At 68.1% G+C, this 55,968-nt stretch carries 56 protein-coding genes and 1 pseudogene (2 of these 57 only partly in view); 32 read left to right on the top strand and 25 right to left on the bottom strand.

Annotated elements, in window-relative coordinates:
• The 7 genes from katB to aroE form a co-directional block, all read right to left on the bottom strand.
• On the bottom strand, positions 1-925 hold the 5' portion of the coding sequence (katB, locus tag RAB70_RS05110; protein ID WP_148827516.1) for a catalase KatB. The gene continues 599 nt to the left of window position 1, outside the view; only the first 925 of its 1,524 coding nucleotides appear in the window; it begins with the start codon at positions 923-925; its stop codon lies off the left edge, out of view.
• 305 nt (positions 926-1,230) lie between these two features.
• Positions 1,231-1,728 (bottom strand): hypothetical protein, encoded by a 498-nt coding sequence (locus RAB70_RS05105; RefSeq protein ID WP_225851502.1) that lies wholly within the window; start codon positions 1,726-1,728, stop codon positions 1,231-1,233.
• A 143-nt stretch (positions 1,729-1,871) separates the two neighbouring features.
• Positions 1,872-4,001: an ATP-dependent DNA helicase DinG gene (gene dinG, locus RAB70_RS05100; protein WP_148827517.1), complete on the bottom strand. Its 2,130-nt coding sequence runs from the start codon at positions 3,999-4,001 to the stop codon at positions 1,872-1,874.
• 67 nt (positions 4,002-4,068) lie between these two features.
• Positions 4,069-4,434: a hypothetical protein gene (locus tag RAB70_RS05095; RefSeq protein ID WP_148827518.1), complete on the bottom strand. Its 366-nt coding sequence runs from the start codon at positions 4,432-4,434 to the stop codon at positions 4,069-4,071.
• Positions 4,435-4,468: 34 nt separating this feature from the next.
• Positions 4,469-4,813: a hypothetical protein gene (locus tag RAB70_RS05090; RefSeq protein WP_225851503.1), complete on the bottom strand. Its 345-nt coding sequence runs from the start codon at positions 4,811-4,813 to the stop codon at positions 4,469-4,471.
• A 130-nt stretch (positions 4,814-4,943) separates the two neighbouring features.
• Positions 4,944-5,273, bottom strand: coding sequence for a hypothetical protein (locus RAB70_RS05085; protein WP_225851504.1), 330 nt, complete (start codon positions 5,271-5,273; stop codon positions 4,944-4,946).
• 52 nt (positions 5,274-5,325) lie between these two features.
• Positions 5,326-6,174, bottom strand: a complete 849-nt coding sequence (gene aroE / locus RAB70_RS05080; RefSeq protein WP_148827519.1) for a shikimate dehydrogenase — start codon at positions 6,172-6,174, stop codon at positions 5,326-5,328.
• Between the two features lie 52 nt (positions 6,175-6,226).
• On the opposite strand from aroE, the gene RAB70_RS05075 reads away from it, so the two are divergent.
• Positions 6,227-7,117 (top strand): PD40 domain-containing protein, encoded by an 891-nt coding sequence (locus RAB70_RS05075; protein ID WP_148827520.1) that lies wholly within the window; start codon positions 6,227-6,229, stop codon positions 7,115-7,117.
• A gap of 266 nt (positions 7,118-7,383) precedes the next feature.
• On the opposite strand, the gene RAB70_RS05070 is transcribed toward RAB70_RS05075, so the two are convergent.
• Entirely contained in the window at positions 7,384-9,891 is a 2,508-nt protein-coding gene (locus RAB70_RS05070; protein WP_148827521.1) for a sulfite reductase flavoprotein subunit alpha, read from the bottom strand.
• Positions 9,892-10,091: 200 nt separating this feature from the next.
• Here RAB70_RS05070 and RAB70_RS05065 point away from each other — a divergent pair, with 200 nt between their 5' ends.
• Entirely contained in the window at positions 10,092-10,847 is a 756-nt protein-coding gene (locus RAB70_RS05065; RefSeq protein ID WP_017909707.1) for a DNA/RNA non-specific endonuclease, read from the top strand.
• A gap of 116 nt (positions 10,848-10,963) precedes the next feature.
• Here RAB70_RS05065 and RAB70_RS05060 read toward each other — a convergent pair whose 3' ends face one another.
• A complete protein-coding gene (locus RAB70_RS05060) occupies positions 10,964-11,851 on the bottom strand; it encodes a LysR family transcriptional regulator (RefSeq protein WP_148827522.1) in 888 nt (295 codons plus the stop codon).
• Between the two features lie 91 nt (positions 11,852-11,942).
• Here RAB70_RS05060 and RAB70_RS05055 point away from each other — a divergent pair, with 91 nt between their 5' ends.
• Entirely contained in the window at positions 11,943-12,932 is a 990-nt protein-coding gene (locus tag RAB70_RS05055; protein WP_192578891.1) for an NAD-dependent epimerase/dehydratase family protein, read from the top strand.
• 273 nt (positions 12,933-13,205) lie between these two features.
• On the opposite strand, the gene hemB is transcribed toward RAB70_RS05055, so the two are convergent.
• The gene (gene hemB, locus RAB70_RS05050; RefSeq protein ID WP_148827523.1) at positions 13,206-14,198 is read right to left on the bottom strand and encodes a porphobilinogen synthase; all 993 of its coding nucleotides are present in this window, start codon (positions 14,196-14,198) and stop codon (positions 13,206-13,208) included.
• Positions 14,199-14,404: 206 nt separating this feature from the next.
• Entirely contained in the window at positions 14,405-14,653 is a 249-nt protein-coding gene (locus RAB70_RS05045) for a hypothetical protein (protein ID WP_010340624.1), read from the bottom strand.
• Positions 14,654-14,825: 172 nt separating this feature from the next.
• On the opposite strand from RAB70_RS05045, the gene RAB70_RS05040 reads away from it, so the two are divergent.
• Together RAB70_RS05040 and RAB70_RS05035 are read left to right on the top strand one after the other, a co-directional pair.
• The gene (locus tag RAB70_RS05040) at positions 14,826-15,275 is read left to right on the top strand and encodes a hypothetical protein (RefSeq protein ID WP_148827524.1); all 450 of its coding nucleotides are present in this window, start codon (positions 14,826-14,828) and stop codon (positions 15,273-15,275) included.
• Positions 15,276-15,502: 227 nt separating this feature from the next.
• Positions 15,503-15,868, top strand: coding sequence for a hypothetical protein (locus tag RAB70_RS05035; RefSeq protein ID WP_148827525.1), 366 nt, complete (start codon positions 15,503-15,505; stop codon positions 15,866-15,868).
• A 44-nt stretch (positions 15,869-15,912) separates the two neighbouring features.
• Here RAB70_RS05035 and RAB70_RS05030 read toward each other — a convergent pair whose 3' ends face one another.
• The 4 genes from RAB70_RS05030 to RAB70_RS05015 all read right to left on the bottom strand — a co-directional run bounded on the left by RAB70_RS05030 (position 15,913) and on the right by RAB70_RS05015 (position 21,596).
• Positions 15,913-17,718: a DUF885 domain-containing protein gene (locus RAB70_RS05030; protein WP_148827526.1), complete on the bottom strand. Its 1,806-nt coding sequence runs from the start codon at positions 17,716-17,718 to the stop codon at positions 15,913-15,915.
• A 249-nt stretch (positions 17,719-17,967) separates the two neighbouring features.
• The gene (locus RAB70_RS05025) at positions 17,968-18,552 is read right to left on the bottom strand and encodes a cytochrome c oxidase assembly factor Coa1 family protein (protein WP_148827527.1); all 585 of its coding nucleotides are present in this window, start codon (positions 18,550-18,552) and stop codon (positions 17,968-17,970) included.
• Between the two features lie 52 nt (positions 18,553-18,604).
• Positions 18,605-20,836, bottom strand: coding sequence for a S9 family peptidase (locus RAB70_RS05020; protein ID WP_148827528.1), 2,232 nt, complete (start codon positions 20,834-20,836; stop codon positions 18,605-18,607).
• A gap of 70 nt (positions 20,837-20,906) precedes the next feature.
• A complete protein-coding gene (locus RAB70_RS05015; RefSeq protein ID WP_148827529.1) occupies positions 20,907-21,596 on the bottom strand; it encodes a glutathione binding-like protein in 690 nt (229 codons plus the stop codon).
• A 113-nt stretch (positions 21,597-21,709) separates the two neighbouring features.
• Here RAB70_RS05015 and RAB70_RS05010 point away from each other — a divergent pair, with 113 nt between their 5' ends.
• Both RAB70_RS05010 and RAB70_RS05005 read left to right on the top strand, forming a co-directional pair.
• A complete protein-coding gene (locus RAB70_RS05010; protein WP_017908501.1) occupies positions 21,710-22,318 on the top strand; it encodes a TIGR00645 family protein in 609 nt (202 codons plus the stop codon).
• A gap of 171 nt (positions 22,319-22,489) precedes the next feature.
• The gene (locus RAB70_RS05005; RefSeq protein ID WP_148827530.1) at positions 22,490-23,500 is read left to right on the top strand and encodes an energy transducer TonB; all 1,011 of its coding nucleotides are present in this window, start codon (positions 22,490-22,492) and stop codon (positions 23,498-23,500) included.
• A gap of 96 nt (positions 23,501-23,596) precedes the next feature.
• Here RAB70_RS05005 and RAB70_RS05000 read toward each other — a convergent pair whose 3' ends face one another.
• From RAB70_RS05000 to RAB70_RS04970, 7 genes are all read right to left on the bottom strand, one after another.
• Positions 23,597-24,505 (bottom strand): CPBP family intramembrane glutamic endopeptidase, encoded by a 909-nt coding sequence (locus RAB70_RS05000; protein WP_148827531.1) that lies wholly within the window; start codon positions 24,503-24,505, stop codon positions 23,597-23,599.
• A 173-nt stretch (positions 24,506-24,678) separates the two neighbouring features.
• Positions 24,679-25,860, bottom strand: a complete 1,182-nt coding sequence (locus RAB70_RS04995; RefSeq protein WP_017908431.1) for an ABC transporter permease — start codon at positions 25,858-25,860, stop codon at positions 24,679-24,681.
• Positions 25,857-26,603 (bottom strand): ATP-binding cassette domain-containing protein, encoded by a 747-nt coding sequence (locus RAB70_RS04990; RefSeq protein WP_017908432.1) that lies wholly within the window; start codon positions 26,601-26,603, stop codon positions 25,857-25,859. Before RAB70_RS04990 ends, RAB70_RS04995 begins: the two co-directional genes overlap by 4 nt.
• Before the next feature lie 31 nt (positions 26,604-26,634).
• On the bottom strand, positions 26,635-28,149 hold the full coding sequence (locus tag RAB70_RS04985) for an alpha/beta hydrolase (protein ID WP_148827532.1): 1,515 nt from the start codon (positions 28,147-28,149) through the stop codon (positions 26,635-26,637).
• 90 nt (positions 28,150-28,239) lie between these two features.
• Positions 28,240-28,440: a helix-turn-helix transcriptional regulator gene (locus tag RAB70_RS04980; protein WP_010340539.1), complete on the bottom strand. Its 201-nt coding sequence runs from the start codon at positions 28,438-28,440 to the stop codon at positions 28,240-28,242.
• Positions 28,437-29,015, bottom strand: a complete 579-nt coding sequence (locus RAB70_RS04975; protein WP_026144274.1) for a hypothetical protein — start codon at positions 29,013-29,015, stop codon at positions 28,437-28,439. Before RAB70_RS04975 ends, RAB70_RS04980 begins: the two co-directional genes overlap by 4 nt.
• 331 nt (positions 29,016-29,346) lie before the next feature.
• The gene (locus RAB70_RS04970) at positions 29,347-30,057 is read right to left on the bottom strand and encodes an FAD-binding oxidoreductase (protein WP_230979377.1); all 711 of its coding nucleotides are present in this window, start codon (positions 30,055-30,057) and stop codon (positions 29,347-29,349) included.
• 137 nt (positions 30,058-30,194) lie between these two features.
• On the opposite strand from RAB70_RS04970, the gene RAB70_RS04965 reads away from it, so the two are divergent.
• The 21 genes and pseudogenes from RAB70_RS04965 to RAB70_RS04865 all read left to right on the top strand — a co-directional run bounded on the left by RAB70_RS04965 (position 30,195) and on the right by RAB70_RS04865 (position 48,465).
• Positions 30,195-31,193, top strand: a complete 999-nt coding sequence (locus RAB70_RS04965) for an ABC transporter ATP-binding protein (protein WP_148827534.1) — start codon at positions 30,195-30,197, stop codon at positions 31,191-31,193.
• A gap of 19 nt (positions 31,194-31,212) precedes the next feature.
• Positions 31,213-32,028, top strand: coding sequence for an ABC transporter permease (locus tag RAB70_RS04960; RefSeq protein WP_017907701.1), 816 nt, complete (start codon positions 31,213-31,215; stop codon positions 32,026-32,028).
• Positions 32,029-32,160: 132 nt separating this feature from the next.
• Entirely contained in the window at positions 32,161-32,496 is a 336-nt protein-coding gene (locus tag RAB70_RS04955) for a hypothetical protein (RefSeq protein ID WP_043094202.1), read from the top strand.
• 853 nt (positions 32,497-33,349) lie between these two features.
• The gene (locus tag RAB70_RS04950; protein ID WP_148830019.1) at positions 33,350-33,622 is read left to right on the top strand and encodes a pilus assembly protein; all 273 of its coding nucleotides are present in this window, start codon (positions 33,350-33,352) and stop codon (positions 33,620-33,622) included.
• A gap of 71 nt (positions 33,623-33,693) precedes the next feature.
• Positions 33,694-35,274 (top strand): pilus assembly protein TadG-related protein, encoded by a 1,581-nt coding sequence (locus tag RAB70_RS04945; RefSeq protein WP_225851729.1) that lies wholly within the window; start codon positions 33,694-33,696, stop codon positions 35,272-35,274.
• Between the two features lie 113 nt (positions 35,275-35,387).
• A complete protein-coding gene (locus tag RAB70_RS04940; protein ID WP_148830020.1) occupies positions 35,388-36,065 on the top strand; it encodes a hypothetical protein in 678 nt (225 codons plus the stop codon).
• 13 nt (positions 36,066-36,078) lie between these two features.
• Positions 36,079-36,900, top strand: coding sequence for a TadE/TadG family type IV pilus assembly protein (locus RAB70_RS04935; RefSeq protein ID WP_148830021.1), 822 nt, complete (start codon positions 36,079-36,081; stop codon positions 36,898-36,900).
• Positions 36,884-37,564 (top strand): hypothetical protein, encoded by a 681-nt coding sequence (locus RAB70_RS04930; RefSeq protein WP_225851730.1) that lies wholly within the window; start codon positions 36,884-36,886, stop codon positions 37,562-37,564. The genes RAB70_RS04935 and RAB70_RS04930 overlap by 17 nt, the downstream gene beginning before the upstream one ends.
• 11 nt (positions 37,565-37,575) lie before the next feature.
• Entirely contained in the window at positions 37,576-37,761 is a 186-nt protein-coding gene (locus tag RAB70_RS04925; RefSeq protein ID WP_148830022.1) for a hypothetical protein, read from the top strand.
• Positions 37,758-38,537, top strand: coding sequence for a Flp pilus assembly protein CpaB (gene cpaB, locus RAB70_RS04920; RefSeq protein WP_148830023.1), 780 nt, complete (start codon positions 37,758-37,760; stop codon positions 38,535-38,537). Before RAB70_RS04925 ends, cpaB begins: the two co-directional genes overlap by 4 nt.
• Positions 38,538-38,540: 3 nt before the next feature.
• Positions 38,541-39,862: pseudogene (locus RAB70_RS04915) on the top strand (type II and III secretion system protein family protein); the annotation flags it as partial.
• Between the two features lie 36 nt (positions 39,863-39,898).
• Positions 39,899-40,027, top strand: a complete 129-nt coding sequence (locus RAB70_RS04910; RefSeq protein ID WP_269139678.1) for a hypothetical protein — start codon at positions 39,899-39,901, stop codon at positions 40,025-40,027.
• Between the two features lie 25 nt (positions 40,028-40,052).
• A complete protein-coding gene (locus tag RAB70_RS04905) occupies positions 40,053-41,783 on the top strand; it encodes an ATPase, T2SS/T4P/T4SS family (RefSeq protein WP_148830024.1) in 1,731 nt (576 codons plus the stop codon).
• Positions 41,776-42,627 carry a type II secretion system F family protein gene (locus tag RAB70_RS04900; protein ID WP_148830025.1) on the top strand — a complete coding sequence of 284 codons (852 nt, stop codon included), beginning with the start codon at positions 41,776-41,778 and terminating at the stop codon, positions 42,625-42,627. Before RAB70_RS04905 ends, RAB70_RS04900 begins: the two co-directional genes overlap by 8 nt.
• Positions 42,624-43,514: a type II secretion system F family protein gene (locus RAB70_RS04895; RefSeq protein ID WP_148830026.1), complete on the top strand. Its 891-nt coding sequence runs from the start codon at positions 42,624-42,626 to the stop codon at positions 43,512-43,514. Before RAB70_RS04900 ends, RAB70_RS04895 begins: the two co-directional genes overlap by 4 nt.
• Before the next feature lie 29 nt (positions 43,515-43,543).
• The gene (locus tag RAB70_RS04890) at positions 43,544-43,906 is read left to right on the top strand and encodes a DUF192 domain-containing protein (RefSeq protein WP_225851731.1); all 363 of its coding nucleotides are present in this window, start codon (positions 43,544-43,546) and stop codon (positions 43,904-43,906) included.
• The gene (locus RAB70_RS04885; protein ID WP_148830028.1) at positions 43,903-44,583 is read left to right on the top strand and encodes a TadE/TadG family type IV pilus assembly protein; all 681 of its coding nucleotides are present in this window, start codon (positions 43,903-43,905) and stop codon (positions 44,581-44,583) included. The genes RAB70_RS04890 and RAB70_RS04885 overlap by 4 nt, the downstream gene beginning before the upstream one ends.
• Entirely contained in the window at positions 44,573-45,223 is a 651-nt protein-coding gene (locus RAB70_RS04880) for a hypothetical protein (RefSeq protein WP_225851732.1), read from the top strand. Before RAB70_RS04885 ends, RAB70_RS04880 begins: the two co-directional genes overlap by 11 nt.
• Before the next feature lie 522 nt (positions 45,224-45,745).
• Positions 45,746-46,666, top strand: a complete 921-nt coding sequence (locus tag RAB70_RS04875) for an OmpA family protein (RefSeq protein ID WP_225851733.1) — start codon at positions 45,746-45,748, stop codon at positions 46,664-46,666.
• A gap of 168 nt (positions 46,667-46,834) precedes the next feature.
• Positions 46,835-47,779, top strand: coding sequence for a 2-dehydropantoate 2-reductase (gene panE / locus RAB70_RS04870; protein ID WP_148830029.1), 945 nt, complete (start codon positions 46,835-46,837; stop codon positions 47,777-47,779).
• Between the two features lie 182 nt (positions 47,780-47,961).
• Positions 47,962-48,465 carry a hypothetical protein gene (locus tag RAB70_RS04865; protein ID WP_010340560.1) on the top strand — a complete coding sequence of 168 codons (504 nt, stop codon included), beginning with the start codon at positions 47,962-47,964 and terminating at the stop codon, positions 48,463-48,465.
• A gap of 330 nt (positions 48,466-48,795) precedes the next feature.
• On the opposite strand, the gene RAB70_RS04860 is transcribed toward RAB70_RS04865, so the two are convergent.
• A complete protein-coding gene (locus tag RAB70_RS04860; protein WP_148830030.1) occupies positions 48,796-49,593 on the bottom strand; it encodes a TatD family hydrolase in 798 nt (265 codons plus the stop codon).
• 97 nt (positions 49,594-49,690) lie between these two features.
• Here RAB70_RS04860 and hrpB point away from each other — a divergent pair, with 97 nt between their 5' ends.
• Both hrpB and RAB70_RS04850 read left to right on the top strand, forming a co-directional pair.
• A complete protein-coding gene (gene hrpB / locus RAB70_RS04855) occupies positions 49,691-52,321 on the top strand; it encodes an ATP-dependent helicase HrpB (protein ID WP_225851734.1) in 2,631 nt (876 codons plus the stop codon).
• 115 nt (positions 52,322-52,436) lie between these two features.
• Entirely contained in the window at positions 52,437-52,847 is a 411-nt protein-coding gene (locus RAB70_RS04850; protein WP_148830031.1) for a hypothetical protein, read from the top strand.
• 194 nt (positions 52,848-53,041) lie between these two features.
• On the opposite strand, the gene RAB70_RS04845 is transcribed toward RAB70_RS04850, so the two are convergent.
• Both RAB70_RS04845 and RAB70_RS04840 read right to left on the bottom strand, forming a co-directional pair.
• Positions 53,042-53,578, bottom strand: a complete 537-nt coding sequence (locus RAB70_RS04845; protein WP_148830032.1) for a pseudouridine synthase — start codon at positions 53,576-53,578, stop codon at positions 53,042-53,044.
• Between the two features lie 85 nt (positions 53,579-53,663).
• Complete coding sequence (locus RAB70_RS04840; protein WP_017911727.1) at positions 53,664-54,521, bottom strand: class I SAM-dependent methyltransferase; 858 nt, start codon at positions 54,519-54,521, stop codon at positions 53,664-53,666.
• A gap of 175 nt (positions 54,522-54,696) precedes the next feature.
• Here RAB70_RS04840 and RAB70_RS04835 point away from each other — a divergent pair, with 175 nt between their 5' ends.
• Positions 54,697-55,656: an aldo/keto reductase gene (locus RAB70_RS04835; RefSeq protein ID WP_148830033.1), complete on the top strand. Its 960-nt coding sequence runs from the start codon at positions 54,697-54,699 to the stop codon at positions 55,654-55,656.
• On the top strand, positions 55,653-55,968 hold the start of the coding sequence (locus RAB70_RS04830) for an NADP-dependent oxidoreductase (RefSeq protein WP_148830034.1). 722 nt of this gene lie beyond the right edge of the window; the window shows 316 of its 1,038 coding nt (coding positions 1-316); its start codon is at positions 55,653-55,655; the stop codon falls past the right edge of the window. The genes RAB70_RS04835 and RAB70_RS04830 overlap by 4 nt, the downstream gene beginning before the upstream one ends.

The following is a 55,968-nucleotide window of genomic DNA, read 5'->3' as shown; positions in this document are numbered from 1 at the left end:
TGCGCTCGGGCACGCCCGGCCAGATCTTGGTGGCATCCAGCGGATCGAAGTCGAACTTGGCCAGGTCCTCGGGCGCGAGCACCTGGATGTACAGGTCCCACTTCGGATAGTCGCCGCGCTTGATCGCGCCGACCAGGTCGTTGGTCAGGTGGCTGTAGTCCTTGCCCTGCACCGTCACCACCTGCTGCGGATCCAGGTTCTTGAGGCCCTGCAGGCTCTTCCAGTGGAACTTGACGTAGTGCACCTGGCCCTGCGCGTTGACCAGCTTGTAGGCATGCACGCCGTTGCCGTCCATGAAGCGGTAGCCGGCCGGCGTGCCTTCGTTGGAGTACAGCAGGGTCAGGGTGCGGGTCGCCTCGGGCACGTGCGAGAAGAAGTCGAAGCGGCGCGCATCGTCGTCGAGGTTGGTGCGCGGGTCCGGCTTGAACGCATGCACCATGTCCGGGAACTTGATCGCATCGCGGATGAAGAAGGTCGGGAAGTTGTTGCCCACCAGGTCCCAGTTGCCTTCGCTGGTGTAGAACTTGGTGGCGAAACCGTGCGGATCGCGCAGCGTCTCCGGCGAATGGTTGCCGTGCACCACCGAGGAGAAGCGCACGAACACCGGCGTGGTCGTGCCCGGCGCGAACACCTTGGCCTTACTCAAGTCGGAGATGTCGGCGGTGGCGGTGAACTCGCCATGCACGCCGGTGCCGCGCGCGTGCACCACGCGCTCGGGGATGCGCTCGCGGTCGAAGCGCTGCAGCTTCTGGATCAGTTGCACGTCCTGCAGCAACGTCGGGCCGTTGGGGCCGGCGGTCTGCGAGTTCTGGTTGTCGCCCACCGGCGCGCCATTGTCGCGGGTGAGCGTGGACTGCGCGGCGCTGGCCGACAGGATCAGGGAAGGCGACAACAGGACAAGCAACAACAGGGATCCAGGGCGCATGGCGTCGGCTCGTGTGAAGGGAGCTGCAGCATGGCGGGAGTGCGACGCGCAGAACATTCGTTCCTTGCAATCGGTGCCATCGACGCGGCCAATCGCGTCCGCGCACTGTGATCGCGACCATTGGTAGAGCGCGCAATCCGTTGCAGCGGCAGCGTCGTCGCTGCGTCACTCGACGACAATGCAGCCGCAGATCGACCGCAAAATGTAGACGCGCGCGCGTGCCAGCGGCAGCGGCGATGCCTGGCGATGCGGCCGCAAGCGCACCGCGGCGCGATGCACCGCGCGTATCGCCGCGATGGCGGACGCTAGCGCTTCGCGCTCAGCGCGCGGCTGCGGTCGGCGAACAGTGTCTGATCGGCGCGGCTGTAGGCCTCGCGCTGCACGGCCGCATCGATGCCGCGCTGGAAGTCGGAGCGGAACGCCGACTCGGTGATGCGCTGGGCTATCAGGAACACCGCGTGCGCCGTGTCGGCGCCGACCGCCTGCGCATCGGGAAAGCCCTGGCGCCGGATCAGATCGGTCAGGCGCTCCTGGCTTTCCTTCTGCGCCGTTCGCACCTCGCGCGCATACGCGCGCAACGAGACGGTATCGTGCTGCAGCCGCTGCGGCGAATAGTCGCGCTTGAGATCGGCGCGGGCCTGTGCGTCGTCGCTGATCAACTGCAGCAGTTGCGTGCGATAGGCCGGATTGGCCGGCGCTGCCGCTGCTGCGTCTTCTGTCGGTGCGCCCGTCGGCTGCGCCACGGCGATGCCGGTCAGCACGCACAACGCCGCTCCGAACGCCCACTGTCTGGCGATTCGCATCATGATTCCCCCTGTCGCCCGCGATACTAGACCAGCGCGCACGACCTGTCCGCGCCGCGGCGGCGACCGCACGCCGTTGCCCTCAGTGCGATGCCAGCTCGGCAAACGGCGTCACATCGACAACCCAACGGGCGTCACATCGGCTAGCCGATCACCCGCTTGAACGGCGGCAGCGCGTCGATGATGCGCTTGCCGTAGCGCTTGGTCAGTAGCCGCGAATCGAGAATGATCACGCGGCCGTGGTCGTCGGCGGTGCGGATCAGGCGGCCGGCGAACTGGGTCAGGGTGCGCAGCGCGTGCGGCACCGCGATCAGGTTGAAGGCGTTGAGGCCGCGGCTCTCGAACCATTCGCCAAGCGTGGCGGTCTGCGGATCGGTCGGCACCGCGAACGGCACCTGGGTGATGACCACGGTGGTGCAGGCCTCGCCCGGCAGGTCCAGGCCCTCGCCGAAGGAATTGAGGCCGAACAGCACCGAGCCTTCGCCGGCGCCGATGCGGCGCATGTGCTCGCCGATCATCTGCGACTTGGAACCGTCGCCCTGCACCAGCACGCGGTTGCGCTGCGCGAGCGGCAGCAGGTCGGCCACCTTGAGCATCTTCCAGCGCGAGGTGAACAGCACGATCGAGCCCTTGCCCCAGTCCAGTTCGCGCACCAGGTAGCGTGCCACTTCGCGCGGATGGCCCTCGCGGTCGTCCGGCGCCACCGGGAACGCCGGCACGATCAGCTCGGCCTGGTTGGGCAGATCGAACGGCGAGGACAGCGACACCATCTCCGCATGCGCGGGCAGGCCGTTGTCGATCGCCAGCGCCTGGAAGTCGCCGCCGCCGGTGAGCGTGGCCGAGGTCAGCACGGCCGCATCCACTTCGCTCCACAGCAGCGAGCGCAGCACCTGCGCGGCCGACACCGGCGAGCAATGGCAGATCAGATCGGCATCGCGCGAGGCGGTGATCCAGCGCGCCATCGGCGGCTGCCCGTCCTGGTCCTCGCGGCGCCAGCCCAGCCACAGCGCGTACTGCTGCTCGACCATCTCCAGGGCCATGCCCAGGTTGCGCTGCAGGCGTTCCTTGGCCGCGTCCTCCTGCTTGGACTTGGCCGCCATCTGGTGTGCGGCCTGCACCCAGTTCAGCAGCGCCCCGGTGTCCTGCGCCTGCGCATCGATCAGCGGCTTCCAGTCCTCGGGCAGGCGGCCGTTGGGCGCGCGCCACATCGGTTCGTCCTGGCCCGGCTCCGGCACCCACACCCGTTCGATCTCGGCGCGGAACGCCTTCAGGCCCTTGGCCACCTGCGCGGCCAGTTCGACCGCCTCGTTGGGCAACTGGTTGCCGATGCGGTCCTTGTCGGCGAGCCGGTAGGCGGCGCCGACCAGCGCCTGCAGGCGGCCGGTGCGCCGCGCCATCTCGTCCAGCGGCAGGTTCGCCGCGCCCTGGTCGATGGCGACGCCGGCGATGTGGTGGCCCTCGTCGAGCACCAGCAGCATGTCCGACGGCGGCGCGATCAGCGGCTGGCCGTTGTCGCTGTCGCCCAGCGACAGCGCCGACAGCAGCAAGGCGTGGTTGGTGACCACGATCTGCGCATCGCGCACCTCGCTGCGCGCCTTCAGCACCGGACACTGCACCGCGAACGAACAGCGGCGCCCGGCGCAGCCGGCCGCATTGGTAGTGATGCGCGCACGCAGCGACGGCGGCACCGGCTCCGGCGCGGCATCCAGGTCGCCGTTCCAGGTCCTGTCGGCGTAGGCCTTGGCCAACGCCCGCGCCTGCTCGGCCTCGGCCGGGCTCAACGGGCGGTCGTACAGCGGCGCCTCGTCCTCGAACATGCTGTCCTGCGCGGCCTCGCCATGCAGCTCGGCGACGTTGCGCGTGCACAGGTAGCGGGTGCGGCCCTTGGCCAGCGCCACCGTGGCCTCCAGCCCGGTGGCCTTGAGAAAGGCCGGGATATCGCGCTCGACCAGCTGCGACTGCAGCGCCACCGTGCCGGTGCTGATCACCAGCTTCTTCTTGCTGGCCAGGGCGATCGGCACGCCGGCGGTCAGATAGCCCAGGCTCTTGCCGACGCCGGTGGGCGCCTCGGCCACGCCGACGCCGCCGGAGGTGCCGAGCGCGCGCGAGACCACGCCGATCATCTGGCTCTGCGCGCGGCGCACGCGGAAGCCCGGCGTATTGGCCTGCAGCTTGGCGTAGGCATCGCGGATGGCCAGCTTGACCGGTTCGGTGAGCTGACGCGGGGACGGGCCGGACGCGGGCGGCGTCGACGGCGAAGCGGAATCGGTCATCCCGGCATTTTCTCACGTCCCGTCGCAGGGACTGAAACGCTGGAACTGAACGGTGCTGCGCGCCGCGTTATGGCGGCGGCGGCGCGGCCTTGCGCGGCAGCGCCAGCCACAGCGCGCGCAGCAGCAGGGACAGGCCAGCCACGTACAGCGCATCGTCCAGCAGATGCACCAGCGCATAGGCGTCCGGATGGGTGCCGCGGAACTGGGGCGTCATCAGTTCCACCCAGCCCAGCACCGCGTTCAACAGGCGCGGCAGGATCGCGCCCATCAGCAGCACCGTCAGCCCGAGCCGCGCCAGCGTGCGTGCGCGGCCCGGCGCCAGCCGCGGGAGCAGCAGCAACGCGATCAGCGGCAGCAACAGCCGCGCCAGCAGGCCGAGCCCGCCGGTCAGCACGCTCATGTCCAGCACCGGGTGCACGCTTATCGCCAACATCCTCGCCTCCCTGGACGACGCACGCCCTTGTTCTTCAGTTCGATGGCGCCCGCCGCGCCGGCAGGGCGAACCACAACGCCAGCACCAGCAACAGCGCGCTCACTGCCGTCAGCAGCGCGACGATCGCCTCCGACGTGACCATCCACAGGTTGGATTCGGTCGCGTTCGCCGCGCGCGACATCAGCCACGCCGGCAACAACGACATGCCCGTCGTCAGTACCACGACCAGCACCAGCACGCCCAACCCCCACAAGCCGAGGGTACGCGGCCGGCCAGGGCCGCGCGTGGCCAGCAACCCCAGCCCGACCGCAGACATCGCCAGGATCGGGAACTGGAACAGCGCGGTGAGCAAGAGATAGTTCACGGCGACAGAGTCCACGCAGGGTCTCCTCTTGATGGGCAGCGAACGGGGCGATCGGCGCCAACCAGGACCACGCCATAGGCGCGACCCGGGCGTCCCTGTGGTTCTCGCAGCACGATCTCCCTGGACGCGGGTCGCCGCGACGCCATCAGTGCGGGTTTGCGACGCGCGGCGGCATGGCGAAGCGCAACGCCAGCACCAGCAGCAGCATGCCCACCGCGAAGATCAAGGCGACCGCGCCGTTGACGATGCCCAACAAGCTCGAGATCGACGAGTAACTATGGCCTTGGGAAATCAACCACATCGGCACGAACCACAACGCCAGCCCCAGGCCCAGTGCCAGCAGCAGGATCGCCAGCCCGCAGATTCCCAAGGTGCGCGCACGGCCAGGACGGCGCGTGAACAGCAGCGCCAGTCCGACCACATAGACCAGCGCGAGCGGCAACTGCGTGAGCAGTCGCGTCAGCACCTGCAGCATCAATGATTCGTCCATGCGTTTATTCCCGGATAGAGGGTGGAGGCGAAGTGTTTCAGTCGGCGCTGACCAGCACGGCATCGCGCTCGCGCAGCGCGGCGTACACCGGGTCGGTGTCCGGGCGCACGCCGTGCCAGGCCTCGAAGCTCTCGGCGGCCTGTTCCACCAGCATGCCCAGGCCATCCACGGTGTCGCGGCAGTGCGCCGCGCGGGCCCAGGCCAGGAACGCGATCGCCACCTCGCCGTAGTTCAGGTCCACCGCCAGGGTCATGCTGTTGATCAGCGACAGCGGCAGGGTGAAGCTGGCGGCCGGGTCGCGGCCGATGGTGGTGGCATTGACGATCAGCTCGAAATCGCCCAACTCGCGCAGGTCCTCCCAGTAGCGCGAGATCGCGCGCGCCGGCTCGCCCAGCGCATCGACCAGCGCGTCGGCGCGTTCCGGCGCGCGGTTGACCACCACCAGTTGCTGTACGCCGGCCTCCAGCAGCGCCGGCGCCACGCCGCGCGCGGCGCCGCCGGCGCCCAGCAGCAGCGCACGGCGGCCGCGCAGGTCCAGGCCGTTGCGGCCGGTCAGGTCGCGCACCAGGCCGGCGCCGTCGGTGTTGTCGCCATGCCACTGGCCGTCGCGGAAGCTGAGGGTGTTGACCGCACCGGCCGACTGCGCGCGTGCGCTGTGCACCACGCTGTGGGCGAACGCGGCTTCCTTCAGCGGCAGGGTCACGTTGGCGCCGACACCGCCGGCGGCGGCGAAGGCGGCCAGCGCCGCGGCGAACCCGTCGGCCTGGACGTCGATCGCCTCGTACTGCAGGGCGATGCCGGTCTGCTTGGCGAAGGCGGCATGGATGTGCGGCGACAGCGAATGGGCGACGGGATGGCCGAACACGGCAAAACGGGAGTTGGGCATGGAGCGCTCGTTGGTTGTTTTAGACTGGCGGCGACATTCCATGGAATCCCTCATGCGGACCCCTGCCCTGCCGCTCGCGCTGGCCGCGAGTTTACTCTGCGCGCCGTGTGCGTTCGCGCTTTCCGAATTCGGCATCGAGGGCATGGGCGTGGTATCGACCGCCGCCGACGAGACCCGCGCCAGCGTCGCGCCCGACGGCCAGCGCATCGTCTGGGCCAGTCCCGACCGCGCCGGCGGGCCCGGCGGCGGCGACCTGTGGCAGGCCGTGCTGCGCGACGGCCGCTGGCGCGACCCGCAACCGCTGCCGGCGCCCGTGAACTCGCCGAGCCTGGACAGCGACCCGTTCTTCAGCGCCGATGGGCGCTGGCTGTACTTCGCCTCGGATCGCCCCGGCGGCCACGGCGGCACCGACCTGTACCGCGCGCCGGTGCTGGCCGACGGCGGCTATGGCGCGCCGCAGAACCTGGGCGCGGCAGTGAATTCGCCGGGCAACGAGCGTGCGCCGACCCTGTCGCTGGACGGCACGCGGCTGCTGTTCGCCAGCGACGGCCATGGCGGCGCCGGCGGCCTGGACCTGTTCGTGGCGCGCCAGGAGGGCCAGGCGTTCGCAGCACCGCAGGCGTTGGCCGGGGTCAACAGCGCCGACGACGAGACCGATGCGGCGTGGCTGGGCGACGGCCGTGCGCTGCTGTTCGCGCGTGCCCATGGCGGTACGAGCAGCCAGGTGCTGCTGGCGCAATGCGCCGGTGGCCGCTACGCGGATCCGCAGCCGCTGGCGCTGTCGTTCAACGGCAGCGACGGCCACACCGCCGGCGCCGTGCTGGATGCGTCCAAGCCCAGCGAACTGCTGCTGTCCGGCAGCGCCCGCGCGCCCAGGGCCGGCAAGCGCGACCTGTACCGGATCAAGGCACCGGCCGCCACCGGTAGCGGCGACTGCAGGTAAGCGGATTGCGCGGCGACGCGAGGCAGATGCCGGTCTGCTGCCGCGCCGACACACAACAAGCGGGACCAGAAGGCCGTTGTGGGAGGGACTTCAGTCCCGACGCATGGCACTCGGACGCATCGCCCGGTTGCTGCACGCGCGCATTCCGCTCGGATCAGTGGCTCGCTGAAATTGCTGCCACCGTCCTCTGCCCAGCATCATGATGCGCAGCGACGATCAGGGCTGGCACGCAAGAGCCTGGATCGCACTGCGATCGGCGCATCGCCTCAATACACATCGCGCCGATAGCGCCCATCCGCGCTGAGCGCATCCAGCGTGTCCTCGCCCAGGATCTCGCGCAACGCCGTATCCACGCCGCGCGCCATGCCCGCGAGGCTGCCGCAGACGTACACGGTAGCGCCACGCGCCACCCAGTCGCGGACCGCGTCGGCAGACTCGCGCAACCCGTCCTGCACGTAGCGTTTGTGCGCCTGGTCGCGCGAGAACAGCAGGTCCAGGCGCTGCAGATGGCCGGCGGCCTGCCACGCCTGCAGCTCGTCGCCGAACAGCGCATCGTGCGCGGCATTGCGTTCGCCGAACAACAGCCAGTGCCCCTGCACACCGGCCAGCGCGGCCTCGCGCAGCAGGCTGCGCAGGCCGGCGATACCGGTGCCGTTGCCGATCAGCAGCATGGGCGCATCGCCATGCCGGCGGAACCCGGGGTTGGCCCGCACCTGCGCGCGCAGCACCGCGCCCACCGGCGCATGCTGGCACAGCCAGCCGGCGCCCACGCCGGGGCGGCCGTCGTCGCGCAGGGTCAGGCGCACCACCAGTTGCAGCAGCCCGTCGGCCGGCACCGAAGCGATCGAGTATTCGCGCAGCGGCAGGGTCGGCAGCGCGTCCACCCAGGCCTGCAGGTCGTCGCCCGGCGCCGGCGGCGTCAGCGCGCGTGACGCCAGCGCCTGCCACAGCGGCTGCCGCAGGCCATCGGCCTGTACCGTCTGTTCCGCGTCCAGCGCCTGTGCGGCGAGCCAGGTGCGGATCGCGTCGGCCGCATGGCAGGGCTGCACTTCCAGGATGTCGCCGGCATGCCAGTGCGCCTGCGGCGGTGGCACGAGGTCGATACGCCACACCGGCGCGCCGGCGCTGCCGGGATTGAGCAGGACGCGACCGGCCAGGCCCCAGTCCAGCGGCTCCGGTGCCTGCAGCACCGGCGCCGACGCCGCCACGCCGGTGAGCGCGGACAGTTGCCATTGCCACTGCGCCAGTGCCTGCGGATCGGCGTTGTCCACTTCCAGTGGCGGGAACAGCGCCTGTGCGCCCTGCGCGTCCAGCCAGTGCTGCACCTCCCGCGAGAAGCCGCAGAACTGCGGGTACTGGCGATCGCCCAGGCCGAGCATGGCGTAGCGCAGCTCCGGCAGGGCCTGCGCCTGGCGCAGCACGCGGCGCACGAAGCCACGCGCCGCGTCCGGCGGTTCGCCGTCGCCGAAGGTGCTGACCACGAACAGCGCGCGCTGGCTGCCGCGCAGCTGGGCCAGGTCCAGCTGCGCCAGCGAACGCACCTCCACCGCCAGCCCGGCCGCCTGCAATTGCGCGGCGGTCTGCCAGGCCAGGCGCTCGGCCAGGCCGCTCTGGCTGGCGAAGCCCACCAGCCAGGCGCCGGCGGCATCGCCGACCAGCCCCGGCAGCGCGCGGCGCGCGGCGCGCAATGCGCGCTTCTTGCGCCGGCGGTCCAGGTACAGCATCCAGCCGGTAACGAAGAACAGCGACATGCACAGGCTCGCCAGCAGCATCGCCACGCGCCCGGGCAGGCCGAAGAAGCTGCCGCTGTGCAGCGCGAACATGCTGGTCAGCAGGCGCCGGCCCAGCGGTTGCTGTCGATACTCCAGGTGGCGCAGGACGCGGCCACTGGCCGGATCGAGCTCCACGCTGTCGTAGGCGCGGTCGTGCGCCGGATCGGGCGGCAGGTAGCGGGCCACGATCGGCTGGCCGCTGCGGCCGGGCAGGCGCAGGTCCAGGTAGGCGCGCTGCGCGGCCGGCACGGTGGCGAGGGCCGCCTGCAGCCGCGCGTAGTCCACCGCCGGTGGCTTCCCGCCACGGCCGCCCTCCTTCTCCTTGGGTGCGGCATCGCCGCCAAGCATCGCCACCAGCCCCTGCCGGTACCAGTCGTAGGACCAGTACAGCCCGGTCGCGGCGATCAGCAGGTACACCAGCAGACACCAGGTGCCGATCACCGAGTGCAGGCTCCACAGGAAGCTGCGTCCCTGCCGGTTCCACTCCACCGCCCACCAGGCGCGCCAGCTCCACCAGCGCCGCGGCCAGCGCAGGTACAGGCCGGACAGGCAGAAGAAGATCAGCACGAAGGCGCAAACCCCGGTGACCGCCTTGCCGCGCTCGCCGGCGGCCAGGCGCCGGTGCAGGTCTTCGACGAAGGAGAAGAACCCATCCAGGCGCGGCGCCGGCAGCACCGCGCCGGTGTAGGGGTCGAAGTACAGGCGGCCGCCGTCGCGGCCGGGCAGGCGCACCGCGGACGGCCGCGTGCCGGTCGGATCGATCAACACGCGGTTGCTGCGGTGCGCCCCTTCCAGGTCCAGGCGCCGCGCCAGCTCGGCCAGCGGCAGCGGCTGCTCGCCGGCGGCATGACGCGCGGCGATGGCGGCCAGCGGCGGATTGGCCAGGCGCACGATCTCGTCCTCGAAGGCGAGCGTGGCCCCGCTCAGGCCCATCACCGACAGCACCAGCCCGGCGCTGATGCCGAGCAGCCAGTGCAGCTGGAACAACAAGGACTTGATCACGTCGGCGCGGTGCGGGACAGGGCGGTCGCGCATTGTAAATGAGAACGCTTATCGCATGCGATTGATCCGTCGCCGCGCGACGTCTACCGCCAAACGTGACCCACGGCGCAGTTGCCATTTGCGGCACATCCAGCGGTCACCCGACAGACATCGAATCTCGCCAGTTTCTTCACCTCTCCTGACCAGCCGAGGTTGCTGCAATGTCCGTCTCCCTGCGCGGTTGTCTTGCCCTGCTTGCGCTGTTCGCCGCCCAGGCGGCAAGCGCCGCCACCAGCTGTCCCACGCTCTACGCCGGCGGCAAGGCGCCGACGCTCGACGCGTCGATCACCAGCCGCACCACCGAGGTCTGCCATACCGAATACGTGCTGATGGCCTCCGGCGTGACCAAGGGTCCGCTGTACTCGGCCGAGCACATCACCGACCAGCAGGTCGCCGGCGCCGAATCGATCGGCCGCGTCGGCTCCTTCCACGACGAGACCGGCATCCCGGCCGCCGACCGCTCGCACACCTCGGACTACACCAACTCCGGCTTCGACCGCGGCCACATGACCCCGGCCGGCGACGCCTCGACCACCAACTCGGAGAAGGAAACCTTCTCGATGGCCAACGTGGTCCCGCAGGACCACAAGCTCAACACCGGCGAGTGGGCGCGGATCGAAGAGCAGGTGCGTCAGCTGGCCAAGCAGCGCGGCGAGGTCTATGTGGTCACCGGCCCGGCCTTCGATAGCGGCACGCGCAGCAGCATCGGCGCCGACCACGTGCAGATCCCGGACTACGTGTGGAAGGCGGTGTACGAACCGGGCAACGGCGCGGCCGCCTACATGTGCGTCAACGACAGCACCATCAACTGCGACGTGGTGTCGATCAACGACGTCATCACCATGTCCGGCGTGGATCCGTTCCCGGCGATCAGCGCCAGCATGAAGGCCAACCCGATCGCGCTGACGTTGCCGTAAGCGGGGATTCGGGAGTGGGGAGTCGGGATTGGTAAAAGCGTCCTGATTCCCTGCCCGGGTTGGGGCGGCCGGCGGCGCGTGTGCGCCAGCCGGCCGCCACCGCAAGCGCACGCCCCTCAGGCGGTGTGCGCGGTCATCGCCTCGACCAGGGCCGAGAACACGGCACTGCAAGCGGCGCTGCCGCGTACGTCCTGGTGCATCACGATCCAGCTTTCCAGGCCGACGCGCACCTGCTGCGGCAGCACCGGCAGCAGCGTCGGCGTGCGCCGCGCCAGCGCGACCTGGCAGAAACCGATGCCGCAGCCGGCGCGCAGCAAGGCCAGTTGCGCCAGGTCGCTGTCGGCGCGCAACGCGAACGCCTCGCGCCGCCACGGCGGCAGCGCACTGCGGGCGGCGCGCAGGAACGGCGTTTCCGTATCGAATCCGATCAGCGCGTGCTGCGGCAGTTCCTCCAGCGCCTGCGGCAGACCATGCCGGTCCACGTAGTCCTGGTGCGCGAACAGCGCCACCGCCACCTCGCCGACGCGGCGCGCGACCAGCACGTCTTGGGTGGGCCGGGTCATGCGTACCGCCACGTCGGCCTCGCGGTGCAGCAGGTCCTGCACCCGATTGCTCAACACCAGTTCCAGCCGCAGGTGCGGATGCGCGCGGCGCAAGGCCGCCAGCACCGGCGGCAGCACTTCCGCGCCGATCACCTCGCTGGCGGCGATGCGCACCGCGCCGCGCACCGCATCGCCGTGGCGGCCCGCCGCGCGCTGCAGCGACGCGGCCAGGCTGCCCATCGCCTGCGCATGCCCGCGCAAGGCCAGGGCGGCATCGGTGGGCAGCAGGCCGGTCTGCGAGCGGACGAACAGCGGCACCGCCAGCGCCTGTTCCAGCGCCGCCACGTGACGGCCGACCGTGGGCTGGGTCAGCCCCAGCGCGCGTGCCGCCGCCGACAACGAACCCTCCTCCAGCACCGCCAGGAAGGAGCGGTAGAGTTCCCAGCCGATCGTATTGTCCATACAGAAATGTATAGCTGGTCGGCGCTCTTCGCCAATTTTCTTCTGTGGCACCGGCACCGAGACTGAGCTCCGACCCCGACGGAGCGCTGCCATGTCCTCTTCTTCTTCCACGGCCCTGGTGCTGGGCGCCAGCGGCGGCATCGGCGGCGAACTGGCGCGGCAGATGCGCGACGCCGGCTGGCAGGTGCGCGCCCTGCAGCGCGGCCTCGCCCACCCCAGCGTGGAGCGCGACGGCATCCACTGGCACCGCGGCGATGCGCTGCGACAGGCCGACGTGCGGCAGGCGGCCAAGGGCTGCGCGGTGATCGTGCATGCGGTGAACCCGCCCGGTTACCGGCGCTGGTCGGAGCTGGTGCTGCCGATGATCGACAACACCGTGGCCGCAGCGATCGCCGAGCGCGCCACCGTGGTCCTGCCGGGCACGGTCTACAACTACGGCCCGGACGCCTACCCGGCGCCGGACGAAGAAGCGCCACAGGCCCCGGTCAGCCGCAAGGGCGCGATCCGGGTGGAGCTGGAGCGGCGCCTGCAGGCCGCGACCGCACGAGGCGCACGCGCCATCGTGGTGCGCGCCGGCGACTTCTTCGGCCCGCGCGTGGGCAACAGCTGGTTCGCGCAGGGGCTGGTGCGACGGGGACGGCCGGTCACGACGGTGACCCTGCCGGGCGATCCAGGTGTCGGCCACCAATGGGCCTACGTGCCGGACGTGGCGCGGACCATGCTGGCGCTGCTGCAACAGCGCACGCGCCTGCCGGCGTTCGCCCGCCTGCACATGGACGGGCACTGGGACGCCGACGGCACGCAGATGGCCGCGGCGATCGCGCGGGTGGCGCAGCGCCATGGCCTGGCGCCGCCGCGCACGCGCCGCTTCCCGTGGCCGCTGCTGACCCTGGCCCAGCCGTTCTGGCCGCTGGCGCGCGAACTGCACGAGATGCGCCCGCTGTGGCGGCACCCGCTGCGCATGCGCAATGCGCGGCTGCTGGAACTGCTCGGCGAAGAACCGCATACGCCGCTGGACGTGGCGGTGGAGGCGACGCTGCAGGGGCTGGGCTGTCTGCCGGCGACGACACCATCGGCATGACGCCGATGTGTGCGTAGGCGTGGCTGACGCCGCGCCTACGAAGATCCACGCAAATGGAGCGCAAGATCGCCGCCTGTACAGGAGCGACTTCAGGGCACCTCGAATGACGCATCATTGCCGCGGCTCGGCATGATGTCCTGTCTCGATGGCAGGAGCGGCTCGAACCGCTCCTCCCAATGGCCTTCGCCGTTGTTGGAGGTGCCCTTCAGTCGCGACAGGGCCTTCCCGAGAACGGCGTCGCAACGGAGGCGCCTCCAACAAGCGGACGCCGGCTCAGCGCGCCTCGCGCAGCCAGCGCGCCACCTGCGGCGCGAAGTAGGTCAGCACGCCGTCGGCGCCGGCGCGCTTGAACGCCATCAGCGACTCCAGCACGCAGGCGCGCTCGTCCAGCCAGCCGTTGCCGATCGCCGCCTTGAGCATCGCGTACTCGCCGCTGACCTGGTAGGCGAAGGTCGGCACGCGGAATTCGTCCTTCACCCGTCGCACCACGTCCAGGTAGGGCATGCCGGGCTTGACCATCACCATGTCCGCACCTTCTTCCAGGTCCAGCGCGATCTCGCGCAGGGCCTCGTCGCCGTTGGCCGGGTCCATCTGGTAGGTGGTCTTGTCGGCCTTGCCGAGGTTGCCGGCGCTGCCCACCGCCTCGCGGAACGGCCCGTAGAAGGCCGAGGCGTACTTGGCCGAGTAGGCCATGATGCGCACGTGCAGATGTTCGTCGGCATCCAGCGCGCGGCGGATCGCGCCGATGCGTCCGTCCATCATGTCCGACGGCGAGACGATGTCCACGCCGGCCTGCGCATGCGACAGCGATTGCCGCACCAGCGCCTCGACGGTGATGTCGTTGAGCACGTAGCCGCGGTCGTCGATGATGCCGTCCTGGCCGTGGCTGGTGTACGGATCCAGCGCCACGTCGGTCATCACCCCCAGCTCCGGGAAGCGCGTCTTCAGCGCGCGCACCGCGCGTTGCGCCAGGCCGTCCGGGTTCCAGGCCTCGGCCGCGTCCAGCGACTTGCCGGCCGGGTCGATCACCGGGAACAGGTCGATCACCGGGATGCCCAGTTCCAGCGCGGCCTCGGCCTCTTTCAGCAGTTCTTCGATCGACAGCCGCTCCACGCCCGGCATGGACACGATCGGGGTGCGCCCGGGCACGTCGTGCACGAACACCGGCCAGATCAGGTCGTCGACGGTGAGGGTGTGTTCGCGCATCAGGCGGCGCGAAAAGGCATCGCGGCGCATGCGCCGGGGGCGATAGTGGGGATGGGCCACGTGCAGGCTCCTGGGTGGGCGGATGTTGGGGGCCGCGCCAGTCGCGCGGCCAGTGCCGCCAGGCACCGCAGGCCGCGCCGCCGGCACCGGCGTGAACGCAGGGCGGCCCGCGCGCGGGCCGCCGTCGGCTGCGCATGTTACTCCCGCCGACGCGGTGCGCAGCCCGACATGCTGCAACACAGCATGCCGGTCGCCCGGCACGCAGGTCAGATCACCCCGCCGCCCAGGCTCAACCGGATCACCCCGACCACGATCACCAGCGCATTGAGCATCAGGCCGGTCTTGGCGCGGCCGCGGTTGGGCGCCGCGGTGAACAGCAGCCCGATCGCGGCGATCAGCGCGCCGACCGCAGCGAACGGGATCAGGAACCAGTTGCCCCAGCCGAGCAGCGGGATGAAGGCCAGGATCATCCACAGCAACGCCACGATGCCCCACAGCAGACTGATCAGGCCCATGCCGGCCTCCGTGCGAATGTGAGCCTGCACCATAGCGCGCGGCGAACGCCAGGCAACCCAACTCTTGGCACGGGGATCACGGCGGCCCTGCGAGGGTGCGACAGCGGCGGGTTCGGCACGATTCACCCGGCCCGCCTATGATCGCGTGAGATCCGAACACGGGGGTAAGGCCATGAACATCCGACCGCTGTTGCCGCTGGCGCTGCTGCTGGCCCTGGCCGGCTGCGCCAGTTCCTCGAAAGTGATGGTCGGCGCGGCGCGCCCGCCGATCGATCCGGCACTGGTGCAGATCTACTCCGCGCCGCCGCCGGGGGCGGTGGATATCGCCCAGCTCGAAGCCTCCAGCGCGGCCGGCTTCGGCACCCAGGGCCAGACCGACGCGGCGGTGGACCGGCTCAAGCGCGACGCGGCCAAGCTCGGCGCCAACGGCGTGGTACTGATGGGCGTGGGGTCGCAGCGCTCCGGCGGCGGCCTGTCGGTCGGCGCGGGCAGCTACGGCGGCCACGTCGGCGGCGGCCTGGGCATCGGCATCCCCACCACGCAGAAGCGTGCCGCCGGCATGGCGATCTGGGTGCCGCCGGGGGCGCAGGCGCCCGCGCAGGCGGCCCCCGGGGATCGTTGAGGGCACGGCAACGAGCGCAACGCGCAGCGGCAATGCCCGCTCCGGATCGCCATGCCTGTCATGAAGCGCTGCAACATTCCTGCGCTATGGTCCACCGTCGGCAGGCCGGCGATCCCGGCCTGCCGCGAAGCTGCTGCATTCCGCTCGCACGGGTAGGGAATCGGCGAGTTGGATCGTCTTCAAACAGCACAAGACCGCTGAGTCGTGTCCGTCCAGAAGGAGAGCCCATGAAGCGCTTGATATGGATTTTCGCTGCTTGTTTGCTGTCGTTTCACGCCACCGCCGCACCGGTCTACCAGAAGCTCGTGTGCCGCGACAATGATCCGTTCGTGTTCTGTACCCAAGGTTGCAAGGGTGTCGACAAGAACTGGAGCCCGGTCGATCCGATCAGCGGCACATGGCAAGCGGACCCTGGATACTGCTGGAAGGCGAGTCCGGTCCGCTGCTGCAAGCATGGCTGGCATTGCGGCGCATGGACGCCTACCGCGATCGCCGCGGTGAAGCAATACGAGGAAATCTGTCCGGCAGCCGCCAAACAAGGCAACTGGACGGATCCTAGCCGGCGCCCGGAAAGCGTGCCGTACGAGCACTGAGGGCCGTGCCGCTGCGCTTTCGCGCAGCGATGCGATGGCCGCCCTCACTTGCGCTGCGACGGTACGAAATCCTCGTCCACCGCCGCGGCCAGTTGGTCCGGGGGCAGCAGCCCCTGGTCCAGCAGGAAGTTGTTGAACTTCAGGCGGTCGAACCTGGCGCCCAGCGCCAGTTCGGTGCGCATGCGCAGTTCCAGGATGCGGCTGTAGCCGTAGAAGTAGCTGCCGGCCTGGCCGGGCGCGCGCACCATGTAGCGGTCCAGTTCCTGCCGGGCCATCGCCGGCGACAGGCCGACGTCGTTCTCCAGCACCAGCCGCGCCCGCTCGCGGTCGATCAGGCCGAGATTGAGCATCGGGTCGAGCATGGCACGCGCTGCGCGCAGCAGGCGGAACTGCAAGGCGATCAACTGTCCGTCCAGCGGCTCGTACGGCACCATCTCGGCCTCGGCGTACAGCGCCCAGCCTTCGACGTTGACCGAGTTGAACGCGAACAGGCTGCGCGCCAGCGACACGCCGCGCTCGACCATGGCGGTGAACTGCAGTTCGTGGCCGGGCCGGCCCTCGTGCGCGCTCAGCGTCCATGCCGCGGCGCCGAAGTTGAAGTCGTCGTAGTGCTCGCCCTTGCCGGCACTGTCCGGATTGCCCAGCGGCAGCACGAAGGTGCCCTGCTCGCCGGTGTTGCCGACCAGCGGCGCCGGGCGGAAATGCGGCGCCGGTTGCGCGGCGCTTTCCGCCGGCGAGCCCAGGCGCATCTGCATCGGCCGTTGCGGCACGTCGACGATGCGCTGCTGGCGGATGATCGGATCGATGCGGTCGATGACGCTGCGGTAGTGGGCTTCGAGCTTGTCGTCGGCAATGGTGTCGCGCTTGAGCGCGCGCAGCACCGTGCGGTAGTCGCGGGCATCGTCGCCGCGCAGGCCCTTGGCCGCGGCCACCAGCGGCGCCAGCTGCTGCATCGCCGCGCGGGTTTCCATGAATTCCAGCTGCGCGCGCTGCATCAGCAGCTGGGGAGCGATGTCGATACCGACCTGCTTGAGCTGGAACGCATACAGCTCGGGCGGCAGGCGCGCATCCTCGCGCGCCTGCGGCAGCACCACCGTGCGCGTCCACGTGGCGTAGTCCTGGAACTGCTTGTCCAGCGCCGCCAGCGCCGCATCCGCGCCGGTGATCTTGTACTCGGCGAACAGCGCGCGAATGCCCTTGGCGTAGGTATCGACGTTGCTCAAGGCCTGCTCGACCTCGCGCCTGGTCGGCTGCAGGAGATTGCCGTCGGCGCGCTTTTCTTCGTAGCGTTGCCGCGCCAGCAGCAGGATCGAGGTGCTGCCCGGCGCCAGGCCCACGTAACGCTGCAACCGCAGCAGCGCCTTGGCGCGGCGCGCCGCCGGCACCTGCTCGGACAACAGGTTGTTGATGCCGCCGAACACGTGCTGCGGCGCGTCGGTCCATGGCAGCAAGAAACGCTCGTTGAGCGTGCTGCCCTCGATGGACTGGTCGGCGGCCTGGATCAGGATCGCCAGATCCTGGCGCACGTTCGGATCGCGCTCCACCTGCAGTTTTTCCTGCAGCGTGCGGCGCGCGGCAGCGGTCGCCTCGCGGAAACGCCGCGCGTTGTCGGGCCCGAAATCGGAGACCTGGTCGTCGAATCCCGGCACGCCGAAGAAGCTCACTTCCTCGGCCTGGAACGGCGCCTGCGCCTGCAGCAGGATCTGCGCGAACGCATTGCTACGCTCCACCCAGGCCGGCGCGCGCGTGCCGGATGCGGCCGCCGGTGCGGCCGCCGCGTCCATCGCCGAAAACGGTAAGGGCGTCGCCAGTGCCAGGGTCAGGGCGATGGCGAGGACACGTGGCTTCATGGCACAGCTCCGACAGAATGATGTCAGGACCGTACGCGGCGCGTGCCGGCTCGGCCATCTGCCGGAGGTCATGGCCGCCGCCACGCCGCGGTGCAGCATGCGGGTGAAGACTACGCCGCCGCGGTCGCGCAGATGCTGTGCCGGCAGCAGAGGCGCGCGATTGCAGGACATGGCGGTGCGATCGCCCATCCCCATGGCGCCACCCACGCACCATGGGACGCGGTGAGCGGCAGAAGGTTCGCCACCTCGCTACTTCGTCGCGTCGGCCTCTGCCGGCGTGGCACTGTCGTCGACATCTGTGGCGGGCACCGGCGGCGCCTCGACCGCCATCCCGTCCGCCTCTTCGTCCTCGTCCTCGGCGTCCTGCCCGAGCGCATCGAGCAGCGGGATCGCTTCACCCGCATCCGGCAACACCTGCAAGGTGGTGTAGTGCCACTCGCCCGCATGGCGCTCGGCTTCGATGTACAGGGTGCCGTTGGCGCGGCTGCCGTGCAGCGACACGCTCAGCTCGGCATTGCCACTGCCGCCGCCGCTGCTGTTGAAGCTGCCGCTGGGCATGATGCCGTCCTTGATCGGCGCGCCCAGCGCAGCCGCCACGCGCGGGTCGTGTTGCGCGGCCATCACACCGACCCGGTACGGCTCGGACGACTTGGTGACGCGCGCGATGCCGAGCACGAACACCGCGATCGACGCCAGCAGCAGGGCGCCGAGCACCAGCACGATCAGCGGCACCGCCCACTTCCAATGCCGCGCCCACCAGCCGCGCTTGGCCGGTGGCAGCGCCGTGGCGGAGGTGGGACCGGGCGTGCCGGGCAGCGGTGGCGGACTCGACATGACGTCACTCCTTGTCGTGCGGAAGCGGGAAGGTGGAAGCGGAACGGCGCACTCAGGGCTTGAGGCAGCGCGCCAGGAAGGCTTCGGTGGTGCGATAGCGGTGCAGCGCGTTGCTGCCGGACAGGCCGTGCTTGGCGCCCGGATAGGTCATCAGCTCGAACAGCTTGCCGCGCTTCTGCAGTTCGCTCATCAGCGAGGTGGAATTGGTGAACAGCACGTTGTCGTCGGCCATGCCGTGCAGCAGCAGCAGTTGCGAGGTCAGCCCGTCCAGGTGCGCGGCCACGCGGCTGTCGCGGTAGCCATCGGGATTGGCCTTGGGCAGGTTCATGTAGCGCTCGGTGTAGTGGCTGTCGTACAGACCCCAGTCGGTCACCGGCGCGCCGGCGGCGCCGCAGGCATAGGCCTCGCTGTGCTTGGCCAGCAGCATCAGGGTCATGTAGCCGCCGTTGGACCAGCCGTACACGCCGATACGCGCCGCATCCACCCACGGCTGCGCCTTCAGCCAGGCCACGCCGCGCAACTGGTCGTCCACTTCCACGGTGCCCTGGTGCTGGTACAGCGCACCACCGAAATCGCGGCCGCGGCGCGGCGTGCCGCGGTTGTCCAGCGAGAACACCACATAGCCGTGCTGCGCCAGGTACTGGTCGAACAGCGCATCGCCGCGGCCGGGCCAGCCGTCGACCACGGTCTGCGCGGCCGGACCGCCGTACACATAGACCACCACCGGGTAGCGCTTGCCCGGGTCGAACCCGTCCGGCTTCATCAGCCGGTAGTGCAGCTGGGTCTTGCCGTCGGCAGCGGTCATGGTGCCGAACTCGACCGGACGCTGCGCGGCGCGGTAGGCGGCGTAGGGATGCTGCGGATCGGCCAGGTCGTTGACCAGCAGGGTGGCGATCTTTTCGCCGTTGGCGCGGAACAGTTCGATCTGCGGCGGCGTGGTGGTGTTGGACCAACTATCGACATACACGCTGGCGTTCTTGGCGAAGCTGGCGGCATGCGTGCCATTGGGCTTGGACAGCTGCGCGATGGCACCGCCGGCCAGCGGCACCGCGTAAATCTGCGTCTGCGTCGGCGACGCCTTGGTCGCGGAGAAATAGACCTTGCCGGCCGCCTCGTCCACCGCGAGCAGTTCGTCCACCACCCACTCGCCCTGGGTCAGCGGGCGCAGCGTGCGGCCGTCTTCCGAAGCCAGGTACAGGTGTTCGTAGCCGCTGCGCTCCGAACCCCAGACGAAACGTCCGTCCTTGAGGAAGTGCAGGTCGTAGGTGAGCGGCACCCAGGTCGGGCTGGTCTCGGTGATCAGCACACGCTGCTTGCCGGTGGCCAGGGTCGCCTCGATCAGCTCCAGGCGCTTCTGGTCGCGCGACTGGCGCTGGAAGGTCAGCCGTTGCGGATCGCGCCAGTCCACGCGCGCCAGGTAGATGTCCGGGTTCTTGCCCAGGTCGATCCACTGCGGTTGCGCGCCGGCGCGCGGCGCGATCGTGCCGAGTTGCACCTTCACGTTGGGCTGGCCGGCCTGCGGATAGCGCTGCTCCACCACCTCGGTGTGGTCTGCGTACACCTCAGGGCGCTTCTGCACCGGCACCTCGGTTTCGTCGATGCGCGCGAAGGCGATCGCCGAGTCGTCCGGCGCCCACCAGTAGCCGGTGTGGCGATCCATTTCCTCGTCGGCGACGAACTCGGCCACACCGTTGCCGATGGTCTCGCTGCCGTCGCGGGTGAGCTGGTGCTGCTGGCCGCTGGCCAGGTCGATCACCCACAGATTGCGCCCGCGCACGAAGCTGACGTAGCCGCCCTTGGGCGAGATCTTGGGATCGGTGACGAAACCTTCGCCGTGGGTGAGCTTGCGCACCGCGGCGCTGCCGGTCTTGCTCAGGTCGTACAGGTACAGCTCGCCGCCGAGCGGGAACAGCAGCGCATGCGCGTCCGGCGCCCACTGGTACTCGACGATGCCGGTGTAGGCGGCGATGCGCTGGCGCTCGCGGCGCGCCTTCTCCTCGTCGCTCAGGGTCTCGGTGCCGGGCAGCACCAGCTTGGAATCCACCAGCATGCGGGTCTGCCCGCTGGCGATGTCGTACTCCCACAGATCCAGCTGGTTGCGGTCGCTGTCCTTGCCGCGCAGGAAGGTCACCCGCGAGCCGTCCGGCGCCACCTTGGGCTTCATCAGGGTCGGCCCGGACAGCGGCTTGCTGCCGGTGATGGCCTCCAGGGTCAGTTTCTCGGCGTGGGCGGGAACGATGGGGGTGGCGAGCATGAGGGCGAGAGCGGCGAACAGAGAGCGCATGAAGGTTCCTGATGGAGCACCGAGCGCACGGATGATGCGCGTGCGCCCGGGATTTGAGAAGCGCGCCGGCTCAGCGCTGCCCGAACAGGTGCTTGCGCTCGGCGTCGCTGAGCGGCTTGCCCGCGTTCGGGTTCACCTGCTCCTTCAAGGCGTAGGCGCGCTGGGTGGCCGGGCGCGCGGCGATGGCCTCGTGCCAGCGCTTGAGGTGCGGGAAGGCGGCGTAATCGGGGATCAGGCCGTTGTACACCTCGATCCACGGGTAGCTGGCCATGTCGGCGATGCCGTAGTCGTCGCCGGCCAGGTAGGCGCTGTGCGCCAGACGCTTGTCCAGCACCCCGTGCAGGCGCCGCACCTCGTTGCCGTAGCGTTCGATCGCATAGCCGATCTTCTCCGGCGCGTAGACGTTGAAATGCCCCATCTGCCCGGTCATCGGGCCGAGCCCGGCCATCTGCCAGAACAGCCATTCCAGCGCGAGCACGCGCCCGCGCGGATCGGCCGGGAGGAAGCGGCCGGTCTTCTCGGCCAGATACAGCAGGATCGCGCCGGATTCGAACACGCTCTGCGGCGCGCCGCCGTCGGCCGGGGCATGGTCGACGATGGCCGGCATCTTGTTGTTCGGCGAGATCGCCAGGAAGTCGGGCGCGAACTGCTCGCCGGCGCCGATGTTGACCGGCTTGAGCGTGTAGGCCAGCCCGGCTTCCTCGAGGAACAGGGTGACCTTGTGGCCGTTGGGGGTGGGCCAGTAGTACAGATCGATCATGGCGGCGTTCCTGGACAGGGGATCCCGAGTGTAGCGGCGGCCCCCGGCTTGGCAGCGTCATTGCCGGCCGGGTACCCTGGCCGCTCCCGCAACGCAGCATTCCAGACCACGCCATGACTCCAGAGCGGCCCCGCCTGCATCCCCTGTCCAACCTGATCTTCGCCTCGCGCTGGCTGCAGTTGCCGCTGTACCTGGGACTGATCGTGGCCCAGGGCGTCTACGTGTTCCTGTTCGGCAAGGAGCTGTGGCACCTGATCCACGAGGCGCCGAGCCTGGGCGAGCAGCAGATCATGCTGATCGTGCTCGGCCTGATCGACGTGGTGATGATCTCCAACCTGCTGGTGATGGTGATCGTCGGCGGCTACGAGACCTTCGTGTCGCGGCTGGGCCTGGAGGGCCATCCGGACCAGCCGGAGTGGCTGAGCCACGTCAACGCCAGCGTGCTCAAGGTCAAGCTGGCGCTGTCGATCATCGGCATCTCCTCGATCCACCTGCTCAAGACCTTCATCGCGGTCGGCGCGCTCGGCGGCATGCCGATGTGCTCGCCGGAACAGCTGGCCAGCGCCGTGGGGACGGTGGACCTGAAGAGCTGCGCGACGCTGACCGCCACCGGCGTGCTGTGGCAGACCATCATCCATGGCATCTTCATCCTGTCGGCGATCGGCATCGCCTGGACCGACCGGATCATGTCCGCGTCCGCGCCGGCGCGGCCGGCGCATTGACCGGCGCGCGCCGCGTCACGCTTTTCGCCGCATGGCAGCGGCTGCCACGCACGCGGCGGCCGCGGATGCTAGATTGACCGATGGGGTGCGCTGGCGGCATGGGGGCCGCAGCACCGCGAACGCACCGCCGTCGCATCGTTGATTGCCAACACCGGGGATTCAGGGGGACGCATGTCGCAACTCACCACACTCGCCAAGGCGCGCCGGGTCGCGCCGATCCTGTTGCTGGCCGCGCTGGCGGCCTGCTCCAAGCAGGAAGAGGCCGCACCACCCAGCGCTGCACCGGCCACCGCCGCGGCCAACGCACCGGCACCGCCGGCGGTCTCGGCCAAGGTGCAGTCGATGGGCACCGAACAATTGCACGACTCGGCCAGCCAGGCGCTGCGCGAGAACCGCATGTATGCACCGGCCGGCAACAACGCGGTCGAGTACTACCTGGCGTTGCGCGACAAGCAGCCGGACGACGCCGGGGTCAAGAGCGCGCTGACCGACCTGATGCCGTACACGCTGATCGCCGCCGAACAGAGCATCAACCGCGAGGACTTCCCGGAAGCCCAGCGCCTGATCGGCCTGATCGAGAAGATGGATCCGCAGGCGCCGGCGCTGCCGCGGCTCAAGCAGGGCGTGAGCAAGGGCATGGAGGCCGTGGCCCAGCGCAGCCAGGACGAGACCGACAAGGCCAAGAAGGACGCCGAGCAGAAGGCCAAGCTGGCGGCCGAGCAGCAGAAGCAGGCGCAACAGCAGGCCAGCGAGGCGCAGGCGGCGCAGCAGATCGCCGCACAGCAGGAGGCCGCGCGCCGCGAGAGCGCACGCCAGGAGGCCGAACGCCAGGCCGCCGCGCGCCCCGCCACGCCCGCCGCCACCACGCAACCGACGCCGGCACCGGGGGCGGCCCCCGCGGCCGCGCCGGCCACTGCCGCTACCGCACAAACGCTGCGCCCGATCAGCACCCCGGCGCCGCGCTATCCGCCCGAAGCACTGCGCTCGGGTACCGCAGGCGAAGTGCTGGTGGAGATCACCGTCGGCACCGACGGCGCGGTCACCAATGCGCGCGTGCTGCGCTCCACGCCGCCGCGGGTGTTCGACCGCGAGGCGTTGAACGCCACCAAGCGCTGGCGCTTCGAACCGGTCGGCGCGCCGGTGACCACCCGCCGCACGCTGGCGTTCAATCCCGGCGGCTGAGCCCATCAATGACACCTGCGTGCCCCGCAGTGGCCGGGCGCGCAGCGAACGCTCAGGCGCAACACCGCGCCGACCGCAACACGTCGACCAGCGCGATCAGGACGTCGGTGTCATGCCAGCACTGCGCGCGGAGACGCCGAAGCGCCCCTTGCGCCAAGCCATCCAGGTCGCGATCGCCCCCACCACCGTGCACACCAGCAAGCCCGGCAGCGAGGCCTCCGGGCCGAACGCGCCACCGCTCAACCATTCCGGCACCCCGGCCTGCGCCGTGCTGCGCGCGATCGCCGGCCCCATGTCGGTCCCCGATACCGCCGCGCCGAACAGATAGCCCTGGGTGAAGTTCCAGGCCGCATGCACGCCGATGGAGACCCAGAGCCGGCCGCTGAGCACGTAGAACGCGCCCAGCATGACGCCCGCCTCCACCGCGATGCACAACGCGGCGAACACGCTCGCGTTCGGATTGCCGAGGTGGGCCAGGCCGAACAGCAGCGCCGACAGTGCGAACGCCAACCATGGCCCGAACGCGCGCCACAGCAGCCGCAACAGGATCGCGCGCAACATCAGCTCTTCCACCACGCCGGCCTGCAACGCCTTTCCGAGCGGCGCCCACACCGGCGCCGCCCCGGTCCAGCGGATCGTGTAGACGCCGAACGCCGCCATGATCGCCATCACCGCCGCGAACATGGCCGCCCCCAACAGCAGCCCCACGCCCAACTGCAAGGGCGCGGCGCGCCAGGCGAGTTCCGCCGGCCAGCGCCGCTCGCCCAGGCGCACCGCGATTGCGTAGAACACGGCGGCCGTCAACGCCGTCGCATACGGCGCGAACCGATCCGCGCCCGGCGGAAGCAGCCTGGCGCACAGCAGCGGTACTGCCGTCGCCACGACGATCATCAGCGCCAGCAGCGCGATCGCCCAGAGCAGCGCCCGCAGCCAGCGCACCCTTCCCGGCTGCAGGATGCGCGCCTCGCCCAGCACCAGCAGGCGCCCGGCGCCGGCCGCCATCATTGCTGGGGCATCGTGTGGATCTAGAGACATGCAAAGGCTCGCTGCGGAGGAAGCATCGGCAGGACGGACAACGCCGCTGCGCGCAGCGAGTGTGCATCACGATCGCGTTTCCTGCGCGGCTCCGCGACGACGGGCGTGCAGCGCGCGGACCCGGCCCGCGCGCTGCCTCCTGCTCAGCTGGAGATCGCCAACTGCTCCTGCCGGTAGCGGCGCACCGCCGCCAGCCACAGCACCGCGGCCAGGCCGAAACCGGTGAGCAGGTACACCGCCCAGATCTGCGGATCGATCGTCTCGCGGCGGATGATCTTCATCAGCATCTGGTTCTGCGCCAGGAACGGCACCGCGAACTGCCACAGCGTGGTCTTCAGCGGATACACCATCAACGCATAGCCCGGCAGCATCGGCAGCAGCATCAGCCAGGTCATGTGGCTCTGCGCTTCCTTCATGCTCTTGGCCGCGGCCGCCAGATAGGTCAGCAGCGAGGTGCCGATGAACAGCATCGGCAGCAGCACGAACAGCATCTGTAACATCGCCACGAAGCTGACGTTGAGCTGGCGGCCGATACCGCTGGCCACCTGCGCGCTGAGCTTGAACGCGAGCAGGGTCAGCAGCAGCGACACCAGGCCGACCACGCAGGCCGCGGCGATCTTGCCGCTGACGATGGCGCTGCGCGAGGCCGGCGTGGCCAGCAGCGGCTCCAGCGATTGCCGCTCGCGTTCGCCGGCGGTGGCGTCGAGGATCAGGTACGCACCGCCGATGAACGAGGTGATGGTCAGCAGCACCGGCAGCAGCATCGCCAGCAACGCGCCACGCTTGGCCTCGGGCGTAGCCAGGTCCTGCAGTGCCACGTCCAGCGGCCGCGACACCTGCGAGTCGATGCCGCGCGCCAGCAGGCGCAAGGCGCCGACCTGCTGACCGTACATGCTCAACGCGGCCTGCACCCGCTGGGTCGGGATGTCGGCGTCGCGGCGGGTGCTGTCCTTGATGATCTCCACCAACGCCGGGCGTCCTTCGTGCCAGGCGTTGGCGTAGTCCTCGTCGATCTTCAGCGCCAGGTCCACGTCCTGGCTGCGGATCGCCCCGGTCAGGTCCTTCGGCGGCGCGACCGCGTTCAAGCCCTGCGCGGCGAGGAAGGCGACCAGGTTCGGCGCGCGTTCGCGGCCGATCACCGGAATGTCCAGCGGCTTGTCGATCTGGGTGCGCACGCGGCTCTCGGCCAGCGCGCCCATGCCCAGGATCAGCGCCGGATACAGCAGCGGCCCGAGCAGCAAGGCCAGCGCCAGGGTGCGGCGATCGCGCGAGAGGTCGCGCAATTCCTTGCGCATCACGGTGAATACGGTACGGAGCAGGCTCATGCGTGCAGTCCCTCGTCGCTGCCGATCGCCTTGACGAAGGCGTCTTCCAGATTGGGTTCGCCGGTCAGGGCGCGCAGTTCATCGGCGGTACCGGCGGCCACCACCGTGCCCTTGGCGATGATGACGATGCGATCGCACAGCGCCGCCACCTCCTGCATGATGTGGCTGGAGAAGATCACGCAACGCCCTTCCTCGCGCAGCTCGCGCAGGAAGCCGCGCAATGCGCGCGTGGTCATCACGTCCAGGCCGTTGGTGGGTTCGTCCAGGATCACGTTGCGCGGATCGTGGACCAGCGCGCGGGCGATCGCGGTCTTGGTGCGCTGGCCCTGGCTGAAACCTTCGGTCTGGCGGTCGAGGATGTCGTCCATGTCCAGCGCCTTCGACAGCAACCGGGTGCGCTCGGCGATGCGTGCCGCCGACAGCCCGTGCAGCTCGCCGAAGTAGGCGATGTTCTCGCGCGCGGTCAACCGCTTGTACACGCCACGCGCATCCGGCAGCACGCCCAGCGCGCGCCGCACCGCCATCGGATCCTGGCCCACGTCCACGCCGTCCACGCGCACCTGGCCCTGGTCCGGCGCCATCAGCGTGTACAGCATGCGCAAGGTGGTGGTCTTGCCGGCGCCATTGGGACCGAGCAGGCCGGTGATCTGGCCGTCGGCGGCCTGGAAGCTGACCCCTTGCACCGCCTGCACGGCGCCGGCGCGGGTCTTGAATGCCTTGTGCAGATTGTCGGCGACGATCATGCGTGCCCCTCCCTGTCGAACGCTGCGCAGCTCATGGTTCCCATCCGTTGAATGAAGTGAAGGCCGGCACGCCGCTCATCGCGTCCAGGCAGGTGGCATCGAGGTGCTTGGCATCGGCGGTCTCGAAGAACTGGCCGAGCAGCTTGGGCATGCAGCCCAGGGTCATGGTGCCGTGGCCCTGGCCACGCACCACCAGGTGACGGCCGTTGGGCAGGCCCTTCAGCACGCGCTCGGCGTAGCGCGGCGGCGTCACCGGATCCAGCTGGCCGGAGGTCAGCAGCACCGGCAAGGTCGAGGTGAACGGCGCGGTGAAGTCGGCCGGCCGGGTGCCGGTGGGCCACACCGGGCAGGGCGCGAAGAACATCTGCGCCACTTCCGGACCGAGCAGCGTGTCGTGCGTCTGCGGGGCGCGATAGCGGTCGGCGTCCTCGGCGCAGATCACCGACCACTGCATGCCGCGATTCATCTGCCCGTCCAGTTGCCCGCCCATCATCTTTGCCAGCGACATCAGCGGCCCGTAGCGGCCGTTGGCCGCTTCGTCCAGCACCAGCGGCAGCAGCGACGCGGTCTGCGGCGCATAGGAGAACGAGAACGCCAGGCTGGTGACGGTGTCGGCGGTGACCCGGTCGTGGCGGCTCTGGCCGCTGGCCGGATCGCGGTAGTCCACCTCCACCGGCGCCTGCCGCAGCCGCTCCACCACCGCGCGCAACTGCGTGCGGGTATCGGTGGGAAAGCGCTTGGCGCAAGCCGGATCGGCCTTGCACTGCTCGGCCTGCAGGGCGATCGCATCCTCGAAGGTGGTGGCGAACTCGCCACCGACCACCAGGTCGTTCGGCGCCACGCCATCAATGACCACGCTGCGCACGTGCGGCGCGTAGCGGCGCGCGTACTGCTGGGCGACGCGGGTGCCGTAGGAGCCGCCGATCAGATTGATCTTGTCCACGCCCAGCGCGGCGCGCACCGCATCCAGATCGCCGATCGCCTGGGTGGTGGTGTAGTAGCGCGGATCGGCGCGGCCCTGCAGCGACTGCGCGCAGCGCCGCGCGTAGTCGACCAGTTCGTTCGCGGTGGGCGCCCGCGCCGGATCGGCCAGCGGCATCTCCTTGCCGTCCGGTCCCAGGCAGCTCAGCGGATTGGACTGGCCGGTGCCGCGCTGGTCGATCAGGAACACGTCGCGGCGCTTGCGGGTCTCGCGCAGCGCCATGTCGACGATGCTGGCGACCTGGGTAGCGGCCTGGCCGGGACCGCCGGCGAGGAAGAACACCGGATCCGGGTCGCTGCCGCCCTCGCCGGTGATCGGCAGCCAGGCGATGTTGAGTTCGATCTTGCGGCCGTTCGGCGCCGCCGGATTCTCCGCCACCGCCATCCGCGTGCACTGCGCCGGCACGTTGTTGGAGGCCACCGGATTGGTCAGCGTGCACGGGTGGAAGCGCAGCGCGCCGTAGCTGCGTTCGGACGTCTGCGGCGTCGGTGCCTGGGCCGCCTGGCAGGCGGCGAGCAACAGGGTGGCCGCCGCGATGGCGAACGGCCGGGAGGGGTGTCGCATGGTTCGCATCCTTGAGTTCATGGCTTGCAGAATGCCATGCCGGAACATGGCGTCGTCGGTGCCCGGTGGGGCATGGAACGGAGTGCGCGCTTACTCGGCCTCATCGAACAGGAACACCTGCTCGATGCTGTGCGCGAACAGCCGCGCGATACGGAACGCCAGCGGCAGGCTCGGATCGTACTTGCCGGTCTCCAGCGCATTGATGGTCTGTCGCGACACGCCCAGCCGCTCGCCCAGTTCGCCCTGCGACCAGCCGTGCGCCTCGCGCAGTTCGCGGATGCGGCTGTTCATTGGTAGCGGCGCGCGTTCGCGACCTTGACCACCCCATAGGTCATGCACAGCGCAGGAAACACCCACAGCATCGCGCTCGAGGCCGGCACCGCGATGACCTGCGCCGCCTGCAGGAAGCCGGCGGCCATGTAGACGCCACAGGTCAGGCCGGCGGCGATGGCGATGGATTCCAGCTCGATGCGCCGCTGCAGTTCGTCGGAGTCGCGCACGAAACGCGCCACCGCGCGGATCACCAGCGCCAACGTCAATGCCGGCAACAGCGCGACCACCACGCGCAGCCAGTGCGCGTCGACACTGTCGAGCAGGCGCTTCCAGAACAGCATCACCACCACGTAGGCGCCCATCGGCGGAAAGAACTCGCGGTAGTAGCGCCGTGCCAACGCCCGCGGCGCGCTGTCGGCCAGGCTGCCCCGCGACCACCACAGCAGCAGCGCCATGAACAGGCCGCCGATGCCGACGCCCATGCATACCCCACGCAGATAGTCGCTGCCGCCGAGCGGCAGCCAGGCCCCCGCCGCCAGCAGCGCCAGACTCACGCACAGCACCACGATCGCGTTGCGCCTGCAGTTGCCCATCATCTGTCCCCGATACTCAGCCGATCCCCGATCCGGCACCCTCGCGGCTGCCGCGTATGCCGTGCCGACCTTTCTCCTGTCAAGCACGCTTGACAGGAGAATGCGCGCGCCAAGGTCGGCTGTCAAGCGTCCTTTACAGACAGAACGAAATCACCGGCAAGCCAGCGCAACGAGCCCCTCTCCCACCGGGAGAGGGGTTGGGGTGAGGGGACGGGCGCGAAGCGCGCTCGACGCTTCGGAAACACGCAGCTTCGCCCTGGATGGACCTGCAGGTGAAGCGGTCGCGGCTGAAGCCGCGCCTACGCGGGATGTCCGGCGCCGACAGCGGCCGTTACTTGCTGCTGACGTACTTCTCGCGGCGGATGTGCTGCACCGGCAGGCCAGCCTCCTTCAGCGCATCGAAGCAGGCGTCGACCATATTCGGATTGCCGCACAGGTAGGCGATGTCGCCTTCGGCCTGCGGCGCGAACTCTCCCAGGAACTGCTGCACGTAGCCATGCCGCACGTCCGCATGCGGCGCCTCCGGCAGCTCGCGCGAGAAACACGGCACGAAGCGGAAACCGGGATGCGCATCGGCGAAGGCGCGGAATTCGTCGCCGTACAGCAGTTCGGCCGGGGTGCGCGCGCCCAGCAGCAGCACCACTTCCACGCCGCGCTCGGCCATCGCCGCTTCCAGCAGCGGCAGCATCGAGCGGTACGGCGTGACGCCGGTGCCGGTGGCGATCAGCAGATAGCGACGGTTGCTGTCGCCCGGCTGCAGGCAGAAACGTCCGTACGGGCCGCTGGCGCAGACCTGCCCGCCGATCTCCAGGCCTTCGAACAGCGCGGTGGCCGCGCCGCCGGCGACGAAGCTGACCGCGATCTCCACGGTGGCATCGGCCGGTTGTGCCGGATCGTGACGCGTGGCCAGCGAGTAGCTGCGCTTGGTCGCGGTGCCATCGGCATAGTGGAAGTGCACCTGCACGAACTGGCCGGGCACGAACGGCAGGGATTGGCCGTCATCGCGGACGAAGCGGTAGTGGCCGACGGCCGGGGCCAGCATGTGGCGGTCGACCAGTTTCAGCGGGAATTGGGCAGGCACGGAGATGCAACAGTCTGTGGCCGGGGGCGACCCCACGAGGTCTTCTATAATAACGGCTGCACTTCTCCTGCGCCGTCGATGCGGCGCGAAGGCCCGCCTTGACTCCCGCACCTGCCCTTTCTCCCCAGACGCCGGCGCCCGCCCTGCGCGTGCGCGACCTGCGCAAGACCTACGACAACGGCGTGCAGGCCCTGCACGGCGTGTCGCTGGACGTCCTGCCCGGCGACTTCTTCGCCCTGCTCGGCCCCAATGGCGCCGGCAAGTCGACTTTGATCGGCATCATCAGCTCGCTGGTCAACCTCAGCGCCGGCCAGGTCGAGGTGTTCGGCACCGACCTGAGCAGCCAGCGCAGCGCGGCGATGCGCCTGATCGGCCTGGTGCCGCAGGAAATCAACTTCAACCTGTTCGAGCAGCCCTTCGACATCCTGGTCAACTACGCCGGCTTCTACGGCATGCCGCGCGCCGAGGCCGAGCGCCTGGCCGAAGTGGAACTCAAGCGCGCGCACCTGTGGGAAAAGGCCCAGGTGATGAGCCGCACCCTGTCCGGCGGCATGAAGCGGCGGCTGATGATCGCCCGCGCGATGATGACCCGGCCGCGCCTGCTGATCCTGGACGAACCCACCGCCGGCGTGGACATCGAGATCCGCCGCGACATGTGGCGCGTGCTGCGCGAGATCAACGCCGCCGGCACCACCATCATCCTCACCACGCACTATCTGGAGGAAGCCGAGAGCCTGTGCCGCAACCTGGCGATCATCGACCGCGGCCGCATCGTCGAGCAGGGCCCGATGCGCGCTCTGCTGGCCAAGCTGGACGTGGAAGGCTTCCTGCTGGACATCGACGGTGAGTTGCCGGCGCAGTTGCCGGCGATCGAGGGCACCACCCTGCTCGCCCAGGACGCGCACACCCTGGACCTGGACATGCCGCGGGCGATGGACCTCAACCGCGTGTTCGCCGCACTGGGCGACGCCGGCATCCGCGTGCGCTCCATGCGCACCAAGAGCAATCGCCTGGAGGAACTGTTCGTGCGCCTCACCGGCGAGCACCGCGACGCTGCAACGGCCACCGCCGGCGCGACGCCGTCCGCCACTCCCTGATGCCCCCACGGCGACGACCATGACCACCCAGACCGATTCCACCCTTCCCGTTTCCGACGCCACGCCCGCCCAGCGCAACTGGGTCGCGCTGGGCACCATCGTGCGCCGCGAGGTCAAGCGCATCCTGCGCATCTGGGGCCAGACCCTGGTGCCGCCGGCGATCACCATGACCCTGTACTTCCTGATCTTCGGCGGGCTCATCGGCTCGCGCGTGGGCGACATGGGCGGCTACAGCTACATGCAGTTCATCGTTCCCGGCCTGGTGATGATGAGCGTGATCCAGAACAGCTACGGCAACATCAGCTCCAGCTTCTTCGGCGCCAAGTTCGGCCGCCACGTCGAAGAACTGCTGGTCAGCCCCATGCCCAACTGGGTGATCCTGTGGGGCTACGTCGCCGGAGCGGTGCTGCGCGGACTGATGGTCGGCGTGATCGTGCTGATCATCGCCATGTTCTTCACCCCGGTGCGCATCCCGCACCCGCTGGTGACCCTGACCACGGTGCTGCTGGGCGCGACCATCTTCTCCCTGGCCGGCTTCATCAACGCGGTCTACGCGAAGAAGTTCGACGACGTGGCGATCGTGCCGACCTTCATCCTCACCCCGCTGACCTACCTGGGCGGCGTGTTCTACTCGGTCAAGCTGCTGCCCGGCTGGGCCGAGGCCGCCACCCACGCCAACCCGATCTTCTACATGGTCAACGCCTTCCGCTACGGCCTGCTCGGCAGCAGCGACGTGCCGGTGTGGGTGGCCTACAGCCTGATGCTGGGCTTCGTCGCGGTGCTGGCGGCGCTGGCGCTGTGGCTGCTGCGGCGCGGGGTGGGGTTGCGGAGCTGATCCTGTTCGCTCCTTGAACGCATGCCCCTCGCTCGCACCGGGCGGGGTTGGGCGTTACGCATGGCATTGCTATCCTCCGCGCCACAGGGGTTTCACCGGCCCGCTCGCCGCGGGCCGCACGAGGAGCAAGGAATGAACCGATACACGGCAGTCATCGCAGCAGCAGTACTGGCATGTGCCAGCGGCGGGGTTCACGCTCAGGACGATGGAATCGTCAATTTCGGCAAGATCGTCGGCGGCAACGCAGAAAACGGCAAGGCCTGCGGCGCCAGCCAGGCCCAGATCGACAGCTACAAGGCCAAGCAGAAGCAGTTGATGCAGGGCATGTATGCCCAGGTCAAGAATTTCGGCAGCGACTTCGACAACGGCTACAAGCAAGGCCAACAGACGATGCAGAAGGCCCACGCCGCAGGCACTTATAAGCCTGACGCAGCGATCTGCAAGCAGTTGCTGAGCGATATGCGCTAAACCTAAGCGCTTCCCCCTCCGCACTCAAGATTTCCGATGGCCGCGATGACCCCCACGCCGCGCCGCGCTCAGCGTTTGCCTGCTCCTGATCACCGCCGCTGCCAGCTGCAAACGGTCTGAGCCGCAGCAGGCAACCGACGCTCCCGCTCCGCCGGCGAACGCCACAACGCCCACCTCATCCGCACCAGCCGTTGCCGCCGATCGCCTGCGCGCAGTCGGATTCGGCCAGGAACAGCCAATCGCGCCGAATACCATCAAGGAAAGCAAGGCGCGTAACCGGCGGGTAGAACTGGTCAATCTCTGAACGTGCTGGCGTACACGTGCCCGCTTTTTCGCTGCGCTCGACGCGCCGTGCTGCACTAAGACGATACGCGCAGGTCGACTGTGGCAGCACACCGCGCTGCCACGATGCAGGGGGTGCCATTTGCCCGAATCGACGCCTGCGACAATGAGGCTGCGCTCCGTACGCGGCCCATTCCCAGGCAAAAACACGGCAGCGGAGAAAAATTCGACTTCAACCACAAAAATTTTCCAGCCGGCCGACAAACAGCACTTTGCCGCACTTCATATCCGGACCTACGTATCGCCAGCCCCATGCCTGATATTTGACAAGATATGTGATGCAAACTCCATTGCGCGTCAATTTATTAACGCAACCTTTCTTGTAACGGCAATATCTTGACGTTCCATTGGCGCCGTCCGCATCCATTCTCGTTCGATGCATCTGCGGGCCAGAGATCAGCTTCATCTCTGTGAATGACTTCACTTAAATAATCCACTCGCCACACGTTGCCGCGCGGGACGTAGGTGTGCTGCCGGTGATTGGGCGAAAAGAACCAAGGAGAGGATTCAGATGAAGAACCATCGTCGCCACATCAAGTTTGGCCGCAAGCAGCTGGGCCAAGGCATGACCGAATACATCATCATCACCGCCCTGATCGCGATTGCTGCGATCTCCGCCGTCACCTTCTTCGGCGGCACTGTCCGCAGCCAGGTCGCCGGCATCTCGAAGGAACTGGCGGGCCAAACCGCCACGCAATCCATCAACTACGCCAAGAACCAGGCCAAGGAAGCGCAGAAGGAAGCCGAAAAGACCAAGGGCATGGACGCGTACAACAACAAGTAATGCGCTTGTTGCCCTGATGTCCCAGGTACCTGGGCAGTCATGCTGCCCAGGCCCTTCTCCCATTTTCCGACATGCCGGTGACGCCGCTGCAGGAAGTGCATTCGGCAAAGGAATTGCAGATGCGAGCCGCGATCGCGATTGCCAAGTCACGTGTGCCGCCCCGCCTGGACGGGAAGCGCAGCATGGCAGGCCAAGCCATGGTACTGGGGCTGGTTCTGATCCTCGTACTGTGCGTCGGCGCCATCGTGCTGTTCGACAGCGGCCAGTCCGTCAACAAGAAAGTGGAACTCACCAACGCCGCGGACGCCGCTGCGTACAGCGTCGCGGTGCAGCAGGCGCGTGCACTCAACTTCGCTGCCTATATGAATCGCGCGCGGGTCGCCAATGAAGTCGCGATCGCGCAGACGATCAGTCTGTACTCATGGATGAACCAGCTGCAGATGACCACCATCACAATGCGCATCACGATGGATGTGTTGTCAGCGATTCCTTATGTCGGCCCTATCTTCAGAGCGATCGGCACCGCTTTCAAAGCGGCGGAAAACATATTGAAAGGCGTTCGAAAAGCATTTCAACCAGCCGCACAGGTCATTGTTACCACACTCGACGAACTCAATGGCATCTTCGCCACGGCTGCAACCTCGGTGATCGAAGGCGTATCGAGTGTCGATGGCATGTTGATCGCAAGAGATGTGGTCCAGCGAAACTCACCCAGTGCCAGATTGGGTGCAGTGGGAACAGGCGTACTGGGTGAACAGCTGCTCACCGCCGAAAGCAAGTTTCTGGACTTCAACAGGATTCCGCGTTCTGCCGGTACCGGCAGCGCCGCGCAACGCAGTGGTGCCGATCGCTTCCGCAATGTCGTGATGCAATCGCGCGATGGCTTCAGCAAGGACCGCGGCGATCGGGTCGGCCTTGGGCTGATCAACTTCGAGAGCACCGGCGGCACCGACATGGTCGACTACAACCGCTGGGCGGCACTGGACACCATGTCGCTGGACATCAACCTTCCCTGGCCTCTGCCCGACATCGATCTGCCATTGGGCTGGGGCGGCGCTCAAGCAGTCGACCGCTACCGTAACCAGCGTTTTCTCAATGGCTTCGGCAATGGGCAGGGTTGGTATTCCGACTGGGACAAGCGCCGCTACCGCCCCTATGGCGACAGCCTGCGCAGGAATGGCTTTGTCGCCCGCCTGGTCGAACGCGACGCAAACGTCAGAGCTGCCAGCGGACAACACAAGAATGCGTTCTTCACCAGCTACAACGGCCTACGCGACTACCACGATGTAAAGAAGAACATGGCCATGCGTCCGTATTCCAGCAATGGCAATCAGATCTTCGACGAAAACGCCGGCCCGGTTTTCACCGTCTATGCCGTGACCGACATGCGCAATGCGCGCACCAGCGAAACCGTCGGCATCGGCAATGCGGCCGGATCACGCATGGCCATGCAGAGCAAGGCGCAGAAGGGTGAGTTGGGTGCGCTGTCCTCGGCGCAGGTCTATTTCAATCGGCCACCCAACTACGCGCTGTTCCGCCGTGGCGACAACAAGGTCGAATCGGGCAACTTATTCAGTCCGTATTGGCAAGCACGCCTGGTCGATACGCCGACAGCGATCAAAGCCGTGGTCGCAGGAGCCGGTGGACTATGAGGCCTGTACTCCTCCGTAGCCGGGACGGTCTGTGTGCGGCCCTGTTTCTGTCACTGTGCAGTTGTAGCGCCACCGCCGTGGATGCGGGCGGTGCCGAGGACACGCGCAGCTCCATGCCACCGATCCACGTTCGCCAAACCGTGGAAATGACCCGCAACGGCGTCAACGAAGCGCGAGAGAACTACCTGGCGACGCTGCGCGACTGCCAGGCGGGCGGACTGCAGAGCCGTGCCTTGTCAGACAAGGATGTCGCCTTGCTCGGCACGACCCGCTACGAACTCTGGTTCGATCGCGAGACCGAGGTCGTCCGCGAGACCAGTTGGAACGTCGCCAACGATGGCGCTGGCGGCACCTGTCTGTTCCGGCTTGAGAGCACTGGCACACAGGAAACCACCACTGCCAGCCGCTACCAGCAGGTAGATCTGGCAACGGGCGAAAAAACCGACGAAGCGGCGCCGCAGGACGCGCTGACCCGCACGCCGGTGGAAAAGAGTGCGCCTGCCGCGCTTTCCGATTTCCGGGGCCCAGCCCAACGCAGTGTCGCCGGTCAGCCCTGCAACGAGTGGGTCAAGCCGAACGGGCTGCGTCAATGTGTCTGGTCGGCCGGAACAAAATGGGGATTCACCTCCGAGCCGGCCAACGACCATCGCCCCAACCGTGGCTTCATTGTCCTGGAACAGACACCCGGCGCCGATGCGGACTACAAGGTCACCACCCAGGTGATCAGCGTCGGCAAGGCGTTCGACTCCGCCGCGCTGGAAGCACCGCGCGCACCGGCGAAGATCAACTAGGAGGACCGCAAGCATGCGCCAGCGTCGACAACCGCAACTGCGCGGACGCCAGGACGGCCAGAGCCTTACCGAGGCGGCGGTGCTGTGCGCCGTCCTGGTCCCGCTGTTCCTGTTGATCCCCATCATGGGGAAGTACATTCATTTGCGTCAGGCTACCCAGCAGGCAGCGCGTGCCGCCGCCTGGGAGGCGACCGTGGCGAAGGACTACACCCTGCCGTCCGCCACGCGCATGCGCGACCTGACTGTTGACCGGCATTTCGGCAAGGCAGATGCGCCGATCATCAGCCGCGCCAGCACCGGCAGTGCGCGCGACCGCGTGGACAATCCCCTGCTGAATACCTTCTCGAACCAACCGCTGCTGGAACGCGGCGATATCCGCGTCAACGCTTACAAGAACGAACGGTCCTCCGGCATCCTGGATCGCCTCGGCAATCTGATCAGCAAGATTCCCGGCAACTTCCCACCCAATGACAAAGGCTTGGTGACGTCCAACCTGAGCGTCAGCGTGCAGGACCTCAAGCTTGCCAACGGCGGGTCAGCGTCGTTCCTGGAACCGTTCGACCAACTCGGGCTGCGTATGCAAGGCAGCAACAGTTTGCTGGCCGACCCATGGAATGCAGCCGGACCAGGCACCGCGAAGAACCCGGCCAAGCGCTCCGTCGTCGGCCAGGTGCGCACGCTGGTGCCAAGTTCCTACCTGAGCGACTCGGCAAAGATGTTCGATGCGCTCAAGATCATCCCGATCGTAGGCACCATCAGTCGATTCGAGCCGGGCTACATCGCCCCGGATGTGGTTCCGGTGGACAAGCTGGAACCCTATGCGCGCCCGCGCTGACGCCATGCTCCGTTTGGCTCTGGCATTGCTGGTCCTGCTGGTGTCTGCGGTTGCATGCGCCGCGGAATGGCCCGACGTGCCCGAGCCCGACGACGCCAAGAGCGAGTGGGTGTCCAAGCACATGGTCTACAACGGTCTGCACATGCGCTCGGCTCGCTACACCAGCCAGCAATCACCGCAGCAGTTGATTGCGTTCTATTCAAAGCAATGGCCTGGCCAGATCACTGTCAACGACGTCGGGAGCAAAACCATCGTCGGCCACGCTCAGGGCGAGCATTTCATCACCATCGAGATCAATGGAGCCGGTACCGGCAGCGAAGCGCAGGTCGGCATCGTGCGCCTGCTCAAGGAGAAACCCCGTACTGCGCCGGGCGCCGACTTCATGAAGCCATCCGGCACTTCGGTCATCAACGACATCCAGTACCTGGACAACCCCGGACGCACGCTGGCGATGGAAACCGCCCTATCGCCGTATCAGAGCGAAGCGTTCTATCGCAATCGTCTACCGGCCGAAGGCTGGACGGCGCAATCCTCGGCTACCGCTTGCTCGATGATTTCCAACAGTTGCGTCAGCAGCTACAGCAAGGGCAAGCAGCAGATGACCCTAACCTTCAACCGCCGCGAGAAGGGTACCTCGATCGTGGTCAATCAGCTCCAGCAATGAGGACGAACGCCGTGAGATCCGCCTTTCCGCCCTCCGCCCGGCTACAACGCGGCGCGGCCCTGATCGAGTACAGCATCGTCACCATGCTGGCGGTCATCGTGCTCGTGGCGCAGCCCAACATCATCCTGGAACTGATCGATTCGCTGCGCAAGGCGTACGCCAGCTTCACCTACGCGCTGTCGTTGGGGTGGCTATGAAGGCCCCCGCATTCAAGCCGAACCGCAACCTGCTCTTCATCGTGGTCGCCCTGGGTCTCGGCGCCTTGGCGGCCTTCGTTGCGGTGCGCTACGTCCAGAGCACAGTGGCAGCGCGCACCAAAGATGTTGGCCAGACCGTCGCGGTGGCCGTGCCCAAATCCGATATGGCCCCTGGCACGGTAGTCACCACATCCGACCTGGCCGTCCGCGAAGTGCCGGCGGACCTGCAGCCCGCCGATGCGGTGACGCCGGAGAACGTGGACCAATTCAGCGGGCGCATGTTGCGCGCGCCCGTCCGCCAGGGCGCTCCGTTGGGCGCCAGCGCGCTGGTGCCGCTGTACGACCAGTTCTCGCGCGTGATTAGGCCGGGGAATGTCGGCTATACACTGCCCGTCGACGAGACCAACTCGATCTCCGGCATGATCGCGCCGGGCGACCATGTCGACATCCTGCTGACCGTGGAACAGGAAAACACCGGCTCCCGGGTCATTCCGCTGCTGGAGAACATCAACGTGCTCGCCACCGGCAACCGCGTCGGGGACACGCCTGCGCAGGAAGACCAGCAAGGCTTCTCCAACATCACCCTTGAACTGAGCCCGCAACAGGCAGAGCGCCTGACTGTGGCGGCAAAGGCCGGCGCAATGCGGGTGATGCTGCGTCAGGTCGAGGACCGAAACTCATTCGGCCTCAACGGCATGACCCAGAAAGAGTTGCTCGGCACCGCCAAGCCCGGCGGTAGCAGTGGCGTGGAATTCATCATCGGAGGCAAAGGCTGACGCATGCGCAGGACTACATGGAGTGTTTCTTTCCTTCCCATGCTCGCCGCAGCGACCATGACCATGAACGGCGAAGTACAGGCGCAACAGCAATCGGGACTGGTGCCGGTGCCGGTCAGGGTCGCGCCAGATACCAGGACCCAGCCACAACCCCAGCCGACAGGCAATCAGTCGCCGGTGCCGATGAGCGGCAGCTTTCCCACTCCGGTCCCCAACCCTGCCTATCAGCGAGCTGCGGGCAATGCCCAGGTCACGCCGCTGCCCGAGCGCGCGCGCATCTATGCTGGTCAGGCCGCCGTGCACAGCCTGCCGCAGGCACTGAAGCGTGTGGCCGTCGGCAACGGCGAACTGGTCCAGGTGACCAATATCGGCAAGCGTGAACTGGTCATCATCGGGCAGAAGCCCGGCGCGACCAGCGTGCATCTGTGGCTGCAGGACGGGCGCCAGATCGATGTGCCGGTCGAAGTCATGGACGGCAACGCCGGCGCCACGGTGGAGACCATTCGCGCCTTGCTCGCGGACGTGCCCAACCTGGGCGTGCACGCTGTCGCGGATCGTGTGGTCATCACCGGCCAGGACATCAACCCTGGCGTGGCCAAGCGTATCGAGGCGCTGCTGAAGCTCTACCCGAGCGTGCTCGACTTTACCTCCGCCGACCCGGTGGGGATGCGTCCGATGGTGTTGATGGACGTGAAGATCATGGAGTTCGACAGCAATGCCCTCGAAGAGCTTGGCATTCAGTGGGACAACGTGATTCAGGGACCGGTGGGTGGCCTGCTGAAGGACTTCACCACAAACGATTACTACCGGATCAATCCGCCGGACACCCCGGCCGCGGGCGTGGACCTACCAAATCGCGTGCCCGGTACCCAGGCCTTCTTCGGCATCGCCACCCAGATCGGCTCGGCAATCAACCTGCTGATGAACAAGGGCAAGGCGTTCCTGCTGGCGTCGCCGCAGCTCAGTGCGCGCAGTGGCGGCCAGGCCAAGTTCCTGGTCGGCGGTGAGGTACCGATTCCGATTCCGCAGGGATTCGGTCAAGTGACGGTGGACTTCAAGGAGTACGGCATCAAGCTAGACATCGAGCCCCTGGTCAACGGCAACCAGGAGATTTCCACCCGTCTGCTCGCGGAAGTCAGCAGGATCGATCCCACCGTGACCGTGCAGGGCGTGCCCGGCTTCACCACGCGTCGCACCGAATCGGAACTCAACGTCAAGGCGGGCGAGACCATCGTGATTTCCGGCCTGATCGATTCCAGCGCGCAACAGGACGCCAAGAAACTCCCCTGCTGGGCGAGATTCCGATCCTGGGCAAGCTGTTCCGTTCCGATGGTTTCCGCGGCAATCGGACCGAACTGGTGATGTTCGTGACGCCGCGCATCCTCACCCCCGATTCGGCAGAAAACCAGGAAGGCCTGGAACGTGGACGTCGCATCCAGGAGCGCGGCAAGGAGGCGATGCCCAAGCGCAGCAAGGACTACGTCCAGTAATCGCCACGACTCGTAGACAGACGCCATGTTCAACATCTTGATCGACACTCCCAACCGCGACCGGCGCCACGTCCGCTGTCTGCATCGCGAATGCGGCATCGGCCGCGGCGACGGCAATCTGGTGGTCCTGCAAGGCTGGAGCATCGCGCAGCAGCATGCGGCGCTGAAGCGAGAGGACAACGGTATCTTCATCGAGACGCTCGGTGGCCGGGCCTCCGTCCTGGTCAACGGCGAGAAGGTGACCGGCAGCCGTGGCCCGCTGAGCAGCCGCGACCTGGTGCAGATCGGCGACTATCGTCTCCAAGTGGTGGGCGACGAACCCGAGTCGGCACCGACGCCGAGGCAGGACGCCAGCGCTTTCAATGCGCCAGCGGCACCGATCGGTGAGCACGTCGCTGCGGCGGCCAATCAGCCTATCGCCGAGCCTGAGCAGCAGCAGCGGCAGCTGGCGCGACCACAGGATCTGCCACCGGACATCGCGGTCTACCGCGCGAAGGTGCATGCCGCGCTGGTCAAGCAGATGGATCTGCGACGCCTGGATGTACGCAGCATGGGCGACGACACCTTGCGCGCCACCACCATCAGTCTGATCGACGACGTACTGGAGCGTGAGTTCGCCGATCTTCCCAAGACCATCAACCGCCGCCGCCTGGCCAAGGAAGTGCTGGACGAAGCGATCGGGCTCGGGCCGCTGGAGGACCTGATCGAAGACAATACGGTGACCGAAATCATGGTCAACGCCTACGATCAGATCTTTATCGAGCGCGCCGGCCGCATCGAGCAGTCCGCAGTCTGCTTCACCAGCGATCGTGCCGTGCTGTCCGCGATCGAACGCATCGTCACGCCGCTCGGTCGGCGTATCGACGAGAGCTCACCGATGGTCGACGCGCGCCTGAAGGACGGCTCCCGTGTCAACGCGATCATTCCTCCGATCGCCCTGCGCGGGCCCAGCATCAGCATCCGAAAGTTCGCCAAGCGCAAGCTGGAAGGCAAGGATCTGATCGACTTCGGCTCGCTCAATGCGCCGATGCTGGAATTCCTGACCATGGCCGTGCGCGAACGGCGCAATATCGTCGTCACCGGCGGCACCGGATCCGGCAAGACCACTCTGCTCAACATCCTGTCCAACTTCATTCCCGACACCGACCGCATCGTGACCATCGAGGATGCGGCGGAACTGAAGCTGGTCCAGCCCAACCTGGTCGCGCTGGAAGCGCGGCCACCGAACATGGAAGGCAAAGGACATATCTCTATTCGCGACTTGGTGCGCAATGCGCTGCGCATGCGCCCTGACCGTATCGTGGTCGGCGAGTGTCGCGGCGGCGAAGCGCTGGACATGTTGCAGGCGATGAATACCGGTCACGAAGGCTCGCTAACCACTGCGCATGCCAACAATCCGCGAGAGGCGCTATCGCGCCTGGAAGTCATGGTGATGATGGCCGGCATGGAACTGCCGATGACCGTGGTCCGCGAGCAGATTTCCTCTGCCGTCGACCTCATCGTGCATCAGAAACGTTTCCCCTGTGGTTCACGCAAAGTCAGTCACATCACCGAAATCACCGGCGTGGAGAGCGGCACGATCCAGTTGCAGGATGTTTTCCTGTTCAAGGCCAGGTCCAACAGCGGCCGCGATGGCAAGGTCAGCGGCGAGTTCATCGCAACCGGCGCAGTGCCGGAATTCTACGAGGAGCTGGCAGAGCGCGGCGTCTCGGTCGACCTGTCGATCTTCCGCAACGGCGGCCAGGGCAATGGATAACATCTGGTTGGTCGCACTGCTGGCTTTCAGTTGCGTCACGGTCTCCGGACTGCTGCTGGTTCGGGCCAGCGCGAGCTTCATGCAGCGCTATCACGAGCGCTTCGTCGACCAGGCGCGGCTGAACCTCGCGGACATGTTTCTGTTCGTGGATCCGCAGATGCTCTTCGTCGCCAACGGCGTCGTGCTGCTGTTGATTCCGCTGTTGTTGTGGCTGCTCAGCGGCAACCTGCTGCTGCCGGTTGTGGCCGTGATCGTGTTGGCGATCGCGCCGCGCAAAGTATATCTGTGGCTCAAGCAGCGCCGCCTCGAGCAGATCCAGCAGCAATTGCCGGACAGCCTGCTGATGATGTCCGGCAGTCTGCGCGCCGGTGTTGGCTTCAACCCTGCACTGGAAGCGCTGGCACACGACGGACAGCCACCACTCGCGCAAGAGCTGGCGCTGGTGCTGCGCGAACAGCACATGGGCGTGCGTACGGACGAGGCGCTGGAGAATTTCGCCAACCGGGTTCCCATTCCAGACGTGAAGCTGTTCGTGGCTGCCGTCAGCATCTCGCGCGAGGTCGGCGGCAATCTCGCCGAAAGTCTGTCCACGCTGGCCGAAACCCTACGCCGCAAGCTGATCATGGAAGGCAAGGTCAAGGCGCTCACCGCGCAAGGCCGACTGCAGGGCATCGTGATGGCGATGCTGCCAGCAGGTCTGGTTGGCTTTCTGGTGCTGTTCTACCCGGAAACCATGAACCCGATGTTCCATACCCTGCTCGGCTGGTGCGTCATTGCCCTGATGTGCGTGCTGGAATATCTGGGCTATCGCATGTGCCGCAAGATCATGACGATCGATATATGAACTGGATGCTCGTACTGGTCGCTCTGTTGGCCTTGGCCGCCGTCGGTCTGGTGCTGTTCGCGCTGCGCGGCATGTTGCAGGCGGTACCGCAGGACGACCGCAACTATCAGGATCCGCTGCCGTCGGTCCTGCGCATGCTGTGGCCCCTGGTCACGGCTGCCACGCATGTGGTCGGACCGCGCCTCAAGTCCTCGCAATTGGAACGTGCCCACCGCAGCCTGCAATCGGCGGGGCAGGATTTCGTGCTGACCCCAGAAGAGCTCTACGGCACACGGATCGTCGCTGCCGGCACGGTCAGCGTGGTCTTCATCGTGGTCGTCATGCTGCTCGGCAAGCTCAGCGTCGGCGCGCTCTCCATGTGTCTGCTGTTCGGTATCCCGCTGGGATGGATGTATCCCACGCTGTGGCTGGGCGAACGACGCAAGCAGCGTAGCAAGCATGTGGTCCGCGACCTGCCGACATTCCTGGATTTCATCACCATGGCGGCGGAAGCGGGCCTCAACATCACCGGCGCGATCGAGCAATCGGTGCAAAAGGGTCCGCCCGGCCCATTGGCGCAGGAGTTTTCGCGCATGCTGCGCGATCTGCGCGCTGGACTGCCGCGTGCCGAAGCGCTGCGCAGGATAGCCGATCGCATGGATATCTCGCAGATCTCCAACTTCACCAGTGCGCTGATCCAGGCCGACCGGGTCGGTGCCAGTCTCAGCGAAACCCTGCGCTCGCAAGCCATGCAACGCCGTGAAGAGCGCTTCCTGCGCGCGGAGAAGCTGGCGCTGGAAGCGCCGGTCAAGATGATGCTGCCGCTGGTACTGTTCTTCTTTCCGTTGATTTTCGTGGTGCTGGCGTACTTCATCTACCTGCAGATGAAGCAACAGGGGATCCTGTGAAGTGCGGCACGCTCCGACGCGAAGGACGGGTGCTGCTGCACAGCGTGTGGCGCGCTGACACGTGGTGGTTGCGGCTGCGCGGCCTGCTTGGACGTGCAGCGCTGCAGCCGGGCGAAGGCCTGCTGATCGAGCCGTGCAACAGCGTGCACACCCTGGCCATGACGTACCCGCTCGATCTGCTGTTCTTCGATCGCGGTGGCCACGTCCTGGACTGGCGCGAGCGCGTGCGTCCCTGGCGTGGCGCCCTGTGCCTGCACGCCCACGCCACACTCGAACTGCCGCCCGGTACGCTGCAGGCGTTGCAGCCTGTCCGCGGCGAGCATCTGGCGTGGTGGCCCGCGGAATCTTCCATCGCCACAGGCATCGTCGCTGCCGCAGGAGACCGCTCGTGACCGTACTCCGACATTCGCCGCGACATCAGCGTGGCCAATCCCTGATCGAGTTCTGCGTCGTCGTCCCGACCTTCCTCTTCCTGGTCCTGGTGATCTTCCAGTTCGTGCTGATCTACCGTACCAAGACAGTGCTGGACTATGCCGCTTTTCAGGCAGCCCGGGCTGGAGCGGTCAACGGCGTCAGAAAGAATGACATGGCAGACGCATTGGCGGGCGGATTGACGCCGCTGTTCGCTCAATCGCCTGACATCGCCAACGTCATGCTGACAAAGCAGAAGATCCGTTACACAGAAGTGCAGCTGTTTTCCAGAATCGAGGTCATTGCGCCGACCCGGGCCGCCTACAACGAGTTCCGCGAACGCCAGTACGACGGCCGCTACGCGCTGCCCAACGACAGCCTGGCGTTCCGCAACGCCAATGTCGGCGGCAGCCAGGTCAATGTGCAGGATGCGAACATCCTCAAGATCAAGGTTACCTACAACATGCCGTTGATCGTGCCCTTCGTCGACCGCGTCATCGTCGGCCTGTCGGATCTGGTCAGCGGGGGCGAAAGCTATACGCCTGCCTCGATGCTGTTCGAAGAGCCAATCAGTGGCCATCGCCGCCTGCCGATCGAATCCTATGCGGTGGTACGCATGCAATCCCCCATCTACGAAGCTGGCAATCTTGATCATTGAACGGCCGATCTTTGTCTTGCTCGCTAGCTTGCTGTTCGCTGCGACAACCGCCCCCAGAGATGCAGCTGCGCAGGAGCAGAGCGAAGCACCGGAGCCGTTGCAGGCGCGCCTGCAGGCGCGCGCCTATGGCGTCGGTCCGCTGGGTCCGAAACAGGCGGGCGACGCCGTCCACGTCGAGGTACGTTTGCGTGGCGATGCCATCCGCATCGACTTCGTCGGTGCGCAGGCGCCCGATGCCTATCTAATCAACCCAGGGACCCGCGGCCGCGGTTGGCTCGTCAGCCACTCCGGGGACTACCGCCTGCCGGTCGCCGACGCCAGCGGCCCCTATTGGTACGATCCCGCCGACCCTTGCGCCAGGATTGGCGGTCGCTGTGCGCCGGCGCCCGGGGAGTTCATCGCCGGCCGTTTGGCTACGGGGTGGCGCTACGACGCCGCGCAAGGCCCTGACGGCACGACCTCCGGTACGCTATGGCTAGACCGCAGCGGCCTGCTGCTCGGCTATCGCGGCAAGGTCGGCAACCGCCGCGAGGAGCGCAGCCTGCGCGTAGACGCGGTAAGTTTCGAAGCCGTTCCCGCCGAGGCATTCATACCCCAAGAGAGTCTTCGTACATCGGAAAGCTCCCGTCTGCTTCATTGAGCCGCTTGTTCCCCCTGTATCCACATCTCATGCATCTCCGCATTCTCGGCGCGAGCGCGACCATTTGATCTGGTATTGCGCGCCTGCAAGGCCCACGACCTAGACAGCGCGCTGGATGCGGTTAGATCGGCAAGGCACGATGTGGCTGGACCGCGAGGCCGGCCTGGTGCTCGCCTATCGCGGCAAGACCGGATTGGAGCAGCAACAGCACTGGGACTCCAACACGTCCACTATGGCCCGCAGCCGGACGCCTTGTTCCAGCCGCCCGACCTCGCGCGCTGATCTCGCGTCCCCAGTAACCCAAGCGCGAGTCGCCCACTACTGGTAGACGCGGGTTCACGGTTCTGCAGCAAGATCGGCCGATCGCGCCGTTACACTAGATTGGTTCGTCCCCCGACAAGGAGTATCTCTGTGAAAAGAGCAGTAGCGGCGACATTGGCCCTGGCCGTCATCGCAAGTCTTGGCGCCTGCAAGAAGCATGAGCAGCCCGCGCAGCCCGACGATCAAGCGACGCTCCCTGCTGTGACCGCCAACGCCACGCAGGACGCGTCCACGCAGCACGCTGCCGCCAGCACGGCATTCGATCCGGCCAGCCTGCCGGTGTCCGACGTCCCACTGGGAGATTTCCCCTACATCGCGCTGCCCACCGGCTATGTCACCGGCAGCACGCCGGACGTCGCGGACTTCGACCAGGTGCCGTTCTGGACCGGCGATCGCCTGCAGCCGGTCGAGGGCAAGGTCTGGTCGGCGCACATCGATGCGGCGCAGGGCAAGACCTTCTCCGACCTGGAGCTGTCACGCAACATCGAGGCCGTCGTGACCACACTCGGCGGCAAGAAGATCTTCGACGGTCGGATTCCCGACGCCGCCACGAAACAGATCAACGAATGGCCGCGCGATTTCGCCATCAAGTACAACAGCGGCCTGGGCGATGTCTGGAACAACCCCGTACAGGTCTTCGTGGTGCATCGCGCCGACCGCGACATCTGGATCCACCTGTGCAGCTACCAGTTCGGCGGCGGCCTGCTGATCGCCGAGACCAAGCCGCTGCAGGTCACCGCCAGCCTGCTGCCGGCCAGCGAACTGAAGACGCAGATCGACAAGACCGGCAAGGTCGCGCTGCACGTCAACTTCGCCACCGACAAGACCGACATCCTGCCCGATTCGCAGCCGCAGATCGCGCAGGTCGTGCAATTGCTCAAGCAGGACGCCGCGTTGAAGCTGGCCGTCAACGGCTATACCGACGGCACCGGCGATGCGGCGCACAACAAGACCCTGTCGGAGGGACGCGCCAAGGCGGTGGTCGCCGCGCTGATCGCTCAGGGCATCGAGGCATCACGCCTGACCGCAGCCGGCTTCGGCGACGCCGACCCGGTGGCGGACAATGCGACCGAGCAGGGCAAGTCGCAGAACCGCCGCGTCGAGCTGGTGAAGAAGAGCTGAGCCGCACCGGGTACCGCTGCATGCGGTCACCCTGATGCGTGCAGGTCGTGGTGCGGCGCAACGGCATGGCCGATTGCGCCGCATCGTCGACAGGACCGCACGCGCGCTCGCTTGCCGGCATGCGTTCCCGCAGTCGGACGCCTCCCACCCCATGGCGATCCACGTCTTATGCGTATCCTGATTCTCGGAGCCGGCGCGACCGGCGGTTATTTCGGCGGACGCCTGGCCCAGGCCGGCGTCGATGTCAGCTTTCTGGTGCGACCACCACGGGCCGCACGCCTGCAACGCGACGGGTTGCGCATCCGCAGCCCGCGCGGCGACGCGGCGATCGCGGTGAGCACGCTCACCGCCGAGACGCTGCACAGCGCGGCGCAGGCGCGGCCGTTCGATCTGGTGCTGCTGAGCTGCAAGGCCTACGACCTGGAAAGTTCGCTGGACGCGGTGGCACCGGCGGTCCACGACGGCACCAGCGTGCTGCCGATCCTCAATGGCCTGCGCCACTATGGGGCGCTGGATGCGCGCTTCGGTGCGGAGCGGGTCGTCGGCGGGCTGTGCTTCATCAGCGCGGTGCTGGATGCCGACGGCGCGATCCAGCACCTGGCCAAGCCGGCCTCGCTGACCTTCGGCGAGCGCGACGGCCGCGGTGCAGACAGCGCGCGCGTGCGCGCCCTGGCGGAGGCCTGCGCGCGAGCCGACGTGGACCATCTGGCCACGCCGCGGATCGCGCAGGAGCAATGGATCAAGTACACCTTCCTCACCGCGCTGGCTGCGGCCACCTGCCTGATGCGTGCGCCGATCGGGCGTATCGTCGCCAGCGACGATGGGGTGACGCTGGTGCGCGGCCTGTATGCCGAGTGCACGGCGGTGGCCGCGGCGGCCGGCGAGCCGGTGCCGGAGGAAGCGCAGGCCAGTGCGCTGCACCTGCTGACGCAACCAGGCTCGCCGATGAAGGCGTCGATGCTGCGCGACCTGGAAGCCGGGCAGCAGGTGGAGGCGCAGCAGATCGTCGGCGACATGCTGGTCCGCGCTCGCGCCGCCGGGCAGGACGCGCCGCTGCTGATGGCGGCGTACTGCCACCTGCAGGCGTACCAGGCCGGCCTGCCCGCGCGCTGATGGTTGCCGCGGAAAGCCGGTGCCGCGCGCAACGCGCTCCTGCCCTGCGCGCACCAGCCACGGTGCTCCGGGAAATGCCGTATCCGCGCCGTCCCAAGGGCGGCGCTGCATCTTCGCGCGCCGCTGACGCGCCTGGCGCCTATGCTCGCCCACCATACAGGGGGCAAGCGACGGGCACGTGCATGGAAAAACTGTTCCGCGGCGGGCATTTCCTCATCATCCTGCTGTTCCTGCTGTGCGCGGCCGGGCTGATCTGCATGGCCGTGCTCGAGCTATGGCATGGCCTGACCCCGGGCGGCGAATTGGTGGTGCGCGACCGCTTCAATGTGGTGCTGGAAGCGATCGGGCTGCTCACCGTAGCGCTGGTGACCCTGGAACTGGGCCAGACCATCTACGAGGAGGAGGTGCAGCGCGACGTCAAGGTCAGTGGACCGACCCGGGTGCGTCGCTACCTGTCGCGGTTCTTCGTGGTCATCGTCATCGCCCTGGCGATCGAGACCCTGGTGTCGATCTTCGAACTGATGCACGACGATCCGTCCAAGCTGCCCTACGCGTCTGCCGTGGGCCTGTGCGCGGCGCTGCTGCTGGTCGCCTGGGGCGTGTTCGTCAAGCTCAACCGCAGCGCCGAGGAACTGGAGCCGGAAGCCATGGCGGAGGCCAAGCGCGAGGACGCGCAGGTCGATTGAGACGCCGTAGTGCCGCCAATGGCGTTACCTGCGCAGCAGCGGCTTCACCCGCGACGAATGCAGAGTAAAGCCGACTGACACCGTCGTGCGTCGGGACTGAAGTCCCTCCCACAAGAAGACGCCAACCCACGCCGTCCAGGATCTCCACCGGCGCATCGGCCGGCACGGTCGCAGAGGATCGGCATGGCCACCGGACCATCCGCCGCGACGCGTTGCCCGGTCGCGGCTGAAGCCGCTCCCACAAAAGACGCGTACAGCCAAGCGCGCTTTTACGGATCCCCAATCCCCAATCACGAATCCCCAAACACGAAACCCGCCGCGTCGACGTACTCAGCCGGGCATCGGCAAACGGAAGAATGTCCGCGCGGCAGCAGTGCTGGCCGCGGCGACCGTGGCCACGTCCTCACCACGGTCGCGCGCCAGTTCCTCGACGATGTGCGCGAGGAACGCCGGCTCGTTGCGGCGGTCCTTCGGCGTCGGCTTGAGCGTGCGCGGCAGCAGGTACGGCGCGTCGGTCTCGATCATCAACCGGTTAGCGGGAATGTGCTTCACCAGCTCGCGCAGATGCGCGCCGCGGCGCTCGTCGCACAGCCAGCCGGTGATGCCGATGTACCAGTCGCGATCCAGGTAGTCGAACAGTTCCTCGCGGCTGCCGGTGAAGCAATGCACCACCGCCGGGCCGAGCGTGCCGTCGAACTGGCGCATCAGCGCCATGAAGTCGGCATGGGCGTCGCGCTGGTGCAGGAACAGCGGCTTGCCGGTGTCCACCGCCAGCTGCAGCTGCCGCTCGAACGCGCGGTGCTGCGCCGGCCGCGGCGAGAAATCGCGGAAGTAGTCCAGGCCGCACTCGCCCACCGCCACCACTTCGGCATGCGCATGCAGCGCGCGCAGTTCGGCATCGCACTCGGCGGTGTACTCCACCGCGTGGTGCGGATGCACGCCGGCGGTGGCGTACAGCACGCCCGGATGCTGCTGCGCCAGTTGCAGTGCCAGCGGCGAGTGCTCGCGGCTGGCGCCGGTGACCACCAGTTGCATGACGCCGGCAGCGTGGGCGCGCTGCAGCACGGCGTCGCGGTCGCGGTCGAAGGACTCGTGGGTGAGGTTGGCGCCGATGTCGATCAGGGTCATGCGGTTGCGCGGGAATCAGCCGGGACAGCAGCCAATTGTACGGGCCACGCGCCTGTCGCCGCTCCCCGGCGGCGCGGCGGCCACGTATCCTTTGCCGATGACGTCCGCCGTGTTTCCGATCGATCCGCTGCTGCCGCAACTGCGCGACAGCCTCGCCGCCCATCCGCGCCTGGTGCTGGAAGCCCCGCCCGGCGCCGGCAAGACCACCCAGGTGCCGCCGGCGCTGCTCGACGCGCCCTGGCTGCAGGGCCGGCGCATCGTGATGCTGGAACCGCGCCGGGTCGCCGCGCGCAGCGCCGCCGCCTTCATGGCCCGGCAGCGCGGCGAGACGCCGGGCGAAACCGTGGGCTACCGCATCCGCTTCGAGAACAAGGTGTCCGCGCGTACCCGCATCGAGGTGGTCACCGAGGGCATCCTGACCCGCATGCTGCAGGACGACCCGATGCTTGAGGGCGTCGGCGCGCTGCTGTTCGACGAGTTCCACGAGCGCCACCTGGCCGCGGACCTGGGCCTGGCGCTGGCCCTGGACGTGCAGGCGCAGGTGCGCGAGGACCTGCGCATCGTGGTGATGTCGGCAACCCTGGACGGCGAGCGCCTGGCGCAGTTCCTCGACGCGCCGCGGCTGTCCAGCGCCGGGCGCAGCTTCCCGGTAGAGATCGCGCACTTTCCCGCGCGGCGCGAGGAATCGCTGGAAGCGCAGGCCCGGCGCGCGGTCGAGCATGCGCTGCAGCAGCACCCGGGCGACGTGCTGGTGTTCCTGCCCGGGCAGCGCGAGATCGGGCGGGTACAGGCGGCGTTGGAGGCGGCGGACGTTGGGGGTGGTGCGAGTATGAGCCCGGGCGTAACTTCGACGGGCACAGACCCCGTCGCTACACCAGCCGGCACCGCCTCTGGCGTACCCTCATCCGGCGCTGCGCGCCACCTTCTCCCGGGGGGAGAAGGGAGCGGAGTGGAGGTCCTGCCGCTGCATGGCGAGTTGCCGGTGGAACAGCAGAGCAAGGTGCTGCAGCCGGATCCGCAGGGGCGGCGGCGCGTGGTGCTGGCGACCAATGTGGCCGAGTCCTCGGTGACGCTGCCCGGGGTGCGCGTGGTGATCGACGCCGGGCTGGCACGCGAGCCGCACTACGATCCCAACAGCGGCTTCTCGCGGCTGGACGTGACCGCCATCGCCCAGGCCTCGGCCGATCAGCGCGCCGGCCGCGCCGGCCGTGTCGCCAGCGGCTGGACCTACCGGCTGTGGCCGCAATCGCAACGCCTGGAGGCGCAACGCCGCGCCGAGATCCTGCAGGTGGAGCTGGCCGGGCTGGCGCTGGAACTGGCCGCCTGGGGCAGCGATGGCCTGCGCTTCGTCGATCCGCCGCCGGCCGGCGCACTCGCCGCCGCCCGCGAGCTGCTGCAGCGGCTCGGCGCACTCGCCGAGAGTGGTGCCATCACCGCCAGCGGCCGGCGCATGCTCGCGCTGGGCACGCATCCGCGGCTAGCGGCGATGCTGCTGGCCGCTGGCGATGCGCGCGCACAGGCACTGGCCTGCGACCTCGCCGCGCTGATCGAAGCGCGCGATCCGCTGCGCCACGGCGGCGACGCACTGGCCGCGCGCTGGCGCGCCCTGGCCGCGTTCCGCCGCGGCCGCGTGCCGCACGACGCCAACCGCGGCGCGCTGGCGGCGATCGACGCGGCGGCCAAGCAGTGGCGGCGGCGCCTGCGCAGCGACGCCGCCGCGCCGGACAGCGTGGAGGCGCACGAACTCGGCGATCTGCTGGCGCACGCCTTTCCCGACCGCATCGGCACGCGTCACCCCAGCGATCCGCTGCGCTACCAGCTGGCCAATGGCCGCAGCGTGCGCTTGTTCGACAACAGCGACCTGCGCGGCGAGCCCTGGCTGGTCGCCACCGAGCTGCGCCACGAGGCCAAGGACGCGTTGCTGCTGCGCGCCGCGCCGGTGGACGAGCGCTACCTGCGCGCGCAGTTTCCGCAGCGCTTCGCACAGGAAGACGTGGTGCGTTGGGACCCGGAACGGCGCGCGCTCACGGCGCTGCGCGAGACCAGCTTCGACCGCATCGTGCTCGACAGCCGCCCCGCCGGCCGGGTCGAGCCGGCGCAGGCAGCCGCGGCGCTGACCGAGGCGGTGCGCGAATTGGGGCTGCAGGCGCTGCCCTGGAGCGAGAACCTGTCGCAATGGCGCGCACGGGTGGCGGGACTGCGCCAGTGGATGCCGGAACTGGAGCTGCCGGACCTGGGCGATGCCGCGCTGCTGGCCAGCCTCGACGACTGGCTGCGCCCGGCCTTCGCCGGCAAGACCCGGCTCGATGGGCTGAGCGAGGACGAGCTGGGCGAGGCGCTGAAGGCGCGGCTGCCGTGGGACCGCCGCCAGGCCATCGACCGCCATGCCCCGGTGCGCATCGCGGTGCCCTCGGGCATGGAACGGCGCATCGACTACAGCCTGGACCATGCCGGGCAGCCGCAGCCGCCGGTGCTGGCGGTCAAGCTGCAGGAGCTGTTCGGCCTGGCCGACACCCCGCGCATCGCCGACGGCCGCGTGCCGCTGCTGCTGCACCTGCTCTCCCCCGGCGGAAGGCCGCTGCAGGTCACCCAGGACCTGCGCAACTTCTGGTCCAGCACCTATCCGGAAGTGAAGAAGGAAATGAAAGGCCGCTATCCGCGCCACCCGTGGCCGGACGACCCCTGGACCGCCACCGCCAGCCATCGCGCCAAGCCGCGCGGCACCTAGCGGGTCTGGCGCAGCGCATTCAGCGGGCAGACGAATCCGCGGCGCTGCGCTAACGCCCCGTATACGGTCCGAGGGCGACACTGCAGCCCTTCATTCCTGCCAGTAGGGGACGCCCATGAGCAAGCTGACCATCATCACCGATCGCGCCCTGGATCTCGCCAGCCACGCCGGCGACAGCTTCAAGCACTTCGGCCCGCAGGCGAACAAGTGGCTGCAGTCGGGCAAGGCGATGGGCGCGCTCAAGGCGGGCGCAGCGATGGGTGCAGTGAAGACCGGATCCAAGGTCGCGCGCACCGCCGTGCGCCGCAACCCGGCCATTGCGATCGCCGCTGCCGCCGTGGGTGTGGGTCTGCTCGGCTACGCCATCTACCGCAAGCGCCAGCGCGACAAGGGCGCGCCGATCGAAGGCAATGCGCAGCGCATCGAAGCCGCCAACAAGCGCGGCAATGTCGGTGCGCGCCGCAGCGCCGCCAGCACCCGTGGCACGCGCCGCAATGCCGCAGCGCAGGACGCCACCGAAGAGTGAGATCCGCGCACTGCCGCTGACGGCAGCCGCCGCATGAAACGCAGCGACCGGGAGACATCCCGGTCGCTTTTTTTATGGTTCGCCGCGCCTCTGCTTTTCCAACGCAGGAGCGGCTTCAGCCGCAACCGAGGCGTTACCGATGCGCTCCGGTCGCGGCTGACGCCGCTCCTGCGCGTCATTCCGCACAACACGCACTACAGCGCGCGCCAGGCCCCCGGCGCCAACCCGTCCAGGCGGTGCGCGCCCATCGCCGCACGCACCAGGCGCAGTGTCGGCAGGCCGACCGCGGCCGTCATCCGCCGCACCTGGCGATTGCGGCCTTCGCGCAGCACGACCTGCAACCAAGCATCGGGCACGCTCTTGCGGAAGCGCACCGGGGGGTCGCGCGGCCACAGCGATGGCGGCGCCTCCAGCAACGTCACCTCGGCCCGTGCGGTCGGGCCGTCGTTCAACAGCACGCCGTCGCGCAGGCGCTGCACCTGCTCCGGTTGCGGTGCGCCTTCCACCTGCACCCAGTAGGTCTTGGGCTGCTTGTGCCGGGGATCGGTAAGACGGTGCGCCAATGCGCCATCGTCGGTCAGCAGCAGCAGGCCCTCGCTGTCGTAGTCCAGGCGTCCGGCCGCGTACACGTCGGCGGGCAGGCCGAACTCGGCCAGGGTACGCCGCGGTGGCGTGCTGCGGTCGGTGAACTGGCACAGCACGTTGAAGGGCTTGTTGAAGGCGATCAGCATCGACGGGAACTGCAGCGAACCTGCGCCGCACGGCGCGGCGCAGGCATTGTCCCATGCGTCCGCGCCGCGCCGCTCGTGCGCCGGCTCAGCGCTTGACGAACTTCAGGGTCATCCGGTCGCTCTCGCCGATCGCCTGGTACTTGGCATCATCGGCGGCCTCGTGCTGGTTGCTCGGCGGCAGTGTCCATACGCCCCCCGGATAATCCTTGGTGTCGCGCGGATTGGCGTTGAGCTCGCTCTTGCCGGCCAGCTTGAAGCCGGCGGCCTCGGCCATGGCGATCACCTGCGCCTGACCGACATAGCCGCTCTTGTCGTCGGCCGGCACGTCGGCCTTGGCACGGTGTTCGACCACGCCGAGCACGCCGCCGGGCTTGAGCACCTGGTAGAAGCCCTTGAACATGCCCTCGGCCTGCCCGGCCATGCGCCAGTTGTGCACGTTGCGGAAGGTCAGCACCAGGTCGGCCGAGCCCGGCGGGCCGAACACCGGCGCGTTCGGCGCGTACGCCACGATGCGCGCGCGGTCGTACTGCGCCGGCGCCGCGGCGAACTTCTGCTCCAGGCCGGCGCGCGCCTTCTGCTGGTAGTCGCGGCCGCGTCCTTCCGGCACCGCGGCCGGATCCACCACCGCAGCGATGTACTGCCCGCGCTCGCGCAGGTACGGCGCCAGGATCTCCGCATACCAGCCGCCGCCCGGGGTGACCTCGATCACCGTCTGGGTCGGCTTGATGCCGAAGAACGCCAGGGTCTGGCCGGGATGGCGGTAAGCGTCGCGGGCGACGTTGGCGCGGTCGCGCCAGCTGCCGTTGATCGCCGCCTGCAGGGACGCGTCCGGCGCCGGCAGCGTCGCGGTGTCGGCAGGCTTGATCGCCTGCGCGGCAGGGGCGAGCAAGGCGGTGGCGACGGCCAGAGTACAGGCGCAGGCGAGCGAGGTTCGAAGCGTCATGGCAGGCATCCGCAAGAGGAGGTGGGGCGAGCCTAGCATGCGGCCCGACAAGCCCGAATGTTGCGCTCCCGTTAGCGCGAATCACGCCGGCGGAACGCTGTTTTCGCGAGCATTGGCCGATCCTTCGACCCCCGGCGACTATCCTGTCGCCTTTCCCCACAGTGGAGCGTTTTCCATGCTGCACACGCGCGAACTCGGCCGTTCCGGCCTGCATGCGGCACCGCTGGCGTTCGGCGGCAACGTGTTCGGCTGGAGCGCCGACGCCAAGACCTCCTTCGCCTTGCTCGATGCCTTCGTCGAGGCCGGCTGCAATCTCGTCGACACCGCCGACATCTACTCGGCCTGGGTCCCCGGCAATCGCGGCGGCGAATCGGAAACGCTGATCGGACAATGGCTCAAGCGCAGCGGCAAGCGCGACAAGGTGCTGATCGCGACCAAGGTCGGCAAGTGGGCCGAACGCCCGGGCCTGTCGGCCGACACCATCGCCGCCGCCGCGGAGGATTCGCTGCAGCGCCTGCAGACCGATGTCATCGATCTGTACCAGGCGCACGCGGACGACGATTCGGTGCCGCTGGAAGCCACGCTGGCCGCGTTCGGGCGGCTGATCGAACAGGGCAAGGTGCGCGCCATCGGTGCTTCCAACTACAGTGCCGCGCGCCTGCGCGAGGCGCTGAACGTCTCCGCGCAGTACGGCCTGCCCCGCTACGAAACGCTGCAGCCGGAGTACAACCTGTACGACCGCGCCGGCTACGAGGCCGAGTTGGAGCCGCTGGTGCACGAACAGGGCCTGGGCGTGCTGTGCTACTACGCGCTGGCCAGCGGCTTCCTCAGCGGCAAGTACCGTCGCACCGAAGACGCGGGCAAGAGCAAGGCACGCGGCGCCAGCGTGGTCGCGCGCTATCTCAACGCGCGCGGCCTGCGCATCCTCGCCGCGCTCGACGACATCGCCGGCAAGCATGGCGCCGCGCCCACGCAGGTGGCGCTGGCCTGGTTGATGGCGCGGCCCGGCATCGTCGCGCCGATCGCCAGCGCGACCAGCCTGGAGCAACTGCAGGACTTGCTCGCCGCCGCGCGCCTGCAGCTGTCGGCCGAGGACATCGCGCAACTGAATACCGCAAGTGAGGAAACCGCATGACCACCCCCACCCAGACCACCCGCATCGTGCTCGCTTCGCGCCCGCAGGGCGCGCCGGGCACCGACAATTTCCGCATCGAACAGGCCCCGATTTCGCCACCCGGCCCCGGCCAGGTGCTGCTGCGCAATCGCTGGCTGTCGCTGGACCCGTACATGCGCGGGCGCATGAGCGATGCGCCGTCCTACGCGCCGCCGGTGCAACTGGGCGAGACCATGGTCGGCAGCACCGTGGCCGAGGTGCTGCAATCCAATTCCCCCGACCACGCACCAGGCGATCTGGTGCTGGTGCAGAACGGCGGCTGGCAGACCCATC

The sequence above is a fragment of the Xanthomonas sontii genome (genome assembly GCF_040529055.1).
Taxonomy (GTDB): Bacteria; Pseudomonadota; Gammaproteobacteria; order Xanthomonadales; family Xanthomonadaceae; genus Xanthomonas_A; species Xanthomonas_A sontii.
Note: the sequence above shows the minus strand (reverse complement) of the source record. Positions and strands in the feature narration are given on the sequence as shown.

What these genes read in the sequence shown, in the direction of transcription:
- RAB70_RS04940 (WP_148830020.1), top strand. Translation starts at nt 35,388, where the DNA reads ATGCCACCGATCCACGTTCGCCAAACCGTGGAAATGACCCGCAACGGC.
- RAB70_RS04980 (WP_010340539.1), bottom strand. Translation starts at nt 28,440, where the DNA reads ATGAACAGCCGCATCCGCGAACTGCGCGAGGCGCACGGCTGGTCGCAG.
- RAB70_RS04850 (WP_148830031.1), top strand. Translation starts at nt 52,437, where the DNA reads ATGAGCAAGCTGACCATCATCACCGATCGCGCCCTGGATCTCGCCAGC.
- RAB70_RS04835 (WP_148830033.1), top strand. Translation starts at nt 54,697, where the DNA reads ATGCTGCACACGCGCGAACTCGGCCGTTCCGGCCTGCATGCGGCACCG.
- RAB70_RS04955 (WP_043094202.1), top strand. Translation starts at nt 32,161, where the DNA reads ATGAACCGATACACGGCAGTCATCGCAGCAGCAGTACTGGCATGTGCC.
- RAB70_RS05060 (WP_148827522.1), bottom strand. Translation starts at nt 11,851, where the DNA reads ATGGACAATACGATCGGCTGGGAACTCTACCGCTCCTTCCTGGCGGTG.
- RAB70_RS05025 (WP_148827527.1), bottom strand. Translation starts at nt 18,552, where the DNA reads ATGTCGAGTCCGCCACCGCTGCCCGGCACGCCCGGTCCCACCTCCGCC.
- RAB70_RS04950 (WP_148830019.1), top strand. Translation starts at nt 33,350, where the DNA reads ATGAAGAACCATCGTCGCCACATCAAGTTTGGCCGCAAGCAGCTGGGC.
- RAB70_RS04900 (WP_148830025.1), top strand. Translation starts at nt 41,776, where the DNA reads ATGGATAACATCTGGTTGGTCGCACTGCTGGCTTTCAGTTGCGTCACG.
- RAB70_RS05010 (WP_017908501.1), top strand. Translation starts at nt 21,710, where the DNA reads ATGACTCCAGAGCGGCCCCGCCTGCATCCCCTGTCCAACCTGATCTTC.
- RAB70_RS05105 (WP_225851502.1), bottom strand. Translation starts at nt 1,728, where the DNA reads ATGCGAATCGCCAGACAGTGGGCGTTCGGAGCGGCGTTGTGCGTGCTG.
- cpaB (WP_148830023.1), top strand. Translation starts at nt 37,758, where the DNA reads ATGAAGGCCCCCGCATTCAAGCCGAACCGCAACCTGCTCTTCATCGTG.
- RAB70_RS05095 (WP_148827518.1), bottom strand. Translation starts at nt 4,434, where the DNA reads ATGTTGGCGATAAGCGTGCACCCGGTGCTGGACATGAGCGTGCTGACC.
- RAB70_RS05045 (WP_010340624.1), bottom strand. Translation starts at nt 14,653, where the DNA reads ATGGGCCTGATCAGTCTGCTGTGGGGCATCGTGGCGTTGCTGTGGATG.
- RAB70_RS05030 (WP_148827526.1), bottom strand. Translation starts at nt 17,718, where the DNA reads ATGAAGCCACGTGTCCTCGCCATCGCCCTGACCCTGGCACTGGCGACG.
- panE (WP_148830029.1), top strand. Translation starts at nt 46,835, where the DNA reads ATGCGTATCCTGATTCTCGGAGCCGGCGCGACCGGCGGTTATTTCGGC.
- RAB70_RS05005 (WP_148827530.1), top strand. Translation starts at nt 22,490, where the DNA reads ATGTCGCAACTCACCACACTCGCCAAGGCGCGCCGGGTCGCGCCGATC.
- RAB70_RS05065 (WP_017909707.1), top strand. Translation starts at nt 10,092, where the DNA reads ATGTCCGTCTCCCTGCGCGGTTGTCTTGCCCTGCTTGCGCTGTTCGCC.
- RAB70_RS04930 (WP_225851730.1), top strand. Translation starts at nt 36,884, where the DNA reads ATGCGCGCCCGCGCTGACGCCATGCTCCGTTTGGCTCTGGCATTGCTG.
- RAB70_RS04985 (WP_148827532.1), bottom strand. Translation starts at nt 28,149, where the DNA reads ATGCGACACCCCTCCCGGCCGTTCGCCATCGCGGCGGCCACCCTGTTG.
- RAB70_RS04905 (WP_148830024.1), top strand. Translation starts at nt 40,053, where the DNA reads ATGTTCAACATCTTGATCGACACTCCCAACCGCGACCGGCGCCACGTC.
- RAB70_RS05055 (WP_192578891.1), top strand. Translation starts at nt 11,943, where the DNA reads ATGTCCTCTTCTTCTTCCACGGCCCTGGTGCTGGGCGCCAGCGGCGGC.
- RAB70_RS04840 (WP_017911727.1), bottom strand. Translation starts at nt 54,521, where the DNA reads ATGACGCTTCGAACCTCGCTCGCCTGCGCCTGTACTCTGGCCGTCGCC.
- RAB70_RS04860 (WP_148830030.1), bottom strand. Translation starts at nt 49,593, where the DNA reads ATGACCCTGATCGACATCGGCGCCAACCTCACCCACGAGTCCTTCGAC.
- RAB70_RS05020 (WP_148827528.1), bottom strand. Translation starts at nt 20,836, where the DNA reads ATGCGCTCTCTGTTCGCCGCTCTCGCCCTCATGCTCGCCACCCCCATC.
- RAB70_RS04895 (WP_148830026.1), top strand. Translation starts at nt 42,624, where the DNA reads ATGAACTGGATGCTCGTACTGGTCGCTCTGTTGGCCTTGGCCGCCGTC.
- RAB70_RS04910 (WP_269139678.1), top strand. Translation starts at nt 39,899, where the DNA reads ATGTTCGTGACGCCGCGCATCCTCACCCCCGATTCGGCAGAAAACCAG.
- RAB70_RS04865 (WP_010340560.1), top strand. Translation starts at nt 47,962, where the DNA reads ATGGAAAAACTGTTCCGCGGCGGGCATTTCCTCATCATCCTGCTGTTC.
- hrpB (WP_225851734.1), top strand. Translation starts at nt 49,691, where the DNA reads ATGACGTCCGCCGTGTTTCCGATCGATCCGCTGCTGCCGCAACTGCGC.
- dinG (WP_148827517.1), bottom strand. Translation starts at nt 4,001, where the DNA reads ATGACCGATTCCGCTTCGCCGTCGACGCCGCCCGCGTCCGGCCCGTCC.
- RAB70_RS04990 (WP_017908432.1), bottom strand. Translation starts at nt 26,603, where the DNA reads ATGATCGTCGCCGACAATCTGCACAAGGCATTCAAGACCCGCGCCGGC.
- RAB70_RS04975 (WP_026144274.1), bottom strand. Translation starts at nt 29,015, where the DNA reads ATGGGCAACTGCAGGCGCAACGCGATCGTGGTGCTGTGCGTGAGTCTG.
- RAB70_RS05015 (WP_148827529.1), bottom strand. Translation starts at nt 21,596, where the DNA reads ATGATCGATCTGTACTACTGGCCCACCCCCAACGGCCACAAGGTCACC.
- RAB70_RS04970 (WP_230979377.1), bottom strand. Translation starts at nt 30,057, where the DNA reads ATGCTGGCCCCGGCCGTCGGCCACTACCGCTTCGTCCGCGATGACGGC.
- RAB70_RS05035 (WP_148827525.1), top strand. Translation starts at nt 15,503, where the DNA reads ATGAAGCGCTTGATATGGATTTTCGCTGCTTGTTTGCTGTCGTTTCAC.
- RAB70_RS04845 (WP_148830032.1), bottom strand. Translation starts at nt 53,578, where the DNA reads ATGCTGATCGCCTTCAACAAGCCCTTCAACGTGCTGTGCCAGTTCACC.
- RAB70_RS04960 (WP_017907701.1), top strand. Translation starts at nt 31,213, where the DNA reads ATGACCACCCAGACCGATTCCACCCTTCCCGTTTCCGACGCCACGCCC.
- RAB70_RS05075 (WP_148827520.1), top strand. Translation starts at nt 6,227, where the DNA reads ATGCGGACCCCTGCCCTGCCGCTCGCGCTGGCCGCGAGTTTACTCTGC.
- aroE (WP_148827519.1), bottom strand. Translation starts at nt 6,174, where the DNA reads ATGCCCAACTCCCGTTTTGCCGTGTTCGGCCATCCCGTCGCCCATTCG.
- RAB70_RS04945 (WP_225851729.1), top strand. Translation starts at nt 33,694, where the DNA reads ATGCCGGTGACGCCGCTGCAGGAAGTGCATTCGGCAAAGGAATTGCAG.
- RAB70_RS04935 (WP_148830021.1), top strand. Translation starts at nt 36,079, where the DNA reads ATGCGCCAGCGTCGACAACCGCAACTGCGCGGACGCCAGGACGGCCAG.
- RAB70_RS04995 (WP_017908431.1), bottom strand. Translation starts at nt 25,860, where the DNA reads ATGAGCCTGCTCCGTACCGTATTCACCGTGATGCGCAAGGAATTGCGC.
- RAB70_RS05040 (WP_148827524.1), top strand. Translation starts at nt 14,826, where the DNA reads ATGAACATCCGACCGCTGTTGCCGCTGGCGCTGCTGCTGGCCCTGGCC.
- RAB70_RS05085 (WP_225851504.1), bottom strand. Translation starts at nt 5,273, where the DNA reads ATGCTGCAGGTGCTGACGCGACTGCTCACGCAGTTGCCGCTCGCGCTG.
- RAB70_RS05000 (WP_148827531.1), bottom strand. Translation starts at nt 24,505, where the DNA reads ATGATGGCGGCCGGCGCCGGGCGCCTGCTGGTGCTGGGCGAGGCGCGC.